Here is a 57,170-nt window from a genome sequence, read left to right as displayed (position 1 = left end):
CTTTACGACGAAAACCGTCGGAGAACTTCAGAAAGACGTTGGCAATAATTTCCAGAACGATGGCGAAAGCCAGCCAGGCCGCGTGGATCCATTCAAACTGCTGCATGGGTCTGCTCCTTCTGCTGTTTTGCCGGTTTGCGTGTACCCGATTTAATCAGCACGATACCTGCGACCAGGGTCGTCAGCCCGGCAATTTTCATTGTCGTCAGGGTTTCATCAAATAACATGACGCTAAACAGCGTAATCAATAAAATACCAATACCTTCCCACAATGCGTATGCCACGCCCAGCGCGATTTTTTTAACCGCAAAAGAGAGGAAAATATAGGAAAGCGTAATCATGACCAGCATCAAAATAAAACCGGTGCTGCCATCACTCACGCTTGCCCATTTCATCGACAAGGTGCCGGTAATTTCAGCGACGATCGCCAGAGCTAATAAAATCCAGTAAAACATGTTTTTTCTCCTGCTTGAGAATATAATCCATCGAGGCTCGCTGCGGACAGCAAACCAAAAAATTGGGAATTAAATCAGTTAGCTAAGCGCATAGCGCTAGCTCAGGCAGAAGACGTGACTATAGCGCGGAACGCCAGTGTTGCTCACCAGAAAGCAGGCAGAGGGAGGTTGAAAACAGAGCAGAGTTGTTTGAAAAATACGTCCTGAACAAATTGTCCATAAAATTACAATTATCCGCGGTGTTGCTTCTCGTCTTTGCGGATGAAAATTGTCCTCGGTAGTTGAACACGCCTGATTTGTATCATAAGCCAGGAATTTACTCAAAGCCTTTTCATTTCTTTACCCAGTCTGTTTGATTTTGGTTAGTTTTTTTAATCCGCTTTCCCCTCTATTATAAATAAAAAACTGTTCAGGAACGTCCATGGCCAAACCTATTATCACCCTCAACGGGCTTAAGATCGTCATCATGCTGGGCATGCTGATGATCATTCTGACCGGCGTTCGTTTTGCGGCCGATATCATCGTGCCTTTTATCCTGGCGCTTTTTATCGCGGTGATCCTCAATCCGCTGGTGCAGCGAATGGTGCGGCTGCGCATCCCGCGTGTGCTGGCGATAAGCCTGCTTATCAGTATTATTATCGTTGCGATGGTGCTGTTAGTCGCCTATCTGGGAACCTCCCTGAACGAGCTGGCGCGGACGCTACCGACATACCGCTCTTCCCTGGCGACCCCGCTGCTGCAAATTGAACCCTGGCTGCAACGCGCGGGTATCGAAGTCTCGGTTGAGGAACTGCTTAAATACATCGATCCGAATGCCGCCATGACGATTGTCACCAGCCTGCTGGCACAACTCTCCAACGCCATGACCTCGATTTTCCTGCTGTTCCTGACGGTTGTGTTTATGCTGCTGGAAGTTCCACAGCTGCCTGCAAAGCTCCAGCACATCATGGTGCGTCCGGTAGAGGGAATGGGCGCCATTCAGCGCGCGCTCGACAGCGTTTCACGCTATCTGGTGCTGAAAACGGCCATCAGCCTGGTGACGGGATTAGTGGTCTGGGGGATGCTCGCCGCGCTGGATGTGCGTTTTGCCTTTGTCTGGGGGCTGCTGGCCTTTGCGCTCAACTATATTCCTAACATCGGCTCCGTGCTGGCGGCGATCCCCCCTATCCTTCAGGTGCTGGTTTTCAGCGGTTTGTATGATGCCCTGATTCTGCTGGCAGGCTATCTGGTGATTAACCTTGTCTTCGGGAACATTCTCGAACCACGGATAATGGGACGCGGGCTGGGGCTTTCAACCCTTGTTGTGTTCCTGTCCCTGATTTTCTGGGGCTGGCTGCTCGGGCCTGTCGGCATGCTGCTCTCCGTTCCGCTGACAATTATTGTCAAAATTGGCCTGGAGCAGACCGCCGGTGGACAAAGTATCGCTGTACTGCTGAGCGACATGAGCCATAAGGCCGATTAATTGTCCATCGACAGCATGGGCTTACCCGTTCTTCCCGCTTCGCGATAGTTGCCCACTGCCCGCTGCCATTCCGACAGCGGGTAGAGGGTGACATCGCTGCACTGGCTGGCGCGCAGTTTAGGCCAGATGCGCCGAAACTCCGCCTGCCACGCCTCAGCGCTCAGCGCGTCCAGATAGTTACGAATGTGAAACCACGCCACGCGCGGCAACGGCCGCTGCTGCCGGAAGGTCTGCCCGGAGAGTAGCCCGTAGCAGACAAAGGTGCCGGTTTCGGGCATCACGCTCAGGATCGTCTCCGCCAGACTGCCGCCCGTGGCGTCGTACACCACCTCCGCTTGCGCGGCGGCAGCGTTGACGGCGGCCGTATCATGTTGCGCAATCGGGACGATCCCCATTTCAGCCAGACGTTGAGCGTGCACGGGCGAGCGATGGATCCCGTAAACCGCCTCTGCGCCCGCCTGGCGTGCCCATTGCCCGAGCAGAACGGCGCAGTCAGAACCGGCAGCGGTGAGCAGCACCGTTTTCCCGACCGGAGGATAGCGGTCCAGCATTATCTGTGCGGCAAGCGGGTTGATATACGCCCGCGCGGCAAGTAGCGAGTCGACGTCGTCCGGGACGGGAACCGCATACGCCGCCGGGCAGTCGACATAGCGCTGCCAGGTTCCCTGCCCCCGTAACGGCAGGACCCGCTTGCCCAGTAGCGCCGGATAAGCGGCGGGCGTTTCGGTCACTATTCCGACCCCTTCATAACCGGCTATCGCAGGCAGCGGCGTGCGATGGCGATATGCTCCGGTGATGGGGATGAGATCGGAGGCGTTCACCGGGGAAAAAAGCATGCGCACACGTATCTCTCCCGGCTGTCGCGGCGACAATGGTGTAGTTTCCGCTTGCAGTACCGATTCAGGCTCACCAAACCGGCGATACCAGAGAGCCAGATTAAGCATTGCGATCGCGCCATCCCATTTCCGGTGCGACATGTTTCAGGATGGACTCGATCACATGTGCGTTGTATTCCACGCCCAGCTGATTCGGCACGGTAAGTAACAGCGTATCCGCTTCCGCGATCGCTTCATCCTTTTTCAACTGTTCAATCAGCTTGTCTGGCTCTGCGGCATAGCTGCGTCCGAAAATGGCCCGCGTTTTCTCATCCAGATAGCCCACGCTGTCGCTTTCATTGCGGCTTGAACCGAAATACATCCGGTCGCGATCGTCCATCAGGGCAAAAATACTGCGGCTGACCGAAACGCGTGGCTGACGGGTATGCCCTGCCTCAGCCCAGGCCTGTCGGTAGGCACGGATCTGTTTTGCCTGCTGAATATGGAACGGCTCGCCGGTTTCATCATCTTTCAGCGTTGAGCTTTGCAGGTTCATCCCCAGTGTTGCCGCCCATACTGCCGTTGCATTAGAGCCAGCCCCCCACCAGATACGATCGCGTAAGCCTTCTGAATGCGGCTCCAGACGCAACAATCCCGGCGGGTTTGGGAACATCGGCTGTGGGTTAGGCTTCGCAAACCCTTCACCGCGTAATACATCAAGCAGTACCTCTGTGTGGCGGCGCGCCATATCAGATTCGTTTTCCCCTTCCTGCGGCACGTAACCAAAATAACGCCAGCCATCAATCACCTGCTCCGGGGAACCCCGGCTGATACCAAGCTGTAATCGCCCGCCGGAGATGAGATCTGCCGCGCCAGCATCTTCCGCCATATACAGCGGATTTTCATACCGCATGTCGATCACGCCCGTCCCGATTTCAATGCGTTTGGTTTTCGCGCCTATTGCCGCCAGCAAGGGGAATGGCGAACTGAGCTGGCGGGCAAAGTGATGCACACGGAAATAAGCCCCGTCCGCGCCCAGCTCTTCGGCGGCGACCGCCAGATCGATGGACTGTAGCAGCGTGTCAGCCGCGGTTCGCGTGCCGGACTGGGGTGACGGCGTCCAGTGACCAAACGACAAAAATCCGATCTTTTTCATAGTGGAGTATCCTGATAAAGCATTGCGTTATCCCTACTCTACGCATTAACGGATGAGAATAAATGGTGATTATTTAACGGAATGCTTCAAATAAACTGACAGAAATACGCAAATCGCACGCTGCCTTCCCGAAGAGGAGGCATTCTCCTGACATCTCATAATGGGATATAGTGTGAACTATTCTCTTTTTAACAGGTAACATCAGCAATGGCTCTGATCCCCAAAAACTACGCACGGCTGGAAAGCGGCTACCGTGAAAAAGCGCTAAAAATCTACCCCTGGGTTTGTGGACGCTGCTCGCGTGAGTTTGTTTATTCAAATCTTCGTGAACTCACGGTTCACCATATCGACCACGATCACACCAATAACCCGGAAGATGGCAGTAACTGGGAGCTGTTGTGCCTGTTTTGTCACGATCACGAACACTCAAAGTACACCGAAGCGGATCAGTATGGCACCACCGTTGTCGCGGGTGAGGATGCGCAAAAAGACGTGGGTGTCGCCACGTTTAACCCCTTTGCCGATCTCAAGGCGATGATGAACAAGAAGAAGTAATATCGACGGCTTCACTGCCCATACCTGTCGTATGGGCAGTCAGAAAGCCACATATGTTGTATTCCAGTCACAGGTTGAACAATGACACGGCTTTAATATCTGCCTCAGGGTTCACGCGTTTTACTGCCTCTAAAAACGCAGCGAAGTTTTGATTAAACACCGTCAGATTATTATAAAATTGCACCTGTTTTTCACGGGTTCCCTCAAGATAAGTCACAGACCAGATCCGCCTGTTATTTATCACTATCGAGCCTGGTTTAATTTTTATGATAGTCGCCAGCTCAATTTTACGGGTGCTGCTCTTTATAACCTCGTATAAATACTGCTCATCATAAAAGTAGGTTTTACCTGACGAGCCGCCAAACCAGACAGGATGGGTTGAGATTTTTTTCATTCCCCGGCTATCGGCAACGATGCGCGTTGGATGCCGAATACGCCTGACGAAAAAGCGTATCAGCATAATCAGTGCCACAAAAGACAGCACCACAAAAAGAACGTTAATGCTCTCCCGCATATTTCGTTACCTGACATGCATAGTTATAAGTGAAGAAGTATACCCAAATAGTCTGGTCGTGATAATTACCCTTCTACGCCCGTACGCCATGATGCCTTGTTACCCTTGATCTTTGCTATCAATATACAATACTGTATATAAATACAGTATTGATTAACGGTGATCATAATGCAGTTTTTCACCCCACCTGGCGATACCAGAGCGAGCTGACCATGTTTGCACTGTGTGATGTGAACGCTTTCTATGCTTCCTGTGAAACGGTTTTTCGCCCGGACCTGAAGGGACGACCGGTGGTCGTGTTATCCAATAACGATGGGTGCGTCATCTCTCGCTCCGCTGAAGCCAAACCCTTTGTGAAAATGGGTGAACCGTACTTCAAACAGAAAGATCTCTTCAGGCATCATGGCGTGGTTTGTTTCAGCAGTAATTATGAACTTTACGCGGATATGTCCAACCGGGTAATGAACACGCTTGAAGAGATGTCGCCTCGTAGCGAAATATACTCAATTGATGAGATCTTTTGCGATCTTACCGGCGTGCGTAATTGTCGCGATCTTTCCGACTTTGGGCATGAAATGAGAGCGACCGTACTGCAACGCACCCATCTGACCGTCGGAGTGGGCATCGCACCCACAAAGACGCTGGCGAAACTGGCAAATCACGCGGCGAAACGCTGGCAGCGCCAGACGGGAGGCGTTGTTGATTTATCCAATGTGGATCGTCAGAGAAAGCTGATGGCGGCGCTACCCGTCGAAGACGTTTGGGGTGTAGGACGTCGCATAGCGAAGAAGCTTGAGATGATGGGGATTAAGACCGTCCTGCAACTGGCAGACACCGATATCCGGTTCATAAGAAAACATTTCAATGTCGTGCTGGAGAGAACGGTGCGTGAATTACGGGGCGAATCGTGTCTTGAACTGGAAGAGTTTGCCCCGGTAAAGCAAGAAATCGTCTGTTCGCGCTCGTTTGGCGAACGCATCACGGAATATGACGATGTACGCCAGGCCATCTGTAGTTATGCTGCCCGGGCGGCAGAAAAACTTCGCAATGAGCATCAGCATTGCCGCTTTATCTCCGTATTTGTTAAAACCTCGCCCTTCGCGCTTAACGAGCCATATTATGGCAATAGCGCGTCGGTAAAACTGCTCACCCCAACCCAGGATAGCCGGGATATTATCGGCGCATCAGTTCGTTGTCTGGATGCGGTCTGGAAGAACGGCCATCGGTACCAGAAAGCCGGAGTGATGCTGGGAGACTTTTATAGCCAGGGCGTCGCGCAACTTAATCTGTTTGACGACAACGCACCCAGGAAAAACAGCCAACAGTTAATGGATGTATTAGACCATCTGAATGCTGAAAATGGCCGTGGCACGCTTTACTTCGCGGGACAGGGTATTCAGCAGCCGTGGCAGATGAAACGGGAAATGCTTTCACCCCGCTACACCACCCGCTTTGCGGATCTCCTCACTGTTAAGTGATATTAACAATTGCTGCTAAGTTGTAATTTTCCCCTTGCCGGACCGGACAAATCGGTTATCGTGCCAGGCAACTTTCGCAGCAATAAAAGACAATGGGATGCGCTATGGCGATTTTTGATGGTCACAATGACCTGTTGCTTAATTTATGGCTTCACCATCGCCAGGATCCGGTAACGGCCTTCTTCTCCGGCATTGAGACAGGACACCTCGATTATCCACGCATGCAGCAAGGCGGATTTTCCGGCGGGCTGTTCGCGCTGTTCGTGCCGCCGCAGGAGTATATCGCCCGCATGGCGCCACAATACGCCAGCGAGCCGTGGCAGCCGGTCGACATTCTCTGGCAGCAGTTGACGATCCTTAAGCAGCTTGTCGCCCACTCCGATGGCCGGGCACGATTGTGCCTGAGCGCGGCGGATATCGAACGCTGCCGTCAGGATAAAGTGCTGGCGATGGTGGCGCATATTGAGGGCGCGGGCGGTTTTGACGGCGAGGGAGACGATCTACAGGCTTTCTATGCCGCCGGGGTGCGCAGCATTGGGCCTTTCTGGAACATTGCTAACCGTTTCGGCACCGGCGTTAACGGGGCGTTTCCCGGCAGCCCGGACAGCGGCCCAGGGCTTACCGCTGAGGGTATCGCCCTCATTAAGCACGCTAACGCCCTGAACATGCTGATTGACGTTTCGCATATGAATGAAAAAGCGTTCTGGGATACCGCTCGTCATTCCTCTTCACCGCTGGTCGCCACCCATTCCAACGCCCATACGCTGTGCCCGCAACCGCGCAATCTGACCGATCGGCAGCTGCTGGCTATCCGCGACAGCGGCGGCGTGGCAGGCGTCAATTTCGGCAACGCGTTTTTGCGCGCCGACGGTAAACGCGATAGCGATACCCCGCTGAGCACAATCGTTCGTCATATCGACTATCTTATTAACATCATGGGTGACGATCATGTCGCGCTGGGCTCCGATTTTGACGGCATTACGTTGCCTGATGATTTACACGATGTGAGTGGTTTACCACGGCTAATCAGCGCATTGCGTGACAGCGGCTATGATCAATTTGTGCTGAATAAGCTGCTGTGGGGCAACTGGCAAAAGGTATTGCAAAATGTTTGGCAACAATAGGTTACGTTGTAAACATTAAGTTAATTCCTTACATCTTTCGGGTTGAGCTTTGCCCTCCTGTGACGCATTATTTGATGACCATCACAAAACTGGCACAAACAATGGCGTTGGTGCTGCTTTTTTAAAGAGGAAAAAACGATGTGGAAGAAACCTGCTTTTATTGATTTACGTCTTGGCCTGGAAGTGACCCTGTACATTTCCAACCGCTAATCGCTCTGCCCGCCATCCGTGCGGGCATTTTTGTTTGACTACCTGGCCCATCTTCATGTTTATTAAAGTCCTCGGTTCCGCCGCTGGCGGTGGTTTCCCCCAGTGGAACTGTAACTGCGCAAACTGTCAGGGTTTGCGCGACGGTACCCTTCAGGCGACCCCTCGCACCCAGTCGTCGATCATCGTCAGCGATAACGGCAAAGAGTGGGTGCTGTGTAACGCCTCCCCCGATATCAGCCAGCAGATTGCCCATACGCCAGAACTGAATAAGAAAGAGGTTCTGCGCGGCACGCATATTGGCGGCATTATTCTCACCGATAGCCAGATTGACCACACCACCGGGCTGCTCAGCCTGCGCGAGGGGTGCCCGCATCAGGTATGGTGTACGCCGGAGGTGCATGAAGATCTTTCCAGCGGATTCCCGATTTTTACCATGCTCCGGCACTGGAACGGTGGCCTGATTCACCACCCGATCGCGCCGCTCACCGCCTTTAGCGTGGAAGCCTGCCCTGATTTGCAGTTTACCGCTGTCCCCATCGCCAGTAACGCACCGCCCTATTCGCCGTGGCGCGACCGCCCGCTGCCGGGGCATAACGTGGCGCTGTTTATCGAGAACCGCCGCAACGGTCAGACGCTGTTCTACGCACCGGGTCTCGGTGAACCCGATGACACCATCCTGCCGTGGCTTAAAAAAGCGGACTGTCTGCTGATTGACGGTACCGTCTGGCAGGACGATGAACTCCAGGCCACTGGCGTCGGGCGCAATACCGGCCGCGACATGGGCCATCTGGCGCTCGGCGATGAACACGGCATGATGGCGCTGCTGGCCTCGCTGCCGGCAAAGCGCAAGATTCTGATCCACATTAATAACACCAACCCGATCCTTAACGAGCAGTCGCCGCAGCGTCACGCCCTTGCGCAGCAGGGAATAGAAGTGAGCTGGGACGGGATGAACATCACGCTTCAGGACTAACTATGCACATTCGCGAAACGCTCTCACCGCAAGAGTTTGAGCACGCCCTCCGGGCGAAAGGCGCCTACTATCATATTCACCATCCGTACCATATCGCGATGCATAACGGCGAGGCCAGCCGCGAGCAGATCCAGGGCTGGGTGGCGAACCGGTTTTACTACCAGACGACGATCCCGCTGAAAGACGCGGCAATTATGGCGAACTGCCCGGATCCGCACACGCGTCGCAAATGGGTGCAGCGGATCCTCGATCACGACGGCAGCAACGGTCATGACGGCGGTATCGAAGCCTGGCTACAGCTGGGCGAAGCCGTGGGGCTCAGCCGCGAGGACTTAATCAGCGAACGCCACGTGCTGCCCGGCGTCCGTTTCGCCGTCGACGCTTACGTTAACTTCGCCCGCCGCGCCAACTGGCAGGAGGCGGCATGCAGCTCGCTCACCGAACTGTTCGCCCCGCAAATCCATCAGTCGCGTCTCGACAGCTGGCCACAGCACTACCCGTGGATCAAAGAGGAAGGCTATTTTTATTTCCGCAGCCGCCTCAGCCAGGCCAGCCGCGACGTTGAACACGGTCTGGAGCTGGCGAAGCGTTACTGCGATAGCGCGGAAAAGCAGAATCGGATGCTGGAGATCCTTCAGTTCAAACTCGATATCCTGTGGTCGATGCTCGACGCGATGACCATGGCCTACGCGCTACAGCGTCCGCCTTATCACACGGTCACCGACAAAGCGGCCTGGCACACAACCCGACTGGTATAAGCATGCAAAAAAACTCCATCGTCGCCTTTCGTCGCGGCTATCGCCTGCAATGGGAAGCCGCTCAGGACAGCCATGTCATCCTCTATCCGGAAGGCATGGCCAAACTCAATGAGACCGCGGCCGCGATCCTCGAACTGGTCGATGGCCAACGCGACGCGGCGGCCATCATTGCCATACTCAACGAACGGTTCCCGGAAGCCGGCGGCGTGGATGACGACGTCGTAGAATTCCTGCAAATCGCTTATCAACAGAAGTGGATTATTTTCCGTGAGCCAGAATAAACCCGCCGTCAATCCACCGCTGTGGCTGCTGGCGGAGCTGACCTATCGCTGTCCGCTACAGTGTCCTTACTGCTCTAACCCGCTGGACTTCGCCCGGCAGGATCAGGAGCTGACCACCGAACAGTGGATTGAGGTTTTCCGCCAGGCGCGGGCGATGGGCAGCGTGCAGATAGGTTTTTCCGGCGGCGAACCGTTGACGCGTAAAGATCTGCCGGAGCTGATCCGCGCCGCCCGCGATCTCGGTTTTTATACCAACCTGATCACCTCGGGAATTGGCCTGACGGAAAGCAAACTCGACGCGTTCAGCGAGGCCGGTCTGGACCATATCCAGATTAGCTTCCAGGCCAGCGATGAAGTGCTCAACGCTGCGCTGGCGGGGAATAAAAAAGCCTTCCAGCAGAAGCTGGCGATGGCCAAAGCGGTCAAAGCCCGTGATTACCCGATGGTGCTGAATTTCGTCCTGCACCGACATAATATCGATCAGATCGATAAAATCATCGAGCTGTGCATCGAACTGGACGCCGACGATGTCGAACTTGCCACCTGCCAGTTCTACGGTTGGGCGTTCCTTAATCGTCAGGGGCTTCTGCCGACGCGGGAACAGATCGCCCGCGCGGAACGCGTGGTTGCCGAATATCGGCAAAAAATGGCCGCCAGCGGCAATCTGACCAACCTGCTGTTCGTCACCCCCGATTATTACGAAGAGCGACCAAAAGGCTGTATGGGCGGCTGGGGGTCGATTTTCCTCAGCGTGACCCCGGAAGGCACGGCGCTGCCCTGCCACAGCGCGCGCCAGCTGCCGGTGGATTTCCCATCGGTGCTTGAGCAGAGCCTGGAATCCATCTGGTATGACTCTTTCGGCTTCAACCGCTATCGCGGGTTTGACTGGATGCCGGAGCCGTGCCGCTCCTGCGATGAAAAGGAGAAGGACTTCGGCGGCTGCCGCTGTCAGGCCTTTATGCTCACCGGGAATGCGGATAACGCCGATCCGGTGTGCAGCAAATCGCCGCATCATCATAAAATCCTCGAGGCGCGACGCGAAGCAGCCTGTAGTGATATGAAGATCGGTCAACTTCAGTTCCGCAACCGTACCCGTTCTCAGCTTATCTACAAAACCCGGGAACTGTAACGATAATGACCACCCGCATCGTGGAACTGGCAGGCGGTTTACGCGCAACGCTGGTGCATCAGCCGCAGGCGACACGCGCGGCGGCGCTGGCGCGCGTGAGTGCCGGAAGCCATCACGAGCCACCGAGCTTCGCCGGTCTTGCGCATTTGCTTGAGCACCTGCTGTTCCGCGGTAGCCAGCGCTATCAGGGCGATGATCGACTCATGGCCTGGGTCCAGCGCCAGGGCGGCAGCGTCAATGCCACCACGCTGGCACGCCACAGCGCTTTTTTCTTCGACGTTGCCGCCGATAACCTGTCCGACGGCGTCGCGCGGCTGCGGGATATGTTGCAGGCGCCGCTGCTTTCATCGCATGACATACAGCGCGAAGTGGCGGTCATTGATGCGGAAAACCGGCTCATCCAGCAACATGATTCCGCCCGGCGCGAAGCGGCGGCGCGCCACGCGATGGAAGAACCCGCGTTTTTTCGCCGTTTTCAGGTGGGTAGCAAGGAGTCTCTCGGGCAGGACCCGGTATCGCTGCAAGCCGCGTTGCGCGACTTTCATCGTCGCTATTATGTGGCCGGACACCTGCAATTGTGGCTGCAAGGGCCGCAAACGCTGGATGCGCTGGCCGAGCTTGCCCATACGTTTGCGTCTGGTTTTGCGTCAGGAGGCATGCCTGAAACCGCTCCCCCGTTGCGTCTTAGCGCTGAAGCAGATTATCAGCTGGCGGTGACGGAGCGACCCGCACTGTGGCGTTGTCCGCTCATTCGAAAAAGTGACAACGTCACTTTATTTCGGGAGTTTTTACTGGACGACGCCCCCGGAAGCCTGATTGCCGGGCTACGGGCGCGCGGGCTGGCAGAAGAAGTCGCCCTGAACTGGCTTTATCAGGATGATGATTACGGCTGGCTGGCGCTAACGGTTGATAGCGAACGGCCCGAGGACATTGACCCGCACATTACCCACTGGCTACGGGCGCTACAGCAAACGACGGATGAGCAGCAGCGGCATTATTATCGGCTGGCACAGCAGCGTTTCAGCGCCCTGCCGACGCTGGAGCAGCTGCGCCAGCGGGCGTTTGGTTTTGCGCCCGGCGCGACGCCCGTGGGTTTTTCCGCCTTTTGTGCCGATTTACTGACGGCGCCCACCTCGTATCTGGCCTGCAAAAAAATGGAAACCGCTGAAATTATCGCCAGCCAGGGTTTTGCCCTGCCGCTTAGCCATTGGCGTCGCCAGCCGGTTGCAGATGATAGCCCCATCGCGTTTTCCTTCTACCCGCAGACTGCCAGGTATGCTGCGCCAGCCCCGACGTCAGAAGCCGCTCCACTGCTGCATTTGTCGGCGCAGACACAACCGCCGACGCTGATACTGCGCAGGCCTTTTTATTCGCGCGTGGAACGGGCGCACGGGGTGGCGATGGGCAAACAGTTACGCCCTCTTCTTGCTGAACTGCGCCATATCGACGGCAGCGGCGAGTGGCAGACGGTTGACGGTAGCTGGCAGCTCACCCTGCGGCTTCCTGACGCCGTGGTGACGGCGGAACCCATCATCGGGGCGATAATCGATCGCCTCTCCCACCCCGCTCCGGCTCTTACGCCAGCGCCAGAAGGCATCGCCATCCGTGAGCTGCTCCAGCAATTGCCTGAACGTCTGGCATCGGATCCGCCACGGGACGGCTGGCTGGCGGCGTTAGTTGGCGGCAGCGCCGGGCACGCGCACGGGTTAGCCCGGCAGCTTGGCCTGCTCCGGACACCGGTTAACGCTACGCCGTTGCCGTTAAGCGGTTGTCCCGGCGGGATCGAACACATTCCGCACGCCAGCGCGGATTCGGCGCTGCTGGTGTTTATTCCCCTGCCGCCGGGCGCGTCGCTCGCCGCGCTGCGGCTGCTGGCGTTATGCTGCGAACCGCAATTTTTCCAGCGCCTGCGCGTGGAACAGCAGATTGGCTACGTGGTTAGCTGTCGTTATCAGCGTATTGCCGATCGCGATGGCCTGCTGCTGGCGTTACAGTCGCCTGACCGTTCTCCCGTGAACCTGTTGGGTTGCTGCAAACGATTTTTGCGTGAGCTGACGCCGTGCGATGAGGCAGCGTTTAGCGTGTTGCGACGGCAGCTGGCAACGCAGATCCGCTCACCGATGGATGCCAGCGCCACGGCAGTGGCCGCCCTGCGCCAGCGCTATGGTTTGCCGGTGTTAACGCCGCAGGCTATTGATGCCCTGCAACCTGACGAGATAATCGCGCTATGGCGCGAGATGACTCGCCGTCGCCGACGCTGGCGGGTGCTTTTCACGGGCTGACCGGAACCGCCGCTTTCTTCCTGTGCGTAGTTTTTAGTCAAAAAAAAGCCCCGTACTATGACGGGGCCGGGCTGCTTATTTCGCTGTTATTTATCCAGCGCGTAGGCAATCACGTAGTCACCACGATCCGGCGACTGACGTGCACCGCCGGCAGAGATCAGAATGTACTGTTTGCCGGTTTTCGGTGATACATAGCTGATAGGTCCGCCCTGGCTACCCACCGGGAGACGCGCTTTCCACACTTCTTCCCCCGTGGAGGAATCAAAGGCGCGCAGGTAGTAATCCTGGGTTCCCGCAATGAAGACCAGACCGCCCTGCGTGGCCAGCGTACCGCCCAGCGTCGGCATACCGACAGGCATTGGCATACGCATTTTTACCCCAAACGGACCGGTATCCTGAACGGTACCGACCGGCACCTGCCAGACGATTTTCTGCGTTTTCAGGTCAATCGCGGAGAGGGAGCCAAACGGTGGTTTCTGGCACGGAATGCCCAGCGGTGACATGAAACGGTTTTTGTTGACCGAATACGGCGTTCCTTTCATCGGAACAGCACCCATCCCGGCGTTCACGGCTTCACCGCCCGTATTTGCCACCGCGCTCTGCGGATCTTGTTTAATCAGCTGGACCCACAGACCCAGACGCATGTCGTTGACAAAGATGTACTGGTTGTTCGGATCCGTGGACAGACTACCCCAGTTCATTCCCCCCAGCGAGCCCGGGAAGCTCAGGGAAATATCGGTTCCCGGCATCGTGTACAGACCGTCATAACGCATTGATTTGAAGCTGATACGGCAGGCCAGCTGGTCAAACGGCGTCGCCCCCCACATATCCGATTCTTTCAGGGTTTCCGCGCCAATCTGCGGCATCCCCACAGAGCGCGGCTGCGTTGCCGGGTACTGTTCACGTGGAATATCCGCTGGTTTTACCGGAACCTCTTTCACTTCAGTGAGCGGTTTACCCGTCAGACGATCAAGAACGTAAATTTGCCCCGCTTTGGTGCCCACCACCACCGCGGGCTTGTTGCCCTCTTTTGTCGGGAAATCAACCAGGCTCGGCTGCATCGGGATATCGAAATCCCAGAGGTCGTTATGAACGGTCTGGTATACCCACTTCTCTTTCCCGGTAGTCGCATCCAGCGCGAGGATTGAGGTGGCGTATTTATGATCTTCCGGAACACGGTCAGCGCCCCACAGGTCGACAGAGGAACTTCCCATCGGGATAAACACGGTATTCATCGACGCATCCCAGGACATAGGTGCCCAGGAGTTTGCAGAGCTACGTTTGTAGTGTTCGCCCGGCTTCAGAACATAGTTCGGATCCGGATTACGCGGATCGAACGCCCAGCGCAGCTGGCCGGTGATCACGTCATAACCACGTATAACGCCTCCCGGCATATCGGTGCTGACGTTATCCGCAACGCGGCCGCCAACGACAACCGTCGTACCCGCCAGCGTCGGGGCCGACGTCAGCACGTAGGTGGGATCTGACGCGTCACCCATCCCTTCATGCAGGTTAACGCTGCCGTTAGTACCGAAGTCCGGGCAGAACTTGCCGTTATCGGCGTCTAACGCGATCAGCTTACCGTCGATGGTGTTCATCAGGATACGGCGCTGGCATGCAGCGCCCGGTGCCACCTGCGCTGGCAGAACCGGTGTGGAGCCGGCTACCGTTGGCTGCGCCAGCGGTTTGGTGGCATCAAAGTACGCCAGGCCACGGCAGCGCATCCAGATTGCAGACTTAGCGTTGATTTCCGCTTTCCAGATCTCTTTCCCGCTATCGGCATCCACGGCGATCACGTTGTTATGCGGCGTACAGAGGAAGACACGATCGCCAACTTGTAGCGGCGTTTGCTGATCTTCTGCGCCATTGCCGTCCGGACTTTCCGGTACGTCACCGGTATGGTAGGTCCAGACCGGTTTCAGGTTTTTCACGTTGTCACGGGTTATCTGGTCCAGCGCCACAAAGCGACTACCGCCAGCCGTATTACCGTAGTGATCCCAGTTCTGCTGTTTCGCATCATCTTTTACCGGCACCAGCGGGCGTTTTTCACCGCTAAACGGCACGGTCGGATGGGGTTGAAACATCTGAACAAAGGTGACGCCCATGGCGACAATAAGGACCGCGCAGACCCCCAGGGCCCCTTTTGCGCAGGACGGTTTTCCTTCACGTTTACGCAATGCAGGCCAGGTGGCGGCTGCCAGCACCATCAGCCCGGCGGGTACCATTAAACGGGAAACCAGCGGCCAGAAGTCGAGCCCGGCATCGAAAAATGCCCAAATCAGGGTGCCAAGAAACACCAGGGCAAACAGCCCCACGGCAGAGGACTTGCGGCGGAAGAACTGAATCGCAGAGAGCAGAGTGATAACCCCGGCGATGAGAAAATACCAACTCCCCCCCAGGGAAACCAGTTTAAAACCGCCGATGGCAAAAAAGAGCCCCGTTACAAGAAGTATCACACCCACCAGCAGGCACCACGGGCCTAACCAGCCGGATGGGCGGGGATTATTGTCTGACATAAAAATGAATCTCCTGATTACTTTATAACAGCAGGGTTTTATTGACTGCCACGATGCTAAAACCCTGCATAACATCAATTGTTCGTGTGCGAATCATAAATTAAAATTATAATGTAGACAAAATGTATTCTGTCGGAAGAAAAGAAAATTCACTAAAGTGCAGGAACATAACAAAATAAAAAAATGGGATATCACTCTGTAATTCGCCAATACCAGAATATTTGACCAGTCAGTTCCGGCTTATGCGATGAATATCAGGTTTGCCGACAAGACAGCCCCGATAACGTAAGATTTTTGCATGATGAGAATTAACTTATTGCCTATTAATTAAGCTTCACAAACACGATCAGCTCGCGGATTTCACGATATACGTCACTACACCAAAGATATCGAGCGTATCGTCGCTGCCGACAATAATCGGTGAATAGGCGCTGTTCATGGGGTTGAGTTGAATATTGGGACGCAACTGGAGGCGCTTCACGGTAAATTCGCCCTCTACCGCCGCAATCACGATATCGCCATGCTCAGGCTTGCGGGAACTGTCCACCACCAGCAAATCACCGTTATTGATCCCCCCTTCTATCATCGAGTCACCGGCGGCTTTGACAAAGTAAGTGGAGCTGGGATGGGCGACTAATAACTCGTTTAAATCGATACGCCGCTCTACATAATCCGCTGCCGGGCTGGGGAAGCCGCACTGTACTAAGTCGCTGAAAAGTGGAATAGCAACGATTTCACGCAACTCTGCGGGTCTGAAAAAGATCATGATAAATACCTCCATACTGTTTTTATATACAGTAGTTTTAACTGAGGTATCGATCAAGCCATGTCAGCGTAAGCGGCTGGCTACGCCTTAACCGCTTCGCTTATAACCCCCTATAGCAATGAAGATTATTTGCTTTGTAAATTTTTACGTATGGGCAAGCTTAACGCGTCATAAAGCATCACTACAGCATCACTTATTGATGACTTGTAAATGTACAAAAGACAAAGCACCATCACTGCATAATCACTACCCGTTGACTTTCTATTTAGACTGGCGCATATTTTACAGCACAAATTAACAAGACAATTTTTGGAGGACGTTTTCTATGCCCGCCCGTGATTATCCCGATAAGCGTGTTGCTCGCGGTGTCGCAAAGGAGGCCGAACTCAGGATGTTAAGCGCGCGCATCGATCCTGCGCTGATGGAGTACATCCGCATTACTGCGTATGAAACACGGAAAAGTAAGCAGGAAATCGTGGCGGAAGCGTTAGCGCTTCATCGCCAAAGAAGTCAGATTGGATCATAAACAGCAAAAGCCCGAAAAATTCTCCGGGCTTTTGCTGGTATCGGGATTACCCCACCAGCGAATTTAACGTCTCCAGCGCCTCAGGCGGCAAAACCAGATCGGCTGCCGCCAGGTTTTCACGCAGATGCGCCACCGACGAGGTTCCCGGGATCAAGAGGATATTTGGCGAGCGTTGCAGCAGCCATGCCAGCGCCACCTGCATCGGCGTCGCGCCCAGTGAATCCGCCACCGCCTGTAGTCCGGAAGATTGCAGTGGCGTGAAACCGCCCAGCGGGAAGAACGGCACCCAGGCAATCCCCTGCTGCGCCAGCGAATCGACCAGCGCATCGTCACCGCGATTCACAACGTTGTACATGTTCTGTACACACACCACGGAAACCATCTTCTGCGCTTCAGCGACCTGCGAAGCGGTGACGTTGCTCAGCCCAATATGGCGAACCAGCCCCTGCTGTTGTAGCTCCGCAAGGGTACTCAGCGGCGCGGCAATCGAGCCTTCCGCCGGTCCGTGGGTGCTAAACATGATCCGCAGGTTAACCACGTCCAGCACATCCCGCTTCAGGTTACGCAGGTTGTCATGCACCGCCTGCGTCAGCTCCTGCGCGGAAAACGCCGGCAGCCAGGAGGCATCCTCGCCGCGTCGGGCTCCGATCTTGGTCACAATCGTAAGGTCGTCCCGGTACGGATGAAGCGCCTCGCAGATAAGCTGGTTGGTCACATGAGGTCCGTAAAAATCGCTAGTATCAATGTGATTCACACCCGACGCCACCGCTTCACGCAGCACCGCCAGCGCCGCATTTTTGTCTTTTGGCGGACCAAAAACGCCAGGCCCGGCAAGCTGCATCGCGCCATAGCCAAATCGTTTAACCGTACGCGTTCCGAGCGTGAACGTTCCGCTTTTATCTATGCTGCTCATGCTGACCTTCCTCATAAAAAATGATCCGGATTTACAACAGGTTCCGCAACGAAACCATTAGTTAAGCAATAGTAAAATTAAAGTTTAAATTCGCTACGACGATAGTATTGATGTAACCCTGCCTCTTCTCTTACGGATGACCGCCATGCTGAAAAATCTGCACGTGATTACCGGTATTATCTTTGCCCTAACCATATTCTGTCTGCTGCAAGTTGTCACGGGAGGGTTGTTCTACTCTGCCGTTAACAACGATCGTCACAACTTTCAGAACTCCGGGTTACTCAATGCCCAACAGGAGAGCCTGAGCGACAGCGTGAACACGCTGGTGAAAACGCGCGTTACCGTCACCCGCGTGGCGATCCGCTACCTGAAAAACCAGCGCGATCCGGCCTCTCTCGCAGCAATCAACACGCTGTTGGGCACCGCGAACGGTTCGCTGACCAAAGCCGAAGACTATTACAAAAACTGGCAGGCGATTTCGCAGGTGAAGGGCCAGAATGCCGCGCTCACCGAAGAGATGCAGAAAGCCTGGAAGCAAATGCACGAGGTGATGCGCTTGTCCATTGAGTATCTGCGCGCCGATAACTATCAGGCCTATGGCGACCTGGACGCCCAGCAGGCGCAGGATGAGATGGAGGCGGTCTATACCCGCTGGCGCGCTGAAAACAACGTGCTGCTGAAAGCCGCCGCCGAAGAGAATCAGAGCAGCTTTACCCAGATGCAGTGGACGCTGGCGGCGATCTTCCTGACTGTGATCGCCGTGCTGGTGGTGATCTGGCAGGGTTTACAGCACCTGCTCCTGAAACCGCTCAACGCCATCATGAACCATATTCGCACCATCGCGAGCGGCGATCTGACGCAAAATGTCGCGATTACCGGGCGCAACGAGATGGGCCAGCTGGCTGCTGGTCTGCACGAGATGCAGCAGTCGCTGGTGAGCACCGTCAGCGCCGTGCGCGGCAGCACAGATTCTATCTACACGGGCGCAGGAGAAATTGCCGCCGGGAGTAACGACCTTTCCGCGCGAACCGAGCAGCAGGCAGCCTCGCTGGAAGAGACCGCCGCCAGTATGGAAGAGCTGACTGCCACGGTGAAACAGAACTCGGATAACGCCCGTCAGGCGACGCTGCTAGCGAAGAATGCGTCTGAAACCGCCGCTCGCGGCGGTCAGGTGGTGGATAACGTGGTGCGTACCATGAATGACATTGCCGACAGTTCTCAGCAAATTGCGCATATCACCGGCGTTATCGATAGCATTGCCTTCCAGACCAACATTCTGGCGCTCAACGCGGCGGTTGAAGCCGCCCGTGCCGGGGAACAAGGTCGCGGCTTTGCGGTCGTGGCAGGTGAAGTACGGACGCTGGCCAGCCGCAGCGCGCAGGCGGCAAAAGAGATCAAAGGGCTTATCGAGAACTCTGTCAGCCGGGTGAATACCGGCTCGGAACAGGTGAGCGAGGCGGGTGCGACCATGAAAGAGATCGTCGCGGCCGTGACGCGCGTAACCGATATTATGGCTGAGATTTCCTCGGCGTCTGACGAGCAGAGCCGCGGTATAGAGCAGGTCAGCCTGGCGGTCTCGCAGATGGACAGCGTCACACAGCAAAACGCCGCGCTGGTACAGGAGTCGGCAACGGCGGCGGCAGCGCTGGAAGATCAGTCTGAACAGCTGCGTCAGGCCGTGGCGGCATTCCGGCTGAACGCTCAGGCATCGCTGGCGGCTCGCCCTAAAAACGTGAAAACGCCCGTACTGCTGCGCCCGTCAGCGGCAGGCGCGAATACAGCTGACGCGAACTGGGAAACCTTCTGAGTGACAGGCGGGCATCTCGCCCGCCCTCCTGATTAGCGGCTGCGCTTGGCGTGGCGCTCCCAGTTATCTCGCTTCGCATCCTCTGACTTACGCAACGAGACATAGCATGCTCCGCTGCCGCCGTGATGCGGCTGCGCTTCGCAAAAGGCCTGTACTTCGTCGAACTCGGTCAGCCAGCGCGCAAGATAGCTGCGCACCACGTTAGGATGCGACTGCTGTTCACGCCCTTTACCATGCACGATGATCAGGTTGCGTAGCCCGTCACGTCCGGCCTGGCGAATAAAGGAATAGACCAGCTGGCGGCATTGCTCCGCAGGCTGGCGTAACAGCGTTAAGCTGGCCTGACGGGAATATTTGCCGGAACGCAGCTTATCAAATACCCCCTGCTGTACCCCTTCGCGCTGGTACATGAGCGGCTCGGCAAGGGGCAACAGTTCCAGAAACCCCAGCGTCAGAAAGTTATCGAGCTGCTCAGTATCTATTTCCTGACGCGCCCGCGTGTTGCGGCTCTGCTGCCAGTGAATATCCGCGCAGCGTTTGAGCGGCTGGACATCCTCCATGGCGTCAAGAAAAAGGGATTTGTCGTCAGGGTTCATGGAAATCCTCCGGCTACATCTGAGTGATGTACTATACCTGCGCCCGTTGCGGGTCTCAATCATCCAGGCACGGGTTCAAATAATGGCTTAAGGAACAGATAATCGCAGACGCAATAAATTTAATCTAACCTTAACTTAAATTTCAGCCGTAATTAATTAAATAATTTACGTTAAAAAATCGTGAAATCAATCACTCAACGTCCTTCTCTTTTAAGAAAAAGCTGTTATAACTTAATAAACCTGCCCAATGGATAATGCATGTAGGATCCGCGAAAGGATGCACGACTGTGTGTACTGTGGAGTCTGTCTGATGTCGGACAGACTCTATTTTTTTATTGTTGTTATTTTGATTAAATTAATTTTCTGGCTTCCCTTCGAAACTGCGTGATTAATGATTCGGCAAGCGGTGTCTGGCGAGAATCACGACGCTGAATTAAATAATATGCTGCTTTAGGCAGGGTTTCGACAACCGGCAGCATTATCAGACGGTGCGCCAGAAGCGGATCGCAGCCCAGCTCCTGCGGTAAAATGCTGATGAAATCGCTTTGTGCGACGAGGCTAATACAGGAGGAAAAGGTCTCACAGACAACGCCAATTCGCGGTATTTGAGAGCGGTGGTTAAAAGTATCCTGCAACTGTTTATAATAACTTCCCCGGGGCGTAGGCATCGTCCAGTTATATTGCAGAAGCTCATTAATTGAGGTCGCCCCTGTCGCCGGATGCCCTGCCCGACAAAATACGGCAAAAGGCTTTTCGAACAGCTTTTCAAACGTAAATTCGTGATCGTACGGCCCCTGATAATAGGTATTGATGGTAAAGTCCAGCTCACCCTGACGTAATTCATTAATCATCGACACCAGCTGGCCTTCCATAATCCGGACGTTGACCTGAGGATGCTGCGCATGAAAACGCGTAATAACGGCTGGCATCAGGCTGCGTGAAATACTGGCCCCCATCCCAATATTGATCTGCCCGGCAAGTTCGCCCTGCCGCTGGCGGATGTCATCCTGCGCTGCACGCAGCTCTTCCAGAATCAAATTAGCGCGGTGATAAAACCCTTCCCCGCACTCGGTCAGCGCGACGCCTTTACTCCGGCGCACAAATAGCTGGGCCGCCATACCCTCCTCCAGCTCTTTAATGGATTTGGTCAGCGCGGGCTGCGAAAGATTAAGCGTCCGGCTGGCGCCGCGAATGCTGCCCTGACGCGCCACTTCGACAAACGCCCTGATTTGATGAAATTTAATCTGAAATGACATAACGAGACCGATAACCGTTGTTTATCAGAGTAAAGAAACTGTCATCTACTTTAATGGAAACGGATGTGCGAGGGTAATTCCTGAACGGTTAAAACTGTGAAAAAACGATTAGTGATAAGTAAAAACTATCACAGCGTGAAGCAGTTCACATATTTTAATGATGACAGGAAAAGATATGAACGCACTGGCGCAGTACATTCAGACATTAGCTCCACAACTGAGCGCATGGCGTCGCGATTTCCACCATTTCGCGGAATCCGGCTGGGTGGAGTTTCGAACAGCTGCGAAAGTCGCGGAGATCCTCGACTCGCTGGGCTACGAACTGGCGATGGGCCGCGACGTGGTCGATGCCGAAAGCCGTATGGGACTGCCCGATGACGCCACCCTTTCACGAGAGTTTGCCCGCTCCCGGGCGCAGGGTGCGCCGGAGAAATGGCTGGCGCCGTTTGAGGGCGGATTTACCGGCATTGTGGCGACCCTGAATACCGGACGTCCGGGCCCAACGCTGGCGTTTCGGGTAGACATGGATGCACTTGATTTAAGCGAAGCGCTTGACGAAAGTCATCGCCCCTTCCGCGACGGTTTTGCCTCCTGCAACCCGGGCATGATGCACGCCTGTGGCCACGACGGGCATACCACCATTGGTCTGGGGCTCGCGCAGGTGCTTAAGCAGCATGAGGCGCAGCTCAACGGCATCATCAAACTGATCTTCCAGCCTGCCGAAGAGGGTACGCGCGGCGCGCGGGCTATGGTCGCCGCAGGCGCGCTGGACGGCGTGGACTACTTTACCGCCATTCATATCGGGACCGGCGTTCCGGAAGGGACGGTGATCTGCGGCAGCGATAACTTCATGGCGACCACCAAATTTGACGTGCGCTTTACCGGGGTCGCCGCACACGCTGGCGGTAAACCAGAAGAGGGCCGTAACGCCCTGCTCGCGGCTGCCCAGGCCGCCATCGCGCTGCATGGCATCGCACCACACAGCGAAGGCGCGTCCCGGGTTAACGTCGGGGTCATGCAGGCGGGCAGCGGACGCAACGTGGTTCCGGCTGATGCGTTGCTTAAGGTTGAAACCCGCGGCGAAAGCGAGGCTATTAATCAGTATGTCTTTGAGCGCGCACAGGCGGTAATTACCGGCGCGGCGGCGCTCTACGGCGTAACAGCCGGGGTAAACCTGATGGGGGCGGCGACCTCCAGCGCCCCTTCCCCGGCCTGGGTCGATTATCTGCGCGAACAGGCAAGCCAGGTGCCCGGCGTGACTCATGCCATTGATAAGGTCAAAGCGCCTGCGGGCTCCGAAGATGCCACGCTAATGATGGCCCGCGTACAGCAGAACGGCGGCATGGCCTCGTATATGGTCTTCGGCACCGAGCTGAGCGCCGGACATCACAACGAAAAATTCGATTTTGATGAGCAGGTGATGAACGTTGCCATCGAAACGCTGGCGCGAACTGCGCTTAATTTCCCGTGGACGCGAGGTGTGTAATGCAGGAGAACTACGCTTTTATCGCCGATGCCATCGACACGCGATGTCAGACGTTTACCGATATTGCCGACGACATCTGGGATCATCCCGAAACGCGCTTCGAAGAGTTCTGGTCCGCCGAACGGCTCGCCAGTGCGCTGGAAGCCGAGGGCTTTGCCCTGACGCGGGAAGCCGGAGGCATTCCCAATGCCTTTATTGCCAGCTACGGCAGCGGCAAGCCCGTTATCGCCCTTCTGGGCGAATACGATGCCCTGGCCGGGCTAAGCCAGCAGGCGCACTGCGCGACGGCGCAATCCGCCACCCCGGGGGCGAACGGCCACGGCTGCGGGCATAACCTGTTAGGCACTGCTGCCTTCGCCGGGGCGGTGGCGGTGAAAAGCTGGCTGGAACAACACGGCGGCAGCGGAACGGTACGATTTTACGGCTGCCCCGGCGAGGAAGGCGGCTCCGGTAAAACCTTTATGGTACGTGAAGGGCTGTTTAACGACGTGGACGCTGCCGTGACATGGCACCCGGAGGCCTTTGCCGGGATGTTTAACGTCAGCACACTGGCCAATATTCAGGCCGCCTGGCGGTTTAAGGGGATCGCCGCTCATGCCGCAAACTCCCCACATCTGGGGCGCAGCGCGCTGGATGCCGTGACGCTGATGACCACCGGTACAAACTTCCTCAACGAACACATCATTGAAAAAGCGCGCGTTCATTACGCCATCACCGATACCGGCGGGATTTCGCCCAACGTGGTACAGGCCCAGGCCGAGGTGCTGTACCTGATCCGCGCCCCGGAGATGGCCGATGCGCAGCAGATCTACGCGCGCATCGAGAAAATCGCCCAGGGTGCGGCGATGATGACCGAAACCACCGTCGAGTGCCGCTTTGATAAAGCCTGCTCCAGCTATCTGCCGAACCGTACGCTCGAAGCGGCGATGTACCGCGCATTGCAGCATTATGGCACGCCGGCCTGGACGGAAGAGGAACGCGAATTTGCCCGTGAAATCCGCGCCACGCTCACGGCAAACGACCTGCAAAACAGCCTGAAAAACATTGCCGCAACGGGGGCCGAAGAGGGAAAAGCGTTTGCCCGACGCCATCAGGAGACGCTGCTGGTGGATGAAGTTGCCCCTTACGCCATCACCGATAACGTGCTGGCAGGCTCCACCGATGTGGGGGATGTCAGCTGGAAGATGCCTGTTGCACAGTGCTTTAGCCCCTGTTTTACCGTCGGCATCCCACTGCATACCTGGCAATTAGTGGCGCAGGGGCGTACCTCAATTGCCCATAAAGGCATGTTGCTGGCCGGAAAAGTGATGGGCGCGACCGCGCTGCATCTGCTTCAGGATGCCGACCTGTTGCGAAAATGCCGGGAAGAGTTCGAACAACACATAACAGAAAAACCGTACGAGTGTCCGATCCCGCAGGGCGTGACACCGTCACCTTTAAAATAAAAAAACACAACACAACAACACAACAACACAACAACACAACAACAGTCCCGAGGAACGCCCATGAGTATGTCTTCCATACCTTCGCATTCCCCATCCGGTAAGCTCTATGGCTGGGTTGAAAGGATCGGCAATAAAGTGCCGCACCCTTTCCTGCTTTTTATCTATTTAATTGTCATCCTGATGGTCGCGACGGCCGTGCTGTCCGCCTTTGAGGTGAGCGTGCGCAGCCCGGCCGACGGCAGTATGGTAGCAGTGAAAAACCTGCTCAGCGTTGAAGGGTTGCACTGGTTTTTGCCGAACGTGATTAAAAACTTCAGCGGTTTTGCGCCGCTGGGCGCCATCCTGGCGCTGGTGTTAGGCGCGGGACTGGCCGAACGCGTGGGTCTGCTGCCCGCGCTGATGGTGAAAATGGCCTCGCACGTCAGCGCGCGTTATGCCAGCTATATGGTGCTGTTTATTGCCTTCTTCAGCCATATCTCGTCCGACGCGGCGCTGGTGATCATGCCGCCGATGGGGGCGCTGATTTTCCTCGCCGTTGGCCGTCATCCTGTTGCGGGTCTGCTGTCGGCGATTGCGGGCGTCGGCTGTGGGTTTACCGCTAACCTGCTTATCGTGACCACCGATGTGCTGCTCTCCGGCATCAGTACGGAGGCAGCCAGCACCATCGATGCGACTATGCACGTCAGCGTGATCGACAACTGGTACTTTATGGCCAGTTCGGTGATTGTCCTGACGATTGTCGGGGGGCTGATTACCGATAAGATCATTGAGCCGCGCCTGGGTAAATGGGAAGGCCGGAGCGATGAAAAGCTGGAGACGCTGAGCAAAGAGCAGCAGTTCGGCCTGCGCGTAGCCGGGATCGTCTCGCTGGCGTTCATTGCGGTGGTGGCGCTGATGGTGGTGCCGGAAAATGGCGTGCTGCGCGATCCGATCAAACACACCGTACTGCCCTCGCCGTTTATTCAGGGCATTGTGCCGCTGATAATTCTCTTCTTCTTCGTCGTTTCGCTCGCGTTCGGCATCGCCACCGGCAAAATCCGCCGTCAGGGAGATCTGCCGCACCTGATGATCGAGCCGATGAAGGAGATGGCGGGTTTTATCGTGATGGTGTTCCCGCTGGCGCAGTTTGTCGCCATGTTTAACTGGAGCAACATGGGCAAGTTTATGGCCGTGAGCCTGACGGACGCGCTGGAGGCGGCGGGGTTGAGCGGTGTTCCGGCGTTTGTCGGCCTGGCGCTGCTGTCGTCCCTGCTGTGCATGTTTATTGCCAGCGGGTCGGCCATCTGGTCGATTCTGGCGCCCATCTTTGTCCCCATGTTTATGATGCTCGGCTTCCATCCTGCGTTCGCCCAGATCCTGTTCCGTGTCGCCGATTCCTCGGTGATCCCGCTGGCGCCCGTGTCACCCTTCGTTCCGCTGTTTTTAGGCTTCCTGCAACGCTACAGACCGGAGGCTAAGCTGGGTACCTATTATTCGCTGGTTCTGCCCTATCCGCTTATCTTCTTAGGGGTATGGCTGGTGATGCTGGTGGCGTGGTATCTTGTCGGCCTGCCGATTGGACCGGGTGTTTACCCGAGGCTGAACTAAGGAGTACTGATGCTGAGATTACTCGAAGATAAGATTGCGACGCCGCTGGGGCCGCTGTGGGTTATCGCGGATGAAGCGTTCAATCTGCGCGCGGTTGAATGGGAAGAGCACAGCGACCGGATGGTTGAGCTGCTCAACATCCATTATCGCGCCGAGGGTTACGAGCGTATTACTGCCCGTAATCCTGGCGGGCTGAGCGATAAACTGACGGCCTACTTCGAGGGCGATCTCAGCATTATTAATACCCTGCCAACCGCCACGGCGGGCACCCCTTTCCAGCGCGAGGTGTGGCAGGCGCTGCGTAATATTCCCTGCGGGCAGGTGATGCACTACGGTCAGCTGGCAGAACAGCTTGGCCGTGCCGGCGCGGCGCGCGCGGTCGGTGCGGCAAATGGCTCTAACCCCGTCAGCATTGTGGTGCCTTGCCATCGCGTGATCGGGCGCAACGGCACCCTCACCGGCTATGCCGGGGGCGTACAGCGCAAAGAGTGGCTGCTGCGTCACGAAGGGTATTTCCTGCTGTAATTCCCAGGCTTTTTGTGCTTAATTTTCTTCCTGTTAGGCTGATAATCCTTAATCATTCTGTGGAATTTCAAGGAGATGGCAACACGCTGCCGTCTCTTGTCTTTATTGGGGGTTTGCCAGACTTACGTCCTTACCAAAAAGATGTTAAAATTGACCAATATCAATTAAGGCTTGAGCAAACCTATGATCCCGGAAAAGCGAATTATACGACGCATTCAGTCTGGCGGTTGTGCTATCCATTGCCAGGATTGCAGCATCAGCCAGCTCTGTATCCCGTTTACTCTGAATGAGCACGAACTCGATCAGCTTGACAATATCATCGAGCGCAAAAAGCCTATTCAGAAAGGGCAGACGCTGTTTAAGGCGGGAGACGAACTGAAATCGCTCTATGCTATCCGTTCTGGCACTATCAAAAGCTACACCATTACCGAACAGGGCGACGAGCAGATCACCGGCTTCCATCTGGCAGGCGATTTAGTCGGCTTTGACGCCATCGGCAGTGGCCATCACCCGAGCTTTGCTCAGGCGCTGGAAACCTCTATGGTCTGCGAAATTCCGTTTGAGACGCTGGACGATCTGTCCGGTAAGATGCCGAACCTGCGTCAGCAGATGATGCGTCTGATGAGCGGTGAGATTAAAGGCGATCAGGATATGATCCTGCTGCTTTCCAAAAAGAATGCCGAAGAGCGTCTGGCCGCCTTTATCTATAACCTCTCCCGCCGTTTCGCGGAGCGTGGCTTCTCCCCGCGTGAATTCCGTCTGACCATGACGCGCGGTGATATTGGCAACTATCTGGGCCTGACCGTGGAAACCATCAGCCGTCTGCTGGGTCGCTTCCAGAAGAGCGGAATGCTGGCGGTTAAAGGTAAGTACATCACCATCGAAAACGGTGAAGCGCTGGCCATTCTGGCGGGTCACTCACGTAACGTGGCATAACTCTCCCGGATATCTTATGCCAGGTCGATAAATTTTCATGATTATTGATCTGGCAAAAACTTCCCCCCTGTTTCATTCAAGATATATAGGTTACTCTTTTACTTACAGACTGTGGTGACAGTAGTAAGGAGACCTGTATGGCAAAGTATCAAAACATGCTGGTGGCTATCGATCCTAATCAGGACGATCAGCCGGCATTACGACGTGCTGTGTATTTACATCAACGGATTGGTGGCAAAATTAAAGCCTTTTTGCCGATTTATGACTTCTCATACGAGATGACCACCCTTCTGTCGCCTGACGAGCGCACCGCTATGCGTCAGGGAGTGATCAGCCAGCGTACCGCGTGGATCCGCGAGCAGGCGAAATATTACCTGGAAGCGGGCGTACCGATTGATATCAAAGTGGTCTGGCACAACCGACCTTTCGAAGCCATTATTCAGGAAGTGGTGGCCGGTGGGCATGACCTGCTGCTGAAAATGGCGCACCAGCATGACAAACTGGAATCCGTGATTTTCACTCCAACCGACTGGCACCTGCTGCGCAAATGCCCTTGCCCGGTATGGATGGTGAAAGATCAGCCATGGCCTGAGGGCGGGAAAGCCGTCGTGGCGGTGAATCTGGCCAGCGAAGAGGATTATCACAATTCGCTGAACGAGAAGCTGGTGAAGGAAACCATCCAGCTTGCCGACCAGGTTAACCACACCGAAGTCCATCTGGTGGGCGCCTATCCGGTTACGCCAATCAATATCGCCATCGAGTTGCCTGAATTTGACCCGAGCGTGTATAACGACGCGATTCGCGGTCAGCATCTGCTGGCCATGAAAGCGCTGCGCCAGAAATTCAGTATCGATGAGAATATGACGCACGTAGAAAAAGGGTTACCGGAAGAGGTTATTCCGGATCTGGCGGAGCATTTGCAGGCCGGGATTGTGGTGCTGGGCACCATTGGCCGGACCGGTATCTCTGCCGCGTTCCTGGGAAATACCGCCGAGCAGGTGATTGACCACCTGCGCTGTGACCTTCTGGTCATCAAACCGGATCAGTATCAAACGCCGGTTGAACTGGACGATGAGGAAGACGATTGACCCCAAAATGAAAGCCCGCCGGTAACGGCGGGCTTTTTTATTACGCTTCGCTCAACCGCTGCGTCGGTGCCTCGTCGCCGGCATTCATCCAGGGCGCGTGCAGAACCATGCTCGGCAGCGCCAGCTTGATCTCCTGCTGGTTCAGCCCCTCCAGAATACGGATATTGATCTCCTGCTGAATATCCATGTACTTGTTGTAGTCCGCCGTATTAACGATATGGACCACCTCGAAGGTCAGGCGATCGCGATCGAAGCCCAGGAAATGGGCGCGGTCAAACTTCGTTTCCCCGACGTCGGTAATGATCTGTTTGACCATATCACCCACTGAACGCAGTTTGTCCGGCGCCGTGTCGCTGGCAACCCCGAAGGTAAAGACGATCCGGCGCGTTTGCATCCGTTTGTAGTTATGCAGCGTCTGTTGCAGCAGAATGGCGTTCCCGCAGACAATCTGCTCCCCGCTCAGGCTGCGGATACGGGTGGTTTTCAGGCCAATGTGCTCTACCGTCCCGGCGACATCGTTAAACACCACAAAATCGCCAATTTCGAACGGCTTATCAAAACCGATGGAAAGCGATGCAAACACGTCGCTCAGGATCGTTTGCACCGCGAGGGCGATTGCAATACCCCCTACCCCAAGGCTGGCAACCAGAGCAGTGATGTTGACGCCCGCGTTAGCAAGAATAGACAGCAGCATCACTGACCAGACTATGGCACGGAGGATAAGCCCCGTGATCACCAGCGTCACCGGGTTTTTATGGCTTCCCGGCGCCAGCATGACGTGACGAAGCCACGACACCACCCCCTGATCCATCCACAGCGCCACCTGGATAGCGAAGACCAGGAACCAGGCGTGGCTCACGGTACCAAAGAGATGATCCGGTAAGTCGACGAAACGCAGGCTGAATAACAGCGCCACGACAAAAAGCAGGACGCGGCTGGTGCGGTTAAGCATATCCGTCAGGATAAAACGCATCCGGTTGGTGGTGGGGTGCTTGTCGCCCCAGGTAGTGATCCCTTTCTTAACGAAGGCAATCAGACGCGTCAGCAGCCAGTACACCAGCAGAGTCACAAAAACCACCGTGGCGACGCCGATCCAGAAAGATGGCGTCATCATCAGCTCGATGATGTCGAAGCGGGACAAAAATCGCATTACACCTCCTCGTATTACACAAAGGGTAAAGTATAGACAGAGGAGAAAAGCTGGCCGCAGAAATAAGAAAACCGCCCCAGGGGGCGGTTTGTCAGGATGAAGCGCAATTACAGCGCTTTCAGGATCGCATCCACGCTGGCCTTGGCGTCGCCAAACAGCATGTGGGTGTTATCTTTAAAGAACAGCGGGTTCTGGACGCCAGCATAGCCGGTGTTCATAGAGCGTTTGAAGACAATGACGTTCTGCGCCTTCCACACTTCGAGAACAGGCATACCCGCAATCGGACTACGCGGGTCGTCCTGCGCTGCCGGGTTAACGGTGTCGTTGGCGCCAATCACCAGCACGGTGTCGGTGTCGGCGAAATCATCGTTGATCTCGTCCATTTCCAGCACAATGTCGTAAGGCACCTTCGCTTCCGCCAGCAGCACGTTCATGTGGCCTGGCAGACGCCCCGCCACCGGGTGAATACCAAAGCGGACCTTGATGCCGCGCGCGCGGAGTTTCTCGGTGATTTCCGCCACCGGGTACTGCGCCTGCGCCACCGCCATGCCATAGCCTGGGGTGATGATGACGGAATGCGAGTTTTTCAGCATCTCTGCGGTGTCTTCCGCGCTGATTTCACGGTGTTCACCCACTTCCTCATCAGAACCGGTTGATGAGCCGTCAGAACCGAAGCCACCCGCGATGACGCTGATAAACGAACGGTTCATCGCCTTACACATGATGTAAGACAGGATCGCACCGGAAGAACCGACCAGCGCACCGGTGACAATCAGCAGGTCGTTGCTCAGCATAAAGCCTGCCGCCGCCGCCGCCCAACCGGAGTAGGAGTTCAGCATGGAAACCACCACCGGCATATCTGCTCCGCCGATAGACGCCACCAGATGCCAGCCGAAGGCCAGCGCGATGATGGTCATCACCAGTAACGCCAGCACCTGCAAGCCTACGCTTTCGGTACGCACGAAGACCACCAGCAGCACAAAGGAAACGACCAGCGCCGCCAGGTTCAGCTTGTGGCGGTTAGGCAGCATCAGCGGTTTGGAAGAGATCTTCCCGCGCAGCTTGCCGAACGCCACAATCGACCCGGTGAAGGTCACCGCACCGATGAAGATGCCGAGGAACACTTCGGTCAGGTGGATGTTCACCAGAATCGGCTCCAGGCCCGGTTCGTGGTACAGGTAGCTGTTGAAGCCCACCAGCACCGCCGCCAGACCCACGAAGCTGTGCAGAATGGCAACCAGCTCCGGCATCTCGGTCATTTCAACGCGTTTCGCCAGACGAATACCAATCGCGCCGCCGATGATCATCGCCACCAGGATCCACGCCACGTTGCCGGTGTCCGGCCCAAAGATGGTGGCAATCAGCGCAATCGCCATCCCGGCGATACCAAAGTTATTTCCCTGCTGAGACGTTTCGTGTTTGGAAAGCCCCGCCAGACTGAAAATAAACAGGATTGCAGCAACAATGTATGCGGCTGTAACTAATCCTCCAGACATATGCTACCCCTTAGCCTTTACGAAACATTTTCAGCATGCGCTGAGTCACGGTGAAACCACCGAAAATATTGATACTGGCGATCAGCACCGCAATGAAGCTCAGGAAGCTGATCCAGCCGCCATGACCAATTTGCAGCAATGCCCCAACCACGATAATCCCGGAGATGGCATTGGTGACCGACATCAGCGGGGTATGCAGCGCATGAGAAACGTTCCACACGACGTAGTAACCCACCACGCAGGAGAGCGCGAAGACGGTGAAGTGGCCAAGGAACTCTTTTGGCGCGACATCCGCCAGCCAGCCAAACAGGATAATAACCAGCGCCATGATGGCGTATTTGCGCCACGGCGACGCAGGTTTTGCTGGCTCCGCGGGCTCTGGCGCCGCTTTCGGCGCAGCCTGAGGTTGAGCGGAAACCTGAATCGGCGGTGCAGGCCATGTGATTTCCCCTTCACGCACCACGGTAACGCCACGCACCACCACATCATCAAAATCAACGGTAATGTTGCCGTCTCTCTCTTTGCAGAGCAGCTTCAGCAGGTTAACGAGGTTCGTGCCGTACAGCTGAGAGGACTGGGTTGGCAGACGCCCTGGCAGGTCGGTATAACCGATCACCTTCACGCCGTTCGCGGTCGTCGTGACCTGGTTTGGCACGGTATACTCACAGTTACCGCCGTTTTGCGCCGCCAGATCGACAATAACGCTGCCCGGCTGCATGGAATCCACCATCTCACGGGTGATCAGCTTCGGCGCCGGTTTACCCGGAATAAGCGCGGTGGTGACAATGATGTCCACCTCTTTTGCCTGCGCCGCAAAGAGCGCCATTTCCGCCTTAATAAAGGCTTCAGACATGACCTTCGCGTAACCATCACCGCTGCCCGCTTCTTCCTTGAAGTCCAGCTCAAGGAATTCGGCGCCCATACTCTGCACCTGCTCCTTCACTTCCGGCCGGGTATCAAACGCGCGAACAATAGCGCCCAGGCTGTTTGCGGCCCCGATAGCGGCAAGACCTGCCACACCGGCACCAATCACCATCACCTTCGCGGGTGGTACTTTACCTGCCGCCGTAATCTGACCGGTAAAGAAGCGACCAAACTCATGCGCAGCTTCGACAATGGCGCGATAGCCGGCAATGTTCGCCATGGAGCTCAGCGCATCCAGAGACTGCGCGCGCGAAATACGCGGCACGGAGTCCATCGCCATCACGGTGACACCGCGTGCTGCCAGCTTCTCCATCAGCTCCGGGTTTTGGGCTGGCCAGACAAAGCTCACCAGCGTCGTGCCCGCGTTCAGCAGTTCAATTTCACTCTCTTCCGGTGCGTTGACCTTCAGAATGATGGGTGATTGCCAGACCTCAGCACCGTCCACTACGTCCGCGCCAGCCTGAGTAAAGGCCTCGTCATCGAAACTCGCCAGTTTGCCCGCGCCGCTTTCAATCGCGACGGTAAAACCCAGTTTAAGCAGTTGCTCCACCGTTTTTGGTGTTGCCGCTACGCGGGTTTCATTGGCTAACCGTTCTTTTGGTACCCCAATACGCATAGTTTTCCCTTCCATCGGTTTTTGATGATGGTTTGTCGATAATTGCCCACGGTTTGTATCAATTTTCACCATCGAGATATCGACGGAGAATGATTAACCCCGGAAAATAAAACAGTAACAAACTTTCTATAACCTACTGAAAATAGCGCCCGTGATCTACCGCCAGAAAACACTATTTCTTACTTTATCTGTGAAAAATAAGCGATCGGGGTCACTGACAGAGATATTTACCTTAAATTCGCCTTCAGGACCGATAAATCGCGCAAGCGAAGCGGTAAAAACATGATATAGCGCCATAAAAGAACAACTCATTAACATTAAATTAACTTGTAAAAGTCATATGCTTAATCAGTTTTGCTTGTGAAACGCCTGTTTTTTCCACATATCACAAAATGTTATCGAATCAGGTCCTTTGGTGAGCACAGGCTGTGAAAAATGCCGCAGACAGCGACGGGTGTTAAATGCCATAATCGGGACCGTCTCAAATTAACAACAACACCAGTACATGGTTTGCGCAAGGCGAAGGATTATTTTTATGAAGCTTAAGAACACACTCCTGGCGTCCGCACTTCTTTCCGCGACCGCCCTGTCTGCGAATGCCGCGACAGAGTTGACGCCGGAGCAAGCGGCAGCGTTAAAACCTTTTGACCATACGGTCATTGTGGGTCGCTATAACTCTATTGGCGATGCCGTCGCCGCCGCATCAAAAGCCGCCGATAAAAACGGCGCTGCCTCGTTTTACGTTGTTGACCAGTCCGATCAGGGCAACAGCGGCAACCAGCGCGTGACGATTGCGCTGTACAAAGAGAATGCCCCAAAAGCAGATGAACAGAAAAACCGCGTGATTAACGGCATTGTTGAACTGCCGAAAGATCAGGCTGTTCAGCTGGAACCGTATGACACCGTGACCGTTCAGGGCTTCTACCGCAGCCAGCCTGAAGTTAACGATGCCATCACCAAAGCCGCGAGAGAAAAAGGCGCTTACGCGTTCTATATCGTGCGTCAGGTTGATGCCAACCAGGGCGGAAACCAGCGCATCACCGCCTTCATCTATAAGCAAGATGCGAAAAAACGCGTAGTACAAAGCCCGGATGCCATTCCAGCGGATTCAGATGCGGGACGTGCCGCGTTAGCGAAAGGCGGTGAAGAAGCGAAGAAAGTGGAAATTCCGGGCGTTGCAACCTCGGCGGCACCAAGCGCTGAAGTGGGTCGTTTCTTTGAAACCCAATCCACCAAAGGCGGTCGTTATACCGTTACGTTACCAGACGGCACGAAAATTGAAGAGCTGAACAAAGCCACTGCCGCGCAGATGGTTCCGTTCGACAGCATCAAGTTTACGGGCAACTATGGCAACATGACGGAAATCTCCTATCAGGTGGCGAAGCGTGCTGCGAAGAAAGGCGCGAAGTATTACCACATCACCCGCCAGTGGCAGGAACGTGGTAACAACCTGACCATCAGCGCCGATCTGTACAAGTAACAAAACGGTTTCATAAAGGCGGCGCAGTGCCGCCTTTTTTGTTACTTTTTTTCTGATTTCTGCCACACGTCATTGCATGCATCCTTCACACTCCGTAAAATCCCGCGCCTTAGCGTGATCCACCATTTTTATGCGCCTTAGCGAAATAATTATTCTGGATTTGGACTTTTCATAACAGGAAGCCAATGGAAAAGAAACTTGGCCTGAGTGCTTTAACTGCACTTGTATTGAGCTCAATGCTGGGCGCGGGCGTATTCAGTTTGCCGCAGAACATGGCGGCCGTCGCCAGCCCGGCCGCATTACTGATTGGCTGGGGCATTACCGGTGTCGGGATTTTGCTGCTGGCGTTCGCCATGCTGCTGCTGACCCGTATCCGACCGGATCTGGACGGCGGAATATTCACTTACGCCCGGGAAGGTTTCGGCGAGCTGATCGGCTTCTGCTCCGCCTGGGGTTACTGGCTGTGCGCGGTGATCGCCAACGTCTCCTATCTGGTTATCGTCTTCTCGGCGCTCAGCTTCTTTACCGATACGCCCGAACTGCGCCTGTTTGGCGACGGCAATACCTGGCAGTCCATCGTCGGCGCCTCGGTCCTGCTGTGGATAGTTCACTGGCTGATTTTGCGTGGCGTCCAGACCGCAGCCAGCATTAACCTGGTGGCGACGCTGGCCAAGCTGGTGCCGCTTGGCCTGTTCGTCGTGCTGGCCTTCCTCGCCTTCCGTCTCGATGTCTTTACGCTCGATTTCAGCGGCATTGCGCTGGGCGTCCCCGTCTGGGAACAGGTGAAAAATACCATGCTGATCACTCTGTGGGTGTTCATCGGCGTTGAAGGTGCCGTCGTGGTCTCTGCCCGCGCGCGTAACAAGCGCGATGTGGGACGCGCCACGCTGTTGGCCGTACTGGCGGCGCTGGGCGTTTATCTGCTGGTGACGCTGTTGTCGCTCGGTGTGGTGGCCCGCCCTGAACTGGCGGAAATGCGTAACCCGTCCATGGCCGGGCTGATGGTGAAAATGCTGGGTCCCTGGGGGGACGTGATTATCGCGGCGGGTCTGATTGTTTCCGTTTGCGGCGCCTATCTGAGCTGGACCATTATGGCAGCGGAAGTCCCGTTCCTGGCCGCCACGCACAAAGCGTTCCCGCGCCTGTTTGCCCGTCAGAACAAAAACAGTGCGCCATCGGCCTCTCTGTGGCTCACCAACATCAGCGTGCAGGTCTGTCTGGTGCTGATCTGGCTCACAGGATCGGACTATAACACGCTGCTGACCATCGCCTCCGAGATGATTCTGGTACCCTATTTCTTAGTGGGCGCATATCTGTTAAAAATTGCGACCCGCCCGGCACACTATGCGGTAAGCGTCGGCGCCTGTATTTACGGTCTATGGTTGTTGTATGCTTCCGGACCGATGCATCTGCTGCTGTCCGTGGTGCTCTACGCGCCGGGCCTGCTGGTGTTTATCTACGCTCGCCGTACACATCAGCTTGATAATGCCCTTAAGCGCCGCGAAATGGCATTGATAGGTTTGCTGTTAGTCGCTGCCGTACCGGCAACGTGGATGTTAATGGGATAGCGCCGCCTGTCCCATTGTTGAACTGAAAAGGAGATTACGATGGGACACACGCAGCAACGCCCAATATTGATCACTGGCGCAGGCCGTCGCATTGGCCTCGCCCTCGCCCATCACTTTCTCAATCTTCGCCATCCGGTTATCGTCAGTTACCGCACGGAATATCCCTCCATTGAAGGGCTACGAAATGCCGGAGCAGTCTGCATTCAGGCGGATTTCTCCACAGATGAAGGTATTCTCGCCTTCGCGGACAAAGTGAAGTCGACCACCCACGGACTGCGGGCGGTTATTCACAACGCCAGTACCTGGCTTCCCGAAAAAGCAGGACATTCACTCAGCGAAACGCTCGCCTGCATGATGCAGATCCACGTTAATGCGCCTTATCTGCTCAACCATGCCCTACAGGATTTGCTGCGCGGACACGGCCATGCCGCAGGCGACATTATCCATTTCACCGATTACGTGGTGGAGCGAGGAAGCGACAAACACATCGCCTATGCGGCCAGCAAAGCCGCGCTGGATAATATGACCCGCTCTTTCGCACGCAAGCTGGCGCCCGAGGTAAAGGTCAACGCGATTGCTCCGGCGATGATTTTATTTAACGAAGGCGATGATGCCGAGTATCGTCAGCAGGCGCTCAACAAGTCGTTAATGAAAATTGCGCCCGGCGAGAAAGAGGTGATCGACCTGATCGATTATCTGCTGACCAGCTGTTACGTCACGGGCCGAACGTTTGCCGTGGACGGTGGCCGCCCCCTGCGCTAGTGAAAGCGGCTCCAGAAGAAGATGAGCACCCAGGCGCTGAGGCTCCAGCAGACCACCGCCCCGCCCAGCGCCATGGGCAGACGCAGAAAACCGGTGAAGTACCACAGCGACAGCAGGTAGATAAAATACGGGATGATCGACCACATCCCGAACACAATGGTGGCGCGCAGCGCCTCAATACCCCGCTCAGAGGCCACAATATAGTGCGCGATTAACGCAAAGGTGGGAAACAGCGGGATCAGCCCGGCAATGTAGTAGTTCTTCGTTTTAGCCAGCACCCCAATCAGCAGCACGACCAGCGCACCTAGCGCGGCTTTTATCACCAGCCCCATTCTTTTCCCTTAACAATCAAATAACATTCCCGTGCAGGATAACGGAACTCCGGCTAATTTTGAAAGATTAATGGAAGGTTAAGGTTGCGCGGTGTATGTTGACGTTTTTCGCGATGACAGACGTTGTATGAATAAGATTGTTTATGTTGAAGATGAACCCGAGGTGGGGCAATTAATCGCCGCTTATCTGGGTAAACATGATATGGAAGTGGTTGTCGAGCCTCGTGGCGATCGCGCTGAAGACGTCGTCAACCGCGAAAATCCGGATCTGGTGTTGCTGGACATCATGCTGCCCGGGAAAGATGGTATGACGCTCTGCCGGGATCTGCGCGCGAAATGGGACGGCCCGATCGTGCTGCTGACCTCTCTCGACAGCGATATGAATCATATTCTGTCGCTTGAGATGGGCGCAAACGACTACATCCTGAAAACCACGCCGCCGGCGGTTCTGCTAGCCCGTTTACGCCTCCATCTGCGTCAGCGTGCCAGCGCTGAGCGTGAAGCGCCTGCGCCCTCCTTAACGCCGCATAAAGCGATGCGTTTCGGCACACTTTCTATCGACCCGGTCAACCGACAGGTTATGCTTTCCGGGGAGCTGATTGCGCTCTCAACCGCAGATTTTGACCTGCTGTGGGAGCTGGCAACCCATGCCGGACAAATTATGGACCGGGATGCATTACTGAAAAATCTGCGCGGCGTAAGTTACGACGGAATGGATCGTAGCGTTGATGTGGCGATTTCACGACTGCGTAAAAAACTGTTGGATAACGCCACGGAACCTTACCGCATCAAAACCGTACGCAACAAGGGCTATCTGTTTGCACCGCACGCCTGGGAAACCTGAAAAAGGAGCAAACAGGAATATTCGAAAAATAACTGACGATGCATCGGAATCGTTATCGGTGTTCGTCGAAAGTTATCGATTATATGCATCGCCAGTTATGACATATCCCCTGGTCTGACTCCTCTCTCCAGTTCTATTTCGATGTGCATTTTTCGCGTAAACAAAAGTAGCGCTAATGTATTTGATTGCTATAGTACAATATATATTCAGCAGAGCAGGCACCATCATCGATCAAAAATCCGTCACTTAAATGCACATTAGGCTAAAAATGATCTTTACAATTGACTTAATCATTATCTTATCCTTATGAAAACAAAGGGGATAATGGCAAACATATAAATAATATCGATCTTTTTCAATAGCTTACGTGTTTGCAGAAATCTAATTCTCATGCTAAACCTTATACTCTCTCAATTATTTAATGAAAGAGGTATAGCAATGTCATGGAGAGTCATTAGCTCGGTAATTTGTCCTAACACGGGAATCGTTTATTCAAGCATCTTGGGACTCAAGTTCTTGAAACTCATCATTTGGTATGAAAGCGATGTCTATTTGTACCCCGGTGACAGGATATATCCGACAAAAAATGGCGTCTTCATAAATGGTGTTTTCAAGCCTATATCGATATACAACATATCACCTTACAACGAAATGTTGTGGAGTGAAATTAAAAACAAGATGGCCTGCCCATACAATCGAAACCAGCACGAGGAGATATGCACTTACGCGGTGCATTGCAACGCGCGGAAATGCCCGCATGGGTTTGCCACCAACCCACTGATTGTCAGCACAGGTAAATCCAGACATTAGCGAAAATCGGAAATATTGAGATCAAGATAATTAATATTTCTGCTGCACCGCCTTTGTCCGGATAAATCTCCGTGACTACAGCCCAAATGCTCCTGTGGGGACATTTGGGCTGTAGTCACGCCTGGCAACTCTGGCTTCTTGTACCAAATTAATTTTTATTGTGCAATTTTAAGCAAGCCATCCGGAAGGCTAAAATAAAAATTGCTAATTAACCCTGCCCGTGCATTAATGGTCTCGTTAGTCCGATCCAATAATAGTTGGACAAGTTGCATGACAATTCTCATAACCAGGCGCTATCGCTGATATCCCCTCCTTTTGAGTCCACACTTAGCATTATATGTTTATTAGCTTTTATATCACTTCGGAAATGTTCAAATGGAGTCTTTATGTCATCAAAAATTTTAGGTCTGGTTAAGTGGTTTAAGGAAGATAAAGGCTTTGGTTTTATCTCCCCTGTAGATGGCAGCAAAGATGTTTTCGTGCATTTCTCTGCCCTTCAGGGAGAGAACTTCAAAACACTTTTTGAAGGTCAGAAAGTCGAATTTATCATCGTAAGCGGCGATAAAGGCCCTGCTGCTGCGAATGTAACGCTTTGCGATAAATAATATCAGCACACAGCCGCGTTGACGATGATGTTGCTTCTGGCTCGTGGACTGCACAAGCAGTCTACAATCCGATGCTAACTGCTTGTAAATCAGTAAAGTGTTATTGAGGTCAGGCGGCCGCGAAAAACATCGTCTCTTCCACTTCTTGTATGAGTATTTCTTCAGAGACGCTGAGAGGATTTAAACAAAGCGCTACAGTAGGGACAGACAAGCTGGGCCCCCTTTTGTATGCGAGTGAAACTGTGCTCTGACTCTTTAGCGCAGTTTGGACATGAACATTTGACTAAATAATTGCGACGAAGTTGCGAGTTTTTACGTCCCGACATAGGCTGCTCCTGAATGAAAAGGATTGCCACCATACACGTTAAGGCAGGATATTGCTTGCTTTTATTTCCCAAAGAGAGCAAAAAATGGAAAGGAGCCACGCTTCTGGAACATACTTACCTTACACAATCACAAAGAGATATAGAGTGATATATGAAAAAGGTGATCATTTTTTTTAATGCCAACCCCAGCAAAGTCATTATCGTGCTTAAGGGCATAACGTCTGTACGCCAGACATATCCGGATGGTGAAGAAATTAATCTTCAGATCATGACTGCAAGCTTTCCGTCGTTGACGGGAGATCATAATTCTATCTATGTTGCTTCAGACAGGGAACTTACCTCTCAGGAAATATCTGATGCTGCCAAACAATATTTATAATATTTTCTGTCACTAGTCCGGTTAACAACACAGCATTTATTTCACTCAGAATGAGAAAAATTACAATCCATCATTATTAATGCCTGCAAAATGCAGGCTTTTTTACGACATTGCCCTTTAAATTTAACTATTCCGCATAATCGTGCTGCTCACTTTGCTCCCTCTGTTTCCGAAGAAAGTGTATCATCAACCTTCTTCGTTCCTGTGGTGATATGGATGCCCACGCAGGGCTGACGAAGTAAAGCCGGGTTCTTAATTGATTGATTTAGCGGTGCTATCCAATGAAAAAGCTGTTTGTGCAGTTTTATCTCCTGCTGTTTGTCTGCTTTCTGGTGATGACCATGCTGGTCGGGCTGGTCTACAAATTCACCGCAGAGCGCGCGGGCAGGCAATCCCTGGACGATCTGATGAAAAGCTCGCTCTATCTGATGCGTAGCGAGCTGCGAGAAATTCCTCCTCATGACTGGGCGCGCACGTTAAAAGAGCTGGATCTGAATCTGTCGTTTGATTTGCGTATCGAACCCATGAAGGATTTTGACTTAGCGCCGCCTGCGATGCAGCGTCTGCGCGACGGAGACATCGTCGCACTGGACGAGAAATATACCTTCATTCAGCGTATTCCGCGCAGCCATTATGTTCTGGCCGTCGGGCCAGTGCCCTATCTCTATTACCTGCACCAGATGCGCCTGCTGGATCTCGCTCTGCTGGGCTTTATTGCCATTTCGCTCGCTTTACCTGTGTTCATCTGGATGCGACCGCACTGGCAGGACATGCTGAAACTGGAATCCGCCGCACAGCGTTTTGGGGAGGGTCATTTAACTGAACGCATACATTTCGACAGCGGTTCCAGTTTTGACCGGCTCGGTATTGCCTTCAACCAGATGGCCGATAACATCAACGCCCTGATTGCCAGCAAGAAGCAGCTGATCGATGGTATTGCGCATGAACTGCGCACTCCGCTGGTACGCCTGCGTTATCGCCTGGAGATGAGCGAGAACCTCACCGGGGCGGAATCGCAGGCGCTCAATCGGGATATTGGCCAGCTTGAAGCGCTGATTGAAGAGCTGCTGACCTATGCCCGCCTCGATCGGCCTCAGACGGAGTTGCACCTCAGTTCACCGGATCTCCCCGTCTGGCTACAGACGCATATTAACGATGTGCAGAGCGTTAACCCTCAGCGAAAACTGCTGACAGCCATTACCCCCGGCGCGTACGGCGCACTGGACATGCGCCTGATGGAACGCGTGCTGGATAATCTGATGAACAACGCCATGCGCTACAGCGAAACGACGCTGCGCATAGGTTTAGATTTGCAGGGAAGCCAGGCGATTCTGTGTGTGGAAGACGATGGCCCCGGCATTGAGCCGGCGGAGCGTGAAAAAGTTTTTGAGCCGTTTGTGCGCCTCGATCCCAGCCGCGACCGGGCTACCGGCGGCTGTGGTCTGGGGCTGGCTATTGTCCGTTCTATTGCCCAGGCGATGGGCGGTTCGGTTCGCTGCGAAGCGAGCGAGCTGGGTGGAGCCCGGTTCGTCTTTAGCTGGCCGATCTATCACAATCTTCCCCTTCCCGTACCTGCCTGACCTAAACCGCACGCTGGCCTGACCCGGCGTGTTATGCTATATCAGTAGTATGTTGTAACTAATTAAGGGCTGCCATGGCAACTTACGATCTCATCGAAAGGCTTAACACCACATTTCGGGAAATAGAGCAGGCGTTACTGACCCTCACGGGGCAACTTCAGGACTGCCGCCTGCTGGCCGCCCGCGTCTTTTCCCTGCCCGAGGTGGCGAAAGGCGCGGAGCACGACCCGCTGAACACCATTGAGGTGACGCAGCATATTGGCAAGGCGGCGCTGGAAATGACGTTGCAGCACTTTCGTCGCCTTTTCATCCAGCAGCAGTCCGAAAATCGCAGCAGTAAGGCCGCCGTTCGCCTGCCCGGCGTCATCTGCCTGCAAACGGATGCCGCAACGCGTGAAGGAATTGAGGCGCAGATTACGCATATCAATACGCTGAAAGCCGCGTTTGAGAAGATTGTAACCGTTGAGTCCGGGCTGGCGCCGGCTGCCCGTTTTGAATGGGTGCATCGCCAGCTTCCGGGGCTGATCACCCTGAATGCTTACCGCACGCTGACGGTACTGCGCCACCCCGCCACGCTGCGCTTCGGCTGGGCCAACAAGCACATCATTAAAAATTTCACGCGCGATGAGATCCTGGCTCAGCTGGAGAAAAGCCTGAAATCGCCGCGAACGGTCGCCCCGTGGTCGCGGGAACAGTGGATTGAACGGCTGGAGCAGGAGTACCACAGCATTGCCTCCCTGCCAGCTGATACCCGTCTTAAAATAAAGCGTCCGGTGAAGGTACAGCCTATCGCACGCGTCTGGTACGCCGGACAACAAAAGCAGGTGCAATACGCCTGCCCGACGCCGCTGATTGCGCTCTACGATGCCGATCAGGGTGCGGTGGTGCCGGATATCGGGGAACTGCTGAATTACGATGCTGAAAACGTTCAGCATCGCTATAAACCCCAGGCGCAGCCGCTACAGCTGATTATTCCGCGGCTGCACCTGTATGTGGCGCAGTGATTATCTGAGGCTGCCCACCATCGCTTCCGGGCGGACCCAGGCATCAAACTCGGCGTCCGTCAGGTAGCCCATCGCCAGCGCAGAGGCTTTCAGGGTAAGCCCCTCTTTGTGCGCTTTTTTAGCGATTTCGGCCGCTTTGTCATAACCAATATGGGTGTTCAGCGCCGTTACCAGCATCAGAGACTCATTCAGCAGCTGGCTGATTCGCTCGCGATTAGGCTCAATGCCCACCGCGCAGTGCTCGTTAAAGCTCTCCATGCCATCGGCCAGCAGACGAATCGATTGCAGTACGTTGTGGATCACCATCGGACGATAGACGTTAAGCTCGAAGTTACCCGACGCGCCGCCCATGTTAACCGCCACGTCATTACCCATCACCTGACAGCACAGCATGGTCATGGCTTCGCACTGGGTCGGGTTCACTTTACCCGGCATAATGGAGCTGCCCGGCTCGTTTTCCGGAATGCTGATTTCGCCGATGCCGCAGCGCGGGCCGGAGGCCAGCCAGCGCACGTCGTTGGCAATTTTCATCAGCGAGGCCGCCAGCCCTTTCAGCGCGCCATGGGTATGCACCAGCGCATCACAGGTCGCCAGCGCTTCGAATTTATTCGGAGCGGTAACAAACGGCTGCCCGGTGATCTTCGCCAGCTCTTCGGCCACGCGCACCGCGTACCCGGGATGGGTGTTTAAGCCAGTGCCCACCGCCGTCCCGCCGAGCGCCAGCTCCGCCAGATGCGGCAGGCTGTTGTCGATATGCTTAAGATTGTGCTCCAGCATTGCCACCCAGCCGGAGATCTCCTGACCAAGCGTCAGCGGCGTGGCGTCCTGAAGGTGCGTACGACCAATTTTAACGATGTCGCGGAAGGCCTGCGCTTTCTCGTTAAGCGTAGATTTAAGCACGTTGAGCTGCGGGATAAGCTGCTCGCGGATTGCGATGACGGCCGCCACGTGCATGGCCGTCGGGAACACGTCGTTGGAACTCTGGCTTTTGTTCACGTCATCGTTCGGGTGGACCTTGCGCTCCATGCCGCGCACGCCGCCAAGCAGCTCGCTTGCGCGGTTCGCCAGCACCTCGTTCATGTTCATGTTGCTCTGGGTGCCTGAGCCGGTCTGCCAGATGGCAAGGGGGAATTCGTCGGGATGTTTGCCCGCCAGCACTTCGTCGGCGGCATTGATGATGGCGGTGGCTTTATCGGCATCCAGCAGGCCCAGATCCTGATTGACTTTGGCGGTAGCGCGTTTGGTCAACGCCAGCGCCTGGATTAGCGAGACGGGCATTTTCTCTGTCGAAATGCGGAAATGCTCCAGCGAACGCTGGGTTTGTGCGCCCCATAGCTTGTCGGCCGGGACGTCGATGGCGCCCATGGAGTCTTTCTCGCGGCGATGCATTGTCATTACTTACTCCTTGATAACAAAGATGGGATTGCTCACATGCTTAAGAGATAAGTATTGATGACTTCTGAGAAACGTTATGGCTCTTTGTGCGCTCTTTTTGATGTCGGGTGGCGGCTGCGCCTTACCCGACCTACGAGAATGCAGGCCGGGTAAGCGTCAGCGCCACCCGGCAATTTACAGAATTACTTCACACACGCCGAACACTGGGAAGACTGGATCTGTTTGAAGAAGTCGTTACCTTTGTCATCCACGAGGATGAACGCCGGGAAGTCTTCCACTTCAATTTTCCAGATCGCTTCCATACCCAGTTCCGGGTACTCCACGCACTCCAGGCTCTTGATACTGCCCTGCGCCAGCACCGCTGCCGGGCCGCCTATGCTGCCGAGGTAGAAGCCGCCGTGCTTGTGGCACGCGTCCGTCACCTGCTGGCTGCGGTTGCCTTTCGCCAGCATGATCATGCTGCCGCCGTTGGCCTGCAACTGGTCGACGTAGGAGTCCATACGGCCCGCCGTGGTTGGGCCTAACGAGCCGGAAGCATATCCATCAGGCGTTTTTGCCGGGCCTGCGTAGTAGATCGGGTGATCTTTAATGTACTGCGGCAGCCCTTCGCCGTTGTCCAGGCGCTCTTTCAGCTTCGCATGGGCGATGTCGCGGCCCACGATAATCGTCCCGTTCAGGGAAAGGCGCGTTGAAACCGGATACTGCGAAAGCTGCGCGAGGATCTCTTTCATCGGACGATTCAGGTCCACGCGAACCGCTTCCCCCTCGCCCGCTTTACGCAGTTCTTCAGGAATATATTTGCCCGGGTTGTTCTCCAGCTTCTCGATCCAGATGCCGTCGCGGTTGATCTTCGCCTTGATGTTGCGATCCGCCGAGCATGAGACGCCCATGCCCACCGGACAGGAAGCACCGTGGCGCGGCAGGCGGATCACGCGAATGTCATGCGCGAAGTATTTGCCGCCAAACTGCGCGCCCAGGCCCAGATTCTGCGCTTCGGCCAGCAGTTCCTGCTCAAGCTGCACGTCCCGGAACGCCTGACCATGTTCGTTACCTTCCGTTGGCAGGCCATCGTAGTATTTGGTTGAGGCCAGCTTAACGGTTTTCAGGGTGCTTTCGGCAGACGTACCGCCAATCACAAACGCGATATGGTACGGCGGGCAGGCCGCGGTGCCGAGGGTGCGCATCTTCTCGACCAGATAATTCTTCAGCTTGCCCGGGGTAAGCAGCGCTTTGGTTTCCTGGTAAAGATAGGTTTTGTTGGCTGAACCGCCGCCTTTGGCGATGCAGAGGAATTTGTACTCGTCACCGTCGACGCTGTAGAGGTCAATCTGCGCAGGCAGGTTGGTGCCGGTGTTCACCTCTTTGTACATATCCAGCGCCGCGTTTTGCGAATAGCGCAGGTTGTCTTCGGTGTAGGTATTGTAAACGCCGCGCGCCAGCGCCGCTTCGTCACCGCCGCCGGTCCAGACGCGCTGGCCTTTTTTACCGGTGATAATCGCCGTGCCGGTGTCCTGGCAGGTCGGCAGAATGCCTTTCGCCGCGATATCAGAGTTACGCAGGAATTGCAGGGCAACGTACTTATCGTTCTCACTGGCTTCCGGGTCGCTCAGGATATCAGCAACCTGCTGCTGATGCGCCGGACGGAGCATAAAGGAAGCATCATGGAAGGCTTGCTGCGCCAGCAACGTCAGCGCCTGCGGGTCAACTTTGAGGATCTCCTGCCCTTCAAACTCAGAGACAGAAACGTAATCGCGGGTTAACAGGTAATACTCGGTCTGATCCTGACTGAGGGGGAAAGGATCCTGATAATGGAAGGGTTTATTCGACATTGTTCTCTCACTTACTGCTTCGGTCTGTTTATTCAGGGCAGATGTTCCGCTGCCCGGCTTAAAAGCGAGTCAGCTTATCCTACACAATTTTTTAACAAAAACTGAGACTAGTACGACTTTTTACATCCGCAGGTTACTTCCATTCGGTTTATTGCTTTAATACGCGGAGTTAATTCCACCTATGAATCAGGGCTTGATAATGCAAAAACTCATCAACTCAGTGCAAAACTACGCCTGGGGAAGTAAAACTGCGTTAACGGATCTCTACGGTATCGCCAACCCGGACAACCTGCCGATGGCAGAGCTGTGGATGGGCGCGCATCCGAAGAGCAGCTCAAAAATTGAAGATGCCAGCGGCCAGGTTCGCAGCCTGCGTGACGTCATCGACGCCGACAAAGCCGCACTGCTCGGCGATAAAGTGGCGAATCGTTTTGGTGAGCTGCCGTTTCTGTTCAAGGTATTGTGCGCCGACCAGCCGCTCTCCATTCAGGTTCACCCGAACAAAAAAGCCTCTGAGCTGGGCTTTGCCAAAGAAAATGCCGCCGGTATTCCGTTAGACGCCGCAGAGCGTAACTACAAAGATCCTAACCACAAGCCGGAACTGGTTTTCGCCCTTACCCCTTTCCTGGCGATGAATGCCTTCCGCGAGTTTTCCGAGATCATCTCCCTGCTGCAACCGGTCGCCGGGGCTCACAACGCGATCGCCCATTTCCTGGAAAACCCGAACGCAGAAGCCTTGAGCGAGCTGTTTGCCAGCCTGCTGAATATGCAGGGCGAGGAAAAATCCCACGCGCTGGCGGTGCTGAAAGCCGCGCTGAACAGCCAGCAGGGTGAGCCATGGGACACCATTCGCGTAATTTCCGCGTTTTATCCGGACGACAGCGGCCTCTTCTCTCCGCTGCTGCTGAACGTGGTGAAGCTCAACCCGGGCGAAGCGATGTTCCTGTTCGCTGAAACCCCGCACGCCTACCTGAACGGCGTGGCGCTGGAGGTGATGGCTAACTCCGATAACGTACTGCGCGCGGGCCTGACGCCAAAATACATCGACATCCCTGAGCTGGTTGCCAACGTGAAGTTCGTGGCGAAACCTGCTGCGGAGCTGCTTACGCAGCCGGTGAAAAACGGCGCAGAGCTGGACTTCCCGATTCCGGTTGACGATTTTGCCTTCTCGCTGCACGACCTCAGCGCAGACGAAACCGCCATTGCACAGGAGAGCGCAGCGATCCTGTTCTGTGTAGAAGGCGAAGCGACGTTGCATAAAGATAGCGAGCGTCTGGTGCTTAAACCGGGTGAATCCGCCTTTGTCGCGGCCAACGAGTCGCCTGTCCGGGTGAGCGGTACCGGTCGCCTGGCGCGTGTTTTTAATAAGCTTTAGGGACTTACTGAATTTTTTAACAACTCTTGCTAAGCTAGTAACAGGCGTTGTAACACCAGGCGGTTTTAACCGCCTGGTTTCATTTTAGGGATAATCGCAATGAAAAAATCGGTCGTAGCGGTAGGAGTGATTGTTGCTTTAGGCGTGATCTGGACGGGTGCTTCCTGGTATACCGGGAAACAGCTGGAAAGCCGTCTGGCAGAGATGATGACGCAGGCAAACAGCGAGATTAAGCGCAGCGCGCCTGAAGCAGGTCTGGAGCTGAGCTACCAGAACTACCAGCGTGGCGTGTTTACCAGCCATATGCAGGTGGTGGTGAAGCCGGTTGCGGGTAATCAGAACGCCTGGCTGAAACCGGGCCAGAGCGTGGTGCTGGATGAAGTGGTCAGCCACGGTCCGTTCCCGCTGGCGCAGTTGAAAAAGTTTAACCTGATCCCCTCCATGGCATCCGCCAGAACCGTACTGGTGAATAACGAGGTGACGAAGCCGATTTTCGATATGGCGAAAAATGAGTCGCCGTTTGAGATCAATACCCGCATCAGCTATGCCGGTGATACGCATTCCGACATCGACCTGAAAGCCCTGAATTACGAACAAGGCACTGACAAAGTCGCCTTCAGCGGCGGTAATTTCCAGCTTGATGCCGATCGCGACGGCAAGAATGTCTCCCTGACCGGCGATGCCGCCAGCGGCCTGGTGAATTCAGTCAATGAATATAACCAGAAGGTTCAGCTTACCTTCAACAACCTTAAAGCCAGCGGCAATAGCCGTATGACCGATTTTGATGAGCGTATCGGCGACCAGAAACTGAGCCTCGATAAGATCGCCATTGCGATCGAAGGCAAAGAGATGGCGGTGCTGGAAGGCATGGATCTGGACGGTAAGTCTGACGTCTCCAAAGACGGTAAAAGCATCAACACCCAGCTGGATTACAGCCTGAAAAGCCTGAAAGTACAGAATCAGGATCTGGGTACCGGTAAGCTGTCTCTGAAAATCGGCAACATTGACGGCCAGGCGTGGCATGAATTCAGTCAGAAATACAGTAAAGAGAGCCAGGCTCTGCTGACCGATGCCGCCCTGCAACAGAACCCGCAGGCGTACCAGCAGCAGGCGATGACGGTGCTGTTTAATAACCTGCCGATCCTGCTGAAGGGCGAGCCGGTGATTACCGTTGCGCCACTGAGCTGGAAAAACGGCAAAGGCGAAACCAACTTCAACCTGTCGCTGTTCCTGAAGGATCCGGCCGCTGCGACCGGCGAACCTCAGACCCTTGCCCAGGAAGTTGATCGCAGCGTGAAGTCGCTCGACAGCAAGCTGACTATCCCGATGGATATGGCGACCGAGTTCATGACGCAGATTGCGAAGCTGGAAGGTTATGGTGAAGATGATGCAGGCAAACTGGCAAACCAGCAGGTGAAAGGCCTGGCGGCGATGGGCCAGATGTTCCGCATCACGAAGGTGGAAGACAACACCATTTCCACCAGCCTGCAATATGCTAATGGCCAGGTGACGCTCAACGGCGACAAAATGCCGCTGGAAGAGTTTGTCGGTATGTTTGGTATGCCGACGCTGGGCATGCCGGCACCGGCTGAACCGGCAGCGCCGCCGGCAGTACCGCAGCAGTAAACGAAAACCCCTCGCATGAGGGGTTTTTTATTGCCGGGTGGCGCTGACGCTTACCCGGCCTCCGATCCTGAGTCGTTGCAGGCCCGTGCAAGCAAAGCGTTTACTTCACCGTCACTAACCGTGCAGCCACAATCTGATGCCCGGCCTGCACGTCCGTATTTTCAATGCGCTGCATGATCCTGTCTGCCAGGGTGTACCCCATTTCACGAGCCGGCGTCGTCGCCCAGACGATGGGGAGATCGTCTAACGCATTTTCACCGACATCCGCAAACGCCCCCAGCGCCACCTGATGGCCGAAGAACGTTTCTACCCCGCCCTCACCGCTCTGGCGTCCGGCGCGGATCAAACCGAACCACGCCCCCATCGCAATGACGTCGTTATAGCAAATCACCGCGCTGATCGTCGGGCTGTTGCGAAGCAGCGTGCCGATGGCTTCCGCGGCTTTTTTCTGGCTGGATTCACACTCCACCACCCATTCGCTGTGAAACGGCAGGCCGTATTTGATGAGCGTGGAGCAGTAACCGCCCACCCGCTCGGCACGCGTCAGGGACGAGCTTTTACCGCCGAGCCAGGCGATGCGCTGATGGCCGCGATGAATAAGATGCTCGGTCAGCATTTGCGCGGCCTGCATGTTATCTGGCCGAAGGGTATCGGCTTCGTCGAGATAGCTGGCGCGCGACGCAAACACCAGCGGTACGCCTTTCTGCGCCGCGCGCTCACACAATTCACTGCCCACGCCGGACGCGCCGGCCACGATCACCCCATCCACCCCTTGCGTCAGCAGCATATCCAGCCTGGAGAGCAGCTGCTCCGGTTCGCGCCCACCGTGGAGCAGGAAAACCATTCGCCCCTGCGCTTCAAGCGCCTCGGTAAGCCCGGCGGTCAGTTCTGCATAAAACGGCGACGCGAGGTCGCGAACGATCAGCCCTATCACCCCGCTTTGCCCACCGCGCAGCGCCGACGCCTGGCGATTACGCACAAAGCCTAACTGCTCAACGGCCTCGTTGACGCGCTGACCCGTTGCAGGAGAGATGCGCCCCTTCCCGCTCAATACCAGCGAAACGGTGCTGACGGAAACCCCCGCCGCCAGTGCGACATCGTTGATGGTGATCTTTTTCGCTACAGCCATGTGGTGGCGTGACTCCTTGATAATGAGATCGCTAAAACGTTTTATCAATACGTTATCTTTATACTACCAGTAAAAGCCTGAGAATGTGATTTAGCGCGCACTAAAGTTTGATAAAACGTTTTATCTTCTCGCCCCATCGAGGTCGTTAAATCTCTTTCTACCATTTAAGGAGTCGTTTTATGACGACGAAAGCAGCACAAAAAATATCGCTGTGGGAGTTTTTCCAGCAACTGGGTAAAACCTTTATGCTGCCCGTGGCGCTTCTCTCTTTTTGCGGGATCATGCTGGGGATCGGCAGCTCGTTAAGCAGCCACGACGTCATTACCCTGATCCCTTTCCTCGGAAATCCGGTACTTCAGGCGATCTTCATCTGGAGACTATTAAGTCTTTTAACGAAGTGGCTTGATGTTGGATTGAAGTGCGGTAACTTCTGCTATGTTGCCGCGATACGATTTGTCATGTGCAATGAACTAACGTCGTTTCGCGGTAACTTTATGTCCCACCCATGCCCCACTACCAAAACTTTGCGTAGCTCCTTCCAGTTTCGCAACTTGCCGCTTTACGCCTTCCCATACCATCAGCATAATCACCACCGATCCGATTGTAAGATTTATCAGGTGCGCACCTCTTTTATCGGACAACAAGCAAATCTGAAAATCTCGTAGTGTATCGAGGCGACAGCATTTCACGCTTCATCTGCCACTGCTGCTGTATTCCCTGTCCGGCAAAATAGAGCGTACCCTTTCCGTCCTTTGCATTCAGGTGATCCAGCACTTCCATTAACTTCTCACTACCAGCTCGGGGAGCACTGTCATCGAACAGGTTTAACTGGGCCACGCCCTGGCTGAAGAAGTCGCCCAGCATGACACCCGCTTTCTGGTACCGGTGACCGTCCTTCCAGATTATGTCCAGACACTTTACCGCGGCGTTGATGATGTCTCTGCTATCCTGAGTTGGCGTGAGTAGCCTTACCGATGCGCTGTTTCCGTAATACGGCTCATTAAGGGCAAATGGAGAGGTCTTAACGAAAGCTGAGATAAAACGGCAATACTGGTGCTCGCCACGAAGCTTCTCAGCACCACGGGCCGCGTAGCTGCAAATAGCCTGGCGCATTTGCTCATAGTCAGTAATGCGTTCGCCAAAAGATCGGCTGCATACGATTTCCTGCTTCACCGGGGCGAACTCCTCCAGATCCAGACATGGCTCGCCGCGCAGTTCCCGGACGGTTCGCTCCAGCACGACATTGAAGTGCTTGCGGATAATCCACGTGCTTTGTTCTGAGAGGTCCAGTGCCGTTTTGATGCCCATAGCGTTCAGCTTCTTGCTGATGCGCCGGCCAACGCCCCAGACATCCTCTACCGGCACCAGTGCCATTAACCTGCGCTGCCGGTCGACGTTTGAGAGGTCAACCACCCCGCCAGTCTGCCGTTGCCATTTTTTCGCAGCATGATTGGCCAGCTTCGCCAGCGTCTTGGTCTGGGCTATGCCGACTCCGACTGTGAGATGTGTCCGCTGTAATATCGTCGCACGGATTTCTTTCCCAAATTCAGTCAGGTCCCGGCAGTTCCTTACTCCGGTCAGGTCGCAAAAGGCTTCGTCTATGCTGTAAATTTCCACGCGCGGGCTCATTTCTTCCAGCGTGGTCATTACCCGGCTGGACATGTCTGCATAGAGCTCGTAGTTGCTGCTGAAGCAAACAACCCCAGCTCGCCGGAACAACTCCTTCTGCTTGAAGAACGGCTCACCCATCGCTATCCCGGCAGCCTTTGCCTCGGCGCTACGTGCGATTACGCAACCGTCATTATTCGACAGAACGACCACCGGACGGCCTCGCAGATCTGGCCTGAACACCGTCTCGCAACTGGCATAAAATGAGTTCACATCGACTAAGGCAAACATCACATCACCGGATTGTCGTCTGTGAACGCCGCAGCGCCATTGATAAAAAAGGTCACCACTCCCATGACATCGACTTCATCTAAAGCATCACCTTCTATGCTTTCACCGTCTTCGGTGATGAGCGCACCGCCCATAACGACCGCGAACTGTAGCTGGCCGAACGCATGCACCAGCACGCGCGTTCCGTTGTCGGGCACAAGATCAGGCTGAAAAAGCGCATAACCACCTGATGTTTCAACCAGGCATGAGTAGCGGTTAACGCTACATAACTGTTCAAGTTTGTATCGCTGAGCTTTTGCCTCCATGGCCCCTCCAAAAACAACTGTATTTATGTACAGTATCGTCAAATATGAGAGTCGATCAAGTTGGACAGTGATGCTAAACTTCAGACCTTTCCGAATTTGCTGATTTTTATAATGTTAAAGCTCTTTGCTAAGTACACATCGATCGGCGTCATAAACACGCTCATTCACTGGGTTGTGTTCGCTATTTGCATATACGCGTTTCACACAGGTCAGGCTCTTGGCAACTTCGCCGGGTTCGTCGTGGCGGTGTCATTCAGCTTCTTTGCAAACGCCAGGTTCACGTTTAAGTCTTCGACAACCACGATGCGCTACATGCTGTATGTAGGGTTTATGGGATCCTTGAGCGCAGCTGTTGGTTGGGCTGCCGATAAGTCCGGTATGGCTCCAATTGTGACTCTCATTCTCTTCTCCGCTATCAGTCTGGTGTGCGGCTTTATCTATTCAAAGTTCATTGTCTTTAGGGATGCGAAATGAAAATTTCTCTGGTCGTTCCGGTATTTAATGAAGAAGATGCTATTCCAATCTTCTACAAAACCGTGCGGGAGTTTGAAGAGCTACAACAGCATGAGGTAGAGATAGTCTTTATCAACGACGGCAGTAAAGATGCGACAGAATCAATAATAAATGCGCTCGCTGTGGCCGATCCGCTTGTCATTCCTCTTTCCTTTACCCGCAATTTCGGTAAAGAACCTGCGCTGTTTGCAGGACTGGACCATGCAAGCGGCGAAGCTATTATCCCGATAGATGTTGATTTGCAGGACCCAATTGAGGTTATACCGCACCTGATAGAGAAATGGCAGGCCGGGGCGGATATGGTGCTGGCTAAACGCTCTGACCGGTCCACCGATGGGCGACTCAAGCGTAAGACCGCAGAGTGGTTCTATAAGCTGCACAACAAAATCAGCAATCCGCAGATCGAGGAAAACGTTGGCGACTTCCGCCTGATGTCTCGAGATGTGGTTGAAAACATCAAGCTAATGCCAGAACGCAACCTTTTCATGAAAGGCGTTTTGAGTTGGGTTGGCGGCCGCACTGATGTTGTTGAATATGCCCGCGCAGAACGTGTTGCCGGGGATTCTAAGTTTAATGGCTGGAAACTGTGGAACCTAGCGTTAGAGGGTATCACCAGTTTCTCAACTTTCCCACTGCGCATGTGGACGTATATCGGCTTGTTCGTTGCTGGCCTGGCCTTCATCTATGGCGCATGGATGATCGTCGACACGTTAGCGTTCGGCAACCCGGTTCGTGGCTATCCATCAATGCTGGTTTCAATACTTTTCTTGGGCGGGATTCAGTTGATAGGCATAGGTGTGCTTGGGGAATATATCGGCAGAATTTATGTTGAAGTTAAAGGAAGGCCTCGATACATCATCAAAAAAGATTTCAATGATATTCGGAAGGACGAGAAATGATTAGTCAGACTTTGGGAAAAGAGATTCAAATAAAGTGGGTGTTGTTCACATTTGTATTCGCAGTTGTGGCTGTGTTTTTTACGGTTATTCATCCGGTAACTATTACTTCTGGCGATGAGTGGATCAACCTTTCTTCCGGTAGGCAAGCATATCCGCAATGGGGCGGTTTTAACCCTATCAAGGTAGTTCCTGAGGTATCTTTCCCACTATTTGGTAACATTGCCTCATCTGTCGTTATGCCTCTTGGGTTTACATTCCTTGAAGCTATTGCTTATTTGACAGCGGTTTTAGTTGCAGTTCTTGTTGTGTTATTCCTTTATCAATTCTATCTTTTGATGAGGAAGACCGCAGGGTTATCAACTTACACAAGTTCAGTTTTAGTGATCTTCTACTTACTGTGCCTGTTCGGCCTATTCAGAACTCTAAATAATAATAACAGTCCATACCTGTTGTGGGAGCAAAATCTTACCTGTTATTATCACTATATTGTTCCAGCCCTAATAAACGGCACGCTGGCACTTTACGTTTTAAGAATGTCGTCAACCTTAAAGCCATTCTTTTACGAAAGAGCGATCTTTTCTGGCGTTCTGATATTTTCCATTTACCTATGTGTATTTTCGAACATTTTTGCCAGTGTTTTGCTTGCAGTTATGTGCGGTGTGGTACTTCTTCTGAATCTCATTAGCAACAGATTTAAAATTGTTGAGACGATTAAGGATTACCCTTTCCACTGCATCACTCTGGCGATGTGGGCTATTTCTGCTCTCTTTGAAATGAACGGAGGAAGAGCGGACCGAATGGCAAAAGATCATCTGGATATTTCAGGTACAGTCAATGCATTTTACTCACTGCTTAAATTAACAGATCGCACCTTCTTCATTGTGCTGACTGTTGGATTGGTTTGCGGTGCAGTGTTTTTGCTAAGAAGAAATTCAGATGAAAGTACTGAAGGTAAAAGATACGCTTTCTGGGTATCGGTTATCTCTGGTGCCATCACTACATTGGCTCTTATTCTGGTGTGCGCAAAGGCTAGTGCTAACTATGCTACTCGACCTGTGGCAATGTGGGGTTCTTTTATGTACTTGATAGTTGCTGCCAGTTTGGGCTTGGGGTACTTCATTGAGCGCTTTAAGGCTGTTCACTATTTCGCTCCAATAGTTATGCTGTTCTTAATTAACAAGACCACGGACCAGTCTCATTCTTTGCGAGAGTCAAATAGTGGGAACGTTCCTTTTTCAGTTGCTTACGCGATAGGTCAAGATATGATTGAGCAGGTGCAAAACGCAGTTAATGGAAACCAACGCACAATGACACTACATGTGCCCAAGGGTGATAACAATGACAACTGGCCGTTCCCGGTAACAAGAGGAAAAGCTATTTCAGAAACTCTTAAGTCCAATGGGTTGATACCTCGTAACATTGAGATAAAAATCCAGCCGGACAGAGAAATGAATGCCAAATATGGTATGCCAATCTGAATAGTTGCGCCCCATTAGGGGCGCATTAGTTATGACTTAATATTCAATGATTCTACGTTCCCAGTACCACCGGAAATGCTAACTGCCGTCGCTCCTGAGGTTGAGCGCGCTTCATTCATATGTGCCATATTGAATGAACCAGCACCAATTACGATTGCGTAAAGCATTGTTGTGCCTGTTGCGCTATTGCCTATCGCCTGACACCTATTACTGCTTGATATGTTGATTCCATTATATGTCCCGGTCGTACCAAATCCAGCATCTGTAATGGTATTGCCAATTAGCTTTATGCTTTCGCATGATGCCAGTGAGATTCCATGTCCGTTAACTCTCCTTACTGAATTATCGCTGCATGTACCTTGCTGTACATTGTCCAGTACAATCCCAAGTCCGCCTGACCCGTTTCCATCGACGATGTTATTCACAATATTTGTGTTGTAGTTGGCGCTTGATGTACCAGCCATAATAACCCATATCCCGTAATTGAGAGAGCCAAGGATTGAGTTATTGGATATAACAACATCAGAGAAAGTCTGTCCAGTAAAAGGATTTGATGATGGGTTGTAATATCTAACACCTTGTTGGCAACCCTCTATATTATTATGTGAGATAACAATCCTTCCGCAAGATCTATCACCGATGAATACAGCATCTTTGCAGCCTGCAATCTGATTATTTGTTATCAGAAGTCCAAAGCAGTTTTGATGGTCTATCCCGTTATCAACAAAGTTTCTTACAATATTACCAGAAGTTGTAAGATGAAATTGAGCTGCCGCAGAGATGCCCTGACTATCACTTGCAGCCGATGAAGAAGCAACAACGATATTGTTCCTGATTGTGTTATAGAACCCTTGGGTTACCCCTATCTCATTACGCATAAGGATTCCCCAATTTGCGTGAAGGCAGGTATTACCTTCCATCACACAATGTTCTCCCTCATTCATCTGAATGGAGCATCGAAAGTTACCTGAGCCAGCGTACCCACAATTATCGGTTTTATTATTTCTTACAATGCACTCTTTTCCTGCTGTGATAATTCCATTTCGTCCAACATCAACAATGATACAATTTTCAATCACTGTCCCGGCCGCGGTATTACTTTGAACTATTCCTGCTGCGGCATCTGTACTATTTCCTTTAATCCTAAATCCATTAATACTATGCGCGGCTCCATTTACACGAACTATGTTTGCTATTGCAGCAGCTTTGATAGCATTCAGGTAGAGATTTCGCCCTTTTGTTGCCAATGCATTGTTGTAAAGGATTTCACCTGAGATGTTGAAATCCATGCAAAGGCCGTCAAATGACTTACCAGATGCAGCAGCGATAGCAGCGTTAATATTTGAATGGTATGAGGGTGTAGTGTCATCTATCCTTGGAACCGCGCCAAACATAAGAGGGTTGATGACTTCTGAGTTAGTTCTTATCCACGCCGATCCGCCCGATGTTTTGATAATCGTACCGTTGTTGTCGGTATACCCTATGCCATTGAGCACCGCCCTAAACTTTCCTCCACCATAGCCGGTATTTGCGGTGTGCTCCCGCACGGTGATGCGCTGCTTGTCGAAAGATGGCTCTATAGTTCGAAGCGTAGCAATGTCTGGACACTCACCAATTAACTTCTCGCCATCCATCGCGGCCAGTGCTGCACGAAGATATGCATCACCGACACCAACCCATGAACCAGGACCAACGCCACCAGTGCTGGCAGGGGTAGAGTTTTCCGGAACAACTTTCGGGCCGGATGCAAACGTACCAGTCCATTTGTAATATTCGCCGTCGGAGGTGTTCAGCAGCACCTCATTAGGGTTGTTGATAGTCGCGCCGGTGGTGAATGTTTTCCCTGAAAGGATAACGTAACCGAAGGCGTTCATTGCCTGCTGCGCGATGTAATTGATTCCCTCGATTGTGTAGTGCTTCTGACCAAATCGATCGATATAAGTCCACCCCATCGAAGTGACGAACTCGTCAATTTTCCCGGCGTTATACTTCAGATCGCGTGGTGATTCGCTTGGAACAGGCAGGTTGGTAGGTGTAGTAGCCATAATTATTCCATAAAAAACCCGGCACGGTGGCCGGGTTGGGGTTGGTCGGGGACGGTTCTTATTGGTAGATGGCGTCGCTGTATTCCGCGACGGTCAGAGATACCGTGTTATCTGTGTTCGGTTTGATGCTGTTGACTGTCCATAGTTGGCTGTCCAGTTCCT

Annotated in this window: 54 protein-coding genes and 1 pseudogene (2 of these 55 running past the window's edge); 33 read left to right on the top strand and 22 right to left on the bottom strand. The window is 54.0% G+C overall.

Translation table 11 applies throughout. The annotated features are described in order from the left end of the window. Positions 1–106: the 5' portion of a multidrug/spermidine efflux SMR transporter subunit MdtI gene (mdtI, locus tag L463_RS08485; RefSeq protein WP_003857463.1), read on the bottom strand. Its footprint begins 224 nt before the window's first position; 106 of the gene's 330 nt are visible here — the first part of the coding sequence; its start codon is at positions 104–106; its stop codon lies beyond the left edge, outside the window. Beyond that, positions 93–455 (bottom strand): multidrug/spermidine efflux SMR transporter subunit MdtJ, encoded by a 363-nt coding sequence (mdtJ, locus tag L463_RS08490; protein WP_015570633.1) that lies wholly within the window; start codon positions 453–455, stop codon positions 93–95. Before mdtJ ends, mdtI begins: the two co-directional genes overlap by 14 nt. A 421-nt stretch (positions 456–876) precedes the next feature. Here mdtJ and L463_RS08495 point away from each other — a divergent pair, with 421 nt between their 5' ends. Beyond that, positions 877–1,917 carry an AI-2E family transporter gene (locus L463_RS08495; protein ID WP_015570634.1) on the top strand — a complete coding sequence of 347 codons (1,041 nt, stop codon included), beginning with the start codon at positions 877–879 and terminating at the stop codon, positions 1,915–1,917. Here L463_RS08495 and L463_RS08500 read toward each other — a convergent pair. Both L463_RS08500 and L463_RS08505 read right to left on the bottom strand, forming a co-directional pair. Beyond that, complete coding sequence (locus L463_RS08500) at positions 1,914–2,861, bottom strand: zinc-dependent alcohol dehydrogenase family protein (protein ID WP_032104218.1); 948 nt, start codon at positions 2,859–2,861, stop codon at positions 1,914–1,916. The two genes, L463_RS08495 and L463_RS08500, sit on opposite strands and share 4 nt — an antisense overlap. After that, positions 2,854–3,888 carry an LLM class flavin-dependent oxidoreductase gene (locus L463_RS08505; protein ID WP_017384559.1) on the bottom strand — a complete coding sequence of 345 codons (1,035 nt, stop codon included), beginning with the start codon at positions 3,886–3,888 and terminating at the stop codon, positions 2,854–2,856. Before L463_RS08505 ends, L463_RS08500 begins: the two co-directional genes overlap by 8 nt. A gap of 207 nt (positions 3,889–4,095) precedes the next feature. Between L463_RS08505 and yajD the strand changes: the two genes are divergently transcribed. Beyond that, positions 4,096–4,443, top strand: coding sequence for an HNH nuclease YajD (gene yajD / locus L463_RS08510; RefSeq protein ID WP_006808895.1), 348 nt, complete (start codon positions 4,096–4,098; stop codon positions 4,441–4,443). 67 nt (positions 4,444–4,510) lie between these two features. Here the strand turns inward: yajD and L463_RS08515 are convergent, their stop codons facing one another. After that, entirely contained in the window at positions 4,511–4,957 is a 447-nt protein-coding gene (locus tag L463_RS08515) for a hypothetical protein (protein WP_017384560.1), read from the bottom strand. A 212-nt stretch (positions 4,958–5,169) separates the two neighbouring features. Between L463_RS08515 and L463_RS08520 the strand changes: the two genes are divergently transcribed. The 8 genes from L463_RS08520 (at position 5,170) to pqqF (ending at position 13,192) form a co-directional block, all read left to right on the top strand. Continuing rightward, positions 5,170–6,435, top strand: coding sequence for a Y-family DNA polymerase (locus L463_RS08520; RefSeq protein WP_032104217.1), 1,266 nt, complete (start codon positions 5,170–5,172; stop codon positions 6,433–6,435). A 104-nt stretch (positions 6,436–6,539) separates the two neighbouring features. Then, positions 6,540–7,559: a dipeptidase gene (locus L463_RS08525; RefSeq protein WP_032104215.1), complete on the top strand. Its 1,020-nt coding sequence runs from the start codon at positions 6,540–6,542 to the stop codon at positions 7,557–7,559. 138 nt (positions 7,560–7,697) lie between these two features. After that, a complete protein-coding gene (pqqA, locus tag L463_RS23650; protein WP_002905689.1) occupies positions 7,698–7,769 on the top strand; it encodes a pyrroloquinoline quinone precursor peptide PqqA in 72 nt (23 codons plus the stop codon). A 55-nt stretch (positions 7,770–7,824) separates the two neighbouring features. After that, positions 7,825–8,742, top strand: a complete 918-nt coding sequence (pqqB, locus tag L463_RS08530) for a pyrroloquinoline quinone biosynthesis protein PqqB (RefSeq protein WP_017384563.1) — start codon at positions 7,825–7,827, stop codon at positions 8,740–8,742. A 2-nt stretch (positions 8,743–8,744) separates the two neighbouring features. Then, entirely contained in the window at positions 8,745–9,500 is a 756-nt protein-coding gene (pqqC, locus tag L463_RS08535; protein ID WP_003857506.1) for a pyrroloquinoline-quinone synthase PqqC, read from the top strand. A 2-nt stretch (positions 9,501–9,502) separates the two neighbouring features. Next, complete coding sequence (gene pqqD / locus L463_RS08540) at positions 9,503–9,781, top strand: pyrroloquinoline quinone biosynthesis peptide chaperone PqqD (RefSeq protein ID WP_003857508.1); 279 nt, start codon at positions 9,503–9,505, stop codon at positions 9,779–9,781. Then, positions 9,768–10,910: a pyrroloquinoline quinone biosynthesis protein PqqE gene (gene pqqE / locus L463_RS08545; protein WP_022651046.1), complete on the top strand. Its 1,143-nt coding sequence runs from the start codon at positions 9,768–9,770 to the stop codon at positions 10,908–10,910. Before pqqD ends, pqqE begins: the two co-directional genes overlap by 14 nt. Before the next feature lie 5 nt (positions 10,911–10,915). Beyond that, positions 10,916–13,192, top strand: a complete 2,277-nt coding sequence (gene pqqF / locus L463_RS08550; RefSeq protein WP_032104214.1) for a pyrroloquinoline quinone biosynthesis protein PqqF — start codon at positions 10,916–10,918, stop codon at positions 13,190–13,192. A gap of 86 nt (positions 13,193–13,278) precedes the next feature. On the opposite strand, the gene L463_RS08555 is transcribed toward pqqF, so the two are convergent. Both L463_RS08555 and L463_RS08560 read right to left on the bottom strand, forming a co-directional pair. Further along, positions 13,279–15,708 (bottom strand): glucose/quinate/shikimate family membrane-bound PQQ-dependent dehydrogenase, encoded by a 2,430-nt coding sequence (locus L463_RS08555; RefSeq protein ID WP_032104213.1) that lies wholly within the window; start codon positions 15,706–15,708, stop codon positions 13,279–13,281. A gap of 346 nt (positions 15,709–16,054) precedes the next feature. After that, entirely contained in the window at positions 16,055–16,474 is a 420-nt protein-coding gene (locus L463_RS08560) for a translesion error-prone DNA polymerase V autoproteolytic subunit (protein ID WP_003857514.1), read from the bottom strand. A gap of 325 nt (positions 16,475–16,799) precedes the next feature. On the opposite strand from L463_RS08560, the gene L463_RS08565 reads away from it, so the two are divergent. Further along, complete coding sequence (locus tag L463_RS08565) at positions 16,800–17,000, top strand: hypothetical protein (protein ID WP_003857516.1); 201 nt, start codon at positions 16,800–16,802, stop codon at positions 16,998–17,000. Between the two features lie 46 nt (positions 17,001–17,046). Here the strand turns inward: L463_RS08565 and L463_RS08570 are convergent, their stop codons facing one another. Beyond that, positions 17,047–17,913 (bottom strand): aldo/keto reductase family oxidoreductase, encoded by an 867-nt coding sequence (locus L463_RS08570; protein WP_023296516.1) that lies wholly within the window; start codon positions 17,911–17,913, stop codon positions 17,047–17,049. 145 nt (positions 17,914–18,058) lie between these two features. Here L463_RS08570 and L463_RS08575 point away from each other — a divergent pair, with 145 nt between their 5' ends. After that, on the top strand, positions 18,059–19,720 hold the full coding sequence (locus tag L463_RS08575) for a methyl-accepting chemotaxis citrate transducer (RefSeq protein ID WP_017384568.1): 1,662 nt from the start codon (positions 18,059–18,061) through the stop codon (positions 19,718–19,720). Positions 19,721–19,752: 32 nt separating this feature from the next. Here L463_RS08575 and smrA read toward each other — a convergent pair whose 3' ends face one another. Both smrA and L463_RS08585 read right to left on the bottom strand, forming a co-directional pair. Beyond that, entirely contained in the window at positions 19,753–20,316 is a 564-nt protein-coding gene (smrA, locus tag L463_RS08580) for a DNA endonuclease SmrA (RefSeq protein ID WP_015570640.1), read from the bottom strand. Between the two features lie 350 nt (positions 20,317–20,666). Then, a complete protein-coding gene (locus tag L463_RS08585; protein WP_003857524.1) occupies positions 20,667–21,572 on the bottom strand; it encodes a LysR family transcriptional regulator in 906 nt (301 codons plus the stop codon). A 175-nt stretch (positions 21,573–21,747) separates the two neighbouring features. On the opposite strand from L463_RS08585, the gene L463_RS08590 reads away from it, so the two are divergent. The 6 genes from L463_RS08590 to uspE all read left to right on the top strand — a co-directional run bounded on the left by L463_RS08590 (position 21,748) and on the right by uspE (position 28,639). Beyond that, entirely contained in the window at positions 21,748–23,058 is a 1,311-nt protein-coding gene (locus tag L463_RS08590; RefSeq protein ID WP_032673204.1) for a M20 family metallo-hydrolase, read from the top strand. Beyond that, entirely contained in the window at positions 23,058–24,503 is a 1,446-nt protein-coding gene (locus L463_RS08595; RefSeq protein ID WP_032104211.1) for a M20 family metallopeptidase, read from the top strand. Before L463_RS08590 ends, L463_RS08595 begins: the two co-directional genes overlap by 1 nt. 60 nt (positions 24,504–24,563) lie before the next feature. Next, the gene (gene abgT / locus L463_RS08600) at positions 24,564–26,090 is read left to right on the top strand and encodes a p-aminobenzoyl-glutamate transporter (RefSeq protein WP_032104209.1); all 1,527 of its coding nucleotides are present in this window, start codon (positions 24,564–24,566) and stop codon (positions 26,088–26,090) included. A gap of 9 nt (positions 26,091–26,099) precedes the next feature. Continuing rightward, positions 26,100–26,615: a methylated-DNA--[protein]-cysteine S-methyltransferase gene (gene ogt, locus L463_RS08605; protein ID WP_015570643.1), complete on the top strand. Its 516-nt coding sequence runs from the start codon at positions 26,100–26,102 to the stop codon at positions 26,613–26,615. Between the two features lie 183 nt (positions 26,616–26,798). Then, a complete protein-coding gene (fnr, locus tag L463_RS08610) occupies positions 26,799–27,551 on the top strand; it encodes a fumarate/nitrate reduction transcriptional regulator Fnr (protein ID WP_000611906.1) in 753 nt (250 codons plus the stop codon). Between the two features lie 137 nt (positions 27,552–27,688). Next, on the top strand, positions 27,689–28,639 hold the full coding sequence (uspE, locus tag L463_RS08615; RefSeq protein ID WP_006808916.1) for a universal stress protein UspE: 951 nt from the start codon (positions 27,689–27,691) through the stop codon (positions 28,637–28,639). Between the two features lie 40 nt (positions 28,640–28,679). On the opposite strand, the gene L463_RS08620 is transcribed toward uspE, so the two are convergent. The 3 genes from L463_RS08620 to pntA all read right to left on the bottom strand — a co-directional run bounded on the left by L463_RS08620 (position 28,680) and on the right by pntA (position 32,825). After that, positions 28,680–29,789, bottom strand: a complete 1,110-nt coding sequence (locus tag L463_RS08620; protein ID WP_032619779.1) for a mechanosensitive ion channel family protein — start codon at positions 29,787–29,789, stop codon at positions 28,680–28,682. Between the two features lie 107 nt (positions 29,790–29,896). Continuing rightward, positions 29,897–31,285 (bottom strand): Re/Si-specific NAD(P)(+) transhydrogenase subunit beta, encoded by a 1,389-nt coding sequence (gene pntB / locus L463_RS08625; RefSeq protein ID WP_003857541.1) that lies wholly within the window; start codon positions 31,283–31,285, stop codon positions 29,897–29,899. Between the two features lie 10 nt (positions 31,286–31,295). Beyond that, a complete protein-coding gene (gene pntA / locus L463_RS08630; protein WP_023296511.1) occupies positions 31,296–32,825 on the bottom strand; it encodes a Re/Si-specific NAD(P)(+) transhydrogenase subunit alpha in 1,530 nt (509 codons plus the stop codon). A 535-nt stretch (positions 32,826–33,360) separates the two neighbouring features. On the opposite strand from pntA, the gene ydgH reads away from it, so the two are divergent. From ydgH to folM, 3 genes are all read left to right on the top strand, one after another. Next, positions 33,361–34,305, top strand: coding sequence for a DUF1471 family protein YdgH (gene ydgH / locus L463_RS08635; protein WP_000769339.1), 945 nt, complete (start codon positions 33,361–33,363; stop codon positions 34,303–34,305). Between the two features lie 185 nt (positions 34,306–34,490). Next, positions 34,491–35,873, top strand: a complete 1,383-nt coding sequence (locus L463_RS08640; RefSeq protein WP_023296510.1) for an amino acid permease — start codon at positions 34,491–34,493, stop codon at positions 35,871–35,873. A 39-nt stretch (positions 35,874–35,912) separates the two neighbouring features. After that, positions 35,913–36,635, top strand: coding sequence for a dihydromonapterin reductase (gene folM / locus L463_RS08645; protein WP_003857550.1), 723 nt, complete (start codon positions 35,913–35,915; stop codon positions 36,633–36,635). Here folM and L463_RS08650 read toward each other — a convergent pair. Then, positions 36,632–36,967 (bottom strand): GlpM family protein, encoded by a 336-nt coding sequence (locus L463_RS08650; protein ID WP_015570648.1) that lies wholly within the window; start codon positions 36,965–36,967, stop codon positions 36,632–36,634. The genes folM and L463_RS08650 overlap by 4 nt on opposite strands. 127 nt (positions 36,968–37,094) lie before the next feature. Here L463_RS08650 and rstA point away from each other — a divergent pair, with 127 nt between their 5' ends. From rstA to L463_RS08665, 3 genes are all read left to right on the top strand, one after another. Further along, complete coding sequence (gene rstA, locus L463_RS08655) at positions 37,095–37,811, top strand: two-component system response regulator RstA (RefSeq protein WP_015570649.1); 717 nt, start codon at positions 37,095–37,097, stop codon at positions 37,809–37,811. A 390-nt stretch (positions 37,812–38,201) separates the two neighbouring features. Next, on the top strand, positions 38,202–38,621 hold the full coding sequence (gene iraM / locus L463_RS08660; protein WP_015570651.1) for an anti-adapter protein IraM: 420 nt from the start codon (positions 38,202–38,204) through the stop codon (positions 38,619–38,621). Positions 38,622–39,007: 386 nt separating this feature from the next. After that, on the top strand, positions 39,008–39,226 hold the full coding sequence (locus L463_RS08665; protein WP_017384577.1) for a cold shock domain-containing protein: 219 nt from the start codon (positions 39,008–39,010) through the stop codon (positions 39,224–39,226). Positions 39,227–39,387: 161 nt separating this feature from the next. Here the strand turns inward: L463_RS08665 and L463_RS24485 are convergent, their stop codons facing one another. Continuing rightward, positions 39,388–39,552, bottom strand: coding sequence for a YnfU family zinc-binding protein (locus L463_RS24485; RefSeq protein WP_213083756.1), 165 nt, complete (start codon positions 39,550–39,552; stop codon positions 39,388–39,390). Between the two features lie 151 nt (positions 39,553–39,703). On the opposite strand from L463_RS24485, the gene L463_RS08670 reads away from it, so the two are divergent. The 3 genes from L463_RS08670 (at position 39,704) to tus (ending at position 42,515) form a co-directional block, all read left to right on the top strand. After that, positions 39,704–39,931 (top strand): hypothetical protein, encoded by a 228-nt coding sequence (locus tag L463_RS08670; protein ID WP_017384578.1) that lies wholly within the window; start codon positions 39,704–39,706, stop codon positions 39,929–39,931. Between the two features lie 281 nt (positions 39,932–40,212). After that, a complete protein-coding gene (gene rstB, locus L463_RS08675) occupies positions 40,213–41,511 on the top strand; it encodes a two-component system sensor histidine kinase RstB (RefSeq protein ID WP_023296465.1) in 1,299 nt (432 codons plus the stop codon). A 74-nt stretch (positions 41,512–41,585) separates the two neighbouring features. After that, positions 41,586–42,515 (top strand): DNA replication terminus site-binding protein, encoded by a 930-nt coding sequence (gene tus / locus L463_RS08680; RefSeq protein ID WP_023296464.1) that lies wholly within the window; start codon positions 41,586–41,588, stop codon positions 42,513–42,515. On the opposite strand, the gene fumC is transcribed toward tus, so the two are convergent. Further along, positions 42,516–43,910 (bottom strand): class II fumarate hydratase, encoded by a 1,395-nt coding sequence (fumC, locus tag L463_RS08685; protein ID WP_032104713.1) that lies wholly within the window; start codon positions 43,908–43,910, stop codon positions 42,516–42,518. 182 nt (positions 43,911–44,092) lie between these two features. Beyond that, the gene (gene fumA, locus L463_RS08690; RefSeq protein WP_015570656.1) at positions 44,093–45,739 is read right to left on the bottom strand and encodes a class I fumarate hydratase FumA; all 1,647 of its coding nucleotides are present in this window, start codon (positions 45,737–45,739) and stop codon (positions 44,093–44,095) included. Between the two features lie 199 nt (positions 45,740–45,938). On the opposite strand from fumA, the gene manA reads away from it, so the two are divergent. Together manA and L463_RS08700 are read left to right on the top strand one after the other, a co-directional pair. Further along, a complete protein-coding gene (gene manA, locus L463_RS08695) occupies positions 45,939–47,114 on the top strand; it encodes a mannose-6-phosphate isomerase (protein WP_003857564.1) in 1,176 nt (391 codons plus the stop codon). A 99-nt stretch (positions 47,115–47,213) separates the two neighbouring features. Then, positions 47,214–48,740: a YdgA family protein gene (locus tag L463_RS08700; protein ID WP_023296462.1), complete on the top strand. Its 1,527-nt coding sequence runs from the start codon at positions 47,214–47,216 to the stop codon at positions 48,738–48,740. A 100-nt stretch (positions 48,741–48,840) separates the two neighbouring features. Here L463_RS08700 and L463_RS08705 read toward each other — a convergent pair whose 3' ends face one another. Further along, positions 48,841–49,869 (bottom strand): Mal regulon transcriptional regulator MalI, encoded by a 1,029-nt coding sequence (locus tag L463_RS08705; RefSeq protein ID WP_022647925.1) that lies wholly within the window; start codon positions 49,867–49,869, stop codon positions 48,841–48,843. A gap of 179 nt (positions 49,870–50,048) precedes the next feature. Here L463_RS08705 and L463_RS0122810 point away from each other — a divergent pair. Then, positions 50,049–50,243, top strand: a pseudogene (locus L463_RS0122810) (PTS sugar transporter subunit IIBC); the annotation flags it as partial. Between the two features lie 256 nt (positions 50,244–50,499). Here L463_RS0122810 and L463_RS08710 read toward each other — a convergent pair. Together L463_RS08710 and L463_RS08715 are read right to left on the bottom strand one after the other, a co-directional pair. After that, positions 50,500–51,768, bottom strand: a complete 1,269-nt coding sequence (locus L463_RS08710) for a Y-family DNA polymerase (RefSeq protein ID WP_032104712.1) — start codon at positions 51,766–51,768, stop codon at positions 50,500–50,502. Further along, positions 51,768–52,073 carry a hypothetical protein gene (locus L463_RS08715; RefSeq protein ID WP_032104711.1) on the bottom strand — a complete coding sequence of 102 codons (306 nt, stop codon included), beginning with the start codon at positions 52,071–52,073 and terminating at the stop codon, positions 51,768–51,770. Before L463_RS08715 ends, L463_RS08710 begins: the two co-directional genes overlap by 1 nt. A 111-nt stretch (positions 52,074–52,184) precedes the next feature. Here L463_RS08715 and L463_RS08720 point away from each other — a divergent pair, with 111 nt between their 5' ends. From L463_RS08720 to L463_RS08730, 3 genes are read left to right on the top strand one after another with little or no spacing between them, the layout of a single operon-like run. Then, entirely contained in the window at positions 52,185–52,547 is a 363-nt protein-coding gene (locus L463_RS08720) for a GtrA family protein (RefSeq protein WP_032648602.1), read from the top strand. After that, complete coding sequence (locus L463_RS08725; RefSeq protein ID WP_032673203.1) at positions 52,544–53,485, top strand: glycosyltransferase family 2 protein; 942 nt, start codon at positions 52,544–52,546, stop codon at positions 53,483–53,485. Before L463_RS08720 ends, L463_RS08725 begins: the two co-directional genes overlap by 4 nt. Then, the gene (locus L463_RS08730; RefSeq protein ID WP_032104988.1) at positions 53,482–54,963 is read left to right on the top strand and encodes a hypothetical protein; all 1,482 of its coding nucleotides are present in this window, start codon (positions 53,482–53,484) and stop codon (positions 54,961–54,963) included. The genes L463_RS08725 and L463_RS08730 overlap by 4 nt, the downstream gene beginning before the upstream one ends. Before the next feature lie 29 nt (positions 54,964–54,992). On the opposite strand, the gene L463_RS24090 is transcribed toward L463_RS08730, so the two are convergent. Next, entirely contained in the window at positions 54,993–57,008 is a 2,016-nt protein-coding gene (locus L463_RS24090) for a tail fiber/spike domain-containing protein (RefSeq protein WP_032673202.1), read from the bottom strand. 58 nt (positions 57,009–57,066) lie between these two features. After that, positions 57,067–57,170, bottom strand: partial view of a host specificity factor TipJ family phage tail protein gene (locus L463_RS08740; RefSeq protein ID WP_032673201.1) — the final stretch only. Its footprint extends 2,374 nt past the window's final position; only the last 104 of its 2,478 coding nucleotides appear in the window; its start codon lies off the right edge, out of view — the gene reads right to left on this strand; it ends in the stop codon at positions 57,067–57,069.

This window comes from Enterobacter sp. BIDMC 27 (assembly GCF_000534415.1).
In the GTDB taxonomy this organism is placed as follows: Bacteria; Pseudomonadota; Gammaproteobacteria; order Enterobacterales; family Enterobacteriaceae; genus Enterobacter; species Enterobacter hormaechei_C.
Note: the sequence above shows the minus strand (reverse complement) of the source record. Positions and strands in the feature narration are given on the sequence as shown.

Excerpts from the sequence above, each read along its gene's own strand:
- mdtJ (WP_015570633.1), bottom strand. The coding sequence starts at position 455 with ATGTTTTACTGGATTTTATTAGCTCTGGCGATCGTCGCTGAAATTACC.
- L463_RS08495 (WP_015570634.1), top strand. The coding sequence starts at position 877 with ATGGCCAAACCTATTATCACCCTCAACGGGCTTAAGATCGTCATCATG.
- L463_RS08500 (WP_032104218.1), bottom strand. The coding sequence starts at position 2,861 with ATGCTTAATCTGGCTCTCTGGTATCGCCGGTTTGGTGAGCCTGAATCG.
- L463_RS08505 (WP_017384559.1), bottom strand. The coding sequence starts at position 3,888 with ATGAAAAAGATCGGATTTTTGTCGTTTGGTCACTGGACGCCGTCACCC.
- yajD (WP_006808895.1), top strand. The coding sequence starts at position 4,096 with ATGGCTCTGATCCCCAAAAACTACGCACGGCTGGAAAGCGGCTACCGT.
- L463_RS08515 (WP_017384560.1), bottom strand. The coding sequence starts at position 4,957 with ATGCGGGAGAGCATTAACGTTCTTTTTGTGGTGCTGTCTTTTGTGGCA.
- L463_RS08520 (WP_032104217.1), top strand. The coding sequence starts at position 5,170 with ATGTTTGCACTGTGTGATGTGAACGCTTTCTATGCTTCCTGTGAAACG.
- L463_RS08525 (WP_032104215.1), top strand. The coding sequence starts at position 6,540 with ATGGCGATTTTTGATGGTCACAATGACCTGTTGCTTAATTTATGGCTT.
- pqqB (WP_017384563.1), top strand. The coding sequence starts at position 7,825 with ATGTTTATTAAAGTCCTCGGTTCCGCCGCTGGCGGTGGTTTCCCCCAG.
- pqqC (WP_003857506.1), top strand. The coding sequence starts at position 8,745 with ATGCACATTCGCGAAACGCTCTCACCGCAAGAGTTTGAGCACGCCCTC.
- pqqD (WP_003857508.1), top strand. The coding sequence starts at position 9,503 with ATGCAAAAAAACTCCATCGTCGCCTTTCGTCGCGGCTATCGCCTGCAA.
- pqqF (WP_032104214.1), top strand. The coding sequence starts at position 10,916 with ATGACCACCCGCATCGTGGAACTGGCAGGCGGTTTACGCGCAACGCTG.
- L463_RS08555 (WP_032104213.1), bottom strand. The coding sequence starts at position 15,708 with ATGTCAGACAATAATCCCCGCCCATCCGGCTGGTTAGGCCCGTGGTGC.
- L463_RS08560 (WP_003857514.1), bottom strand. The coding sequence starts at position 16,474 with ATGATCTTTTTCAGACCCGCAGAGTTGCGTGAAATCGTTGCTATTCCA.
- L463_RS08565 (WP_003857516.1), top strand. The coding sequence starts at position 16,800 with ATGCCCGCCCGTGATTATCCCGATAAGCGTGTTGCTCGCGGTGTCGCA.
- L463_RS08570 (WP_023296516.1), bottom strand. The coding sequence starts at position 17,913 with ATGAGCAGCATAGATAAAAGCGGAACGTTCACGCTCGGAACGCGTACG.
- L463_RS08575 (WP_017384568.1), top strand. The coding sequence starts at position 18,059 with ATGCTGAAAAATCTGCACGTGATTACCGGTATTATCTTTGCCCTAACC.
- smrA (WP_015570640.1), bottom strand. The coding sequence starts at position 20,316 with ATGAACCCTGACGACAAATCCCTTTTTCTTGACGCCATGGAGGATGTC.
- L463_RS08585 (WP_003857524.1), bottom strand. The coding sequence starts at position 21,572 with ATGTCATTTCAGATTAAATTTCATCAAATCAGGGCGTTTGTCGAAGTG.
- L463_RS08590 (WP_032673204.1), top strand. The coding sequence starts at position 21,748 with ATGAACGCACTGGCGCAGTACATTCAGACATTAGCTCCACAACTGAGC.
- L463_RS08595 (WP_032104211.1), top strand. The coding sequence starts at position 23,058 with ATGCAGGAGAACTACGCTTTTATCGCCGATGCCATCGACACGCGATGT.
- abgT (WP_032104209.1), top strand. The coding sequence starts at position 24,564 with ATGAGTATGTCTTCCATACCTTCGCATTCCCCATCCGGTAAGCTCTAT.
- ogt (WP_015570643.1), top strand. The coding sequence starts at position 26,100 with ATGCTGAGATTACTCGAAGATAAGATTGCGACGCCGCTGGGGCCGCTG.
- fnr (WP_000611906.1), top strand. The coding sequence starts at position 26,799 with ATGATCCCGGAAAAGCGAATTATACGACGCATTCAGTCTGGCGGTTGT.
- uspE (WP_006808916.1), top strand. The coding sequence starts at position 27,689 with ATGGCAAAGTATCAAAACATGCTGGTGGCTATCGATCCTAATCAGGAC.
- L463_RS08620 (WP_032619779.1), bottom strand. The coding sequence starts at position 29,789 with ATGCGATTTTTGTCCCGCTTCGACATCATCGAGCTGATGATGACGCCA.
- pntB (WP_003857541.1), bottom strand. The coding sequence starts at position 31,285 with ATGTCTGGAGGATTAGTTACAGCCGCATACATTGTTGCTGCAATCCTG.
- pntA (WP_023296511.1), bottom strand. The coding sequence starts at position 32,825 with ATGCGTATTGGGGTACCAAAAGAACGGTTAGCCAATGAAACCCGCGTA.
- ydgH (WP_000769339.1), top strand. The coding sequence starts at position 33,361 with ATGAAGCTTAAGAACACACTCCTGGCGTCCGCACTTCTTTCCGCGACC.
- L463_RS08640 (WP_023296510.1), top strand. The coding sequence starts at position 34,491 with ATGGAAAAGAAACTTGGCCTGAGTGCTTTAACTGCACTTGTATTGAGC.
- folM (WP_003857550.1), top strand. The coding sequence starts at position 35,913 with ATGGGACACACGCAGCAACGCCCAATATTGATCACTGGCGCAGGCCGT.
- L463_RS08650 (WP_015570648.1), bottom strand. The coding sequence starts at position 36,967 with ATGGGGCTGGTGATAAAAGCCGCGCTAGGTGCGCTGGTCGTGCTGCTG.
- rstA (WP_015570649.1), top strand. The coding sequence starts at position 37,095 with ATGAATAAGATTGTTTATGTTGAAGATGAACCCGAGGTGGGGCAATTA.
- iraM (WP_015570651.1), top strand. The coding sequence starts at position 38,202 with ATGCTAAACCTTATACTCTCTCAATTATTTAATGAAAGAGGTATAGCA.
- L463_RS08665 (WP_017384577.1), top strand. The coding sequence starts at position 39,008 with ATGTCATCAAAAATTTTAGGTCTGGTTAAGTGGTTTAAGGAAGATAAA.
- L463_RS24485 (WP_213083756.1), bottom strand. The coding sequence starts at position 39,552 with ATGTCGGGACGTAAAAACTCGCAACTTCGTCGCAATTATTTAGTCAAA.
- L463_RS08670 (WP_017384578.1), top strand. The coding sequence starts at position 39,704 with ATGAAAAAGGTGATCATTTTTTTTAATGCCAACCCCAGCAAAGTCATT.
- rstB (WP_023296465.1), top strand. The coding sequence starts at position 40,213 with ATGAAAAAGCTGTTTGTGCAGTTTTATCTCCTGCTGTTTGTCTGCTTT.
- tus (WP_023296464.1), top strand. The coding sequence starts at position 41,586 with ATGGCAACTTACGATCTCATCGAAAGGCTTAACACCACATTTCGGGAA.
- fumC (WP_032104713.1), bottom strand. The coding sequence starts at position 43,910 with ATGACAATGCATCGCCGCGAGAAAGACTCCATGGGCGCCATCGACGTC.
- fumA (WP_015570656.1), bottom strand. The coding sequence starts at position 45,739 with ATGTCGAATAAACCCTTCCATTATCAGGATCCTTTCCCCCTCAGTCAG.
- manA (WP_003857564.1), top strand. The coding sequence starts at position 45,939 with ATGCAAAAACTCATCAACTCAGTGCAAAACTACGCCTGGGGAAGTAAA.
- L463_RS08700 (WP_023296462.1), top strand. The coding sequence starts at position 47,214 with ATGAAAAAATCGGTCGTAGCGGTAGGAGTGATTGTTGCTTTAGGCGTG.
- L463_RS08705 (WP_022647925.1), bottom strand. The coding sequence starts at position 49,869 with ATGGCTGTAGCGAAAAAGATCACCATCAACGATGTCGCACTGGCGGCG.
- L463_RS08710 (WP_032104712.1), bottom strand. The coding sequence starts at position 51,768 with ATGTTTGCCTTAGTCGATGTGAACTCATTTTATGCCAGTTGCGAGACG.
- L463_RS08715 (WP_032104711.1), bottom strand. The coding sequence starts at position 52,073 with ATGGAGGCAAAAGCTCAGCGATACAAACTTGAACAGTTATGTAGCGTT.
- L463_RS08720 (WP_032648602.1), top strand. The coding sequence starts at position 52,185 with ATGTTAAAGCTCTTTGCTAAGTACACATCGATCGGCGTCATAAACACG.
- L463_RS08725 (WP_032673203.1), top strand. The coding sequence starts at position 52,544 with ATGAAAATTTCTCTGGTCGTTCCGGTATTTAATGAAGAAGATGCTATT.
- L463_RS08730 (WP_032104988.1), top strand. The coding sequence starts at position 53,482 with ATGATTAGTCAGACTTTGGGAAAAGAGATTCAAATAAAGTGGGTGTTG.
- L463_RS24090 (WP_032673202.1), bottom strand. The coding sequence starts at position 57,008 with ATGGCTACTACACCTACCAACCTGCCTGTTCCAAGCGAATCACCACGC.